This is a genomic window from Gemmatimonadaceae bacterium (genome assembly GCA_019752115.1).
GTDB lineage: Bacteria > Gemmatimonadota > Gemmatimonadetes > Gemmatimonadales > Gemmatimonadaceae > Gemmatimonas.
On sequence record JAIEMN010000050.1, the window covers coordinates 1 to 56,520 of the forward strand.

Consider the following 56,520-nt stretch of genomic DNA (forward strand, 5'->3'; position numbering starts at 1 on the left):
CATGAACTGCCTCCCGCTCCAACCTAGGGTGAGGAACTAGTCCACGAAATCGGGTCAACTCCACCCCACGTATACGCAGTTCATATCATCCCACCCGCACAATCAGCGAACAACAAGTAACCGCCCCCTCCGCCTTCGCCAGCTCATCCGCCGGGACCGTCGTCACCGAATACCCGCGCGCCCGCAGCATCGCGTTCGTGCGCGGATAGCCTTCGGCGGCAAGCAGTCGCTCCCCCACGCGCACGACGTTGGCGGCGTTGGGCTCATCGTCGGCGACCAATGCCGCGGCCTTCGGGGCGAACGCGGCGGGATCGACCCACGCCGGGTTGCACAGCACCGTGTCAGTGTCGAGTGCGGTGACCGCGCTCTTGAGGTGGAGACAGCCAGTCACCTCCACCGCGATGACCCGGTAGCCGAATGGCGCCACCGCGGCGCGGAGTTGCGCGATGCCGTCGTCGTTAGTGCGCAGCGTGCGCCCCACGAAGATCGTGCTCCCCACCACCATCACGTCGCCGCCATCGAGCGTGCCGGGCGCTTCGAGGCGATGCAGCGGCCGCAGCGTGGCCAGCACCTCGGCGACCGGCTCCAACTCCGACCGGCGACTTTCTGCGCCCGGGCGGGTGATCACCGCCAGCTCGTCGAGCACCACCGCCGTGTCTTCGATGAAGACCGCATCTGGATTCTCCGGCGCGGCGGGCACGCGGCGGACGTCGCAGCCCAGTGATCGCAGCGCCTGCTCGTACGCGGCATGCTGCGCCTCGGCGCGCGCCACGTCGATGGGCGTGCGGTCGAGATGCGTCAGTTCACAGTCCGCAAGCGTGGGGCTCACGGCACGGGTCAGGGCAAGCCAGGCCATCGGCAGGGGATTTCGGGTTTCACACACCAAGGTCCGTGTTCGGCGGTATGTTCGTTCCATGACGCTGCCTGCCGATACGCCGTCGCACAAGCTGGGACCGTGGACGGCCACCGCACTCGTGGTCGGCAACATCATCGGCGTCGGCGTCTTTGTGCTGCCGACCTCCCTGGCGCCGTACGGGTGGGGCAGTGTTGTGGGGTGGACGATCACCCTGATCGGCGCGCTCTCGCTCGCCTGGGTCCTGTCTGTGCTGTCGCGTCGGTTGCCCGACAGCGGCGGAGCGATGGGAATCGTGCGCCTCGCCTTCGGCGGCGACGTCGGTTTCCTCAATGCATGGGGCTACTGGATCTCCGTCTGGGTGGCCAACGCGGTGATCGCCATCGCCGGGGTCAACTATCTCGGTTCGCTCATCCCCGGGTTGACCGTATCGAAGCCCGCGACCTCCGCCGCATCGATCGCGGCGCTCTGGATGCTGACCTGGGTCAACTGGCGTGGGCCGCGATCAGCAGGCTCGCTGCAGCTGATCACCACCATCCTCAAGGCGTGGCCGTTCATCGCGACGATCTTCGTCGGCATTCTGCTGATGAATGGGGCCCACCCGCCCGCCCTGCTCCCGTTCTCGGCATCGCAGTTCACGCTCGGCACCGCGACCGCCACGGCGACGCTCACGTTGTACGCGATGACCGGGCTCGAGTCTGCCGCGGTGCCGGCCAGTACGGTCGAGAATCCGGAGAAGGTGATCCCGCGCGCCACCATGTTCGGCACGCTGTTTTCCGGGCTCGCCAATACGGCGCTGTCGCTCACCATCATCGCGTTGCTGCCTTCGGCGCAGCTCGCGTCGTCGAAGGCGCCGCTGGTGGACTTTCTGGCGCCGAGTCTCGGGGTGCTGGCGGGCGCCCTCGTGTCCCTCTCGGTGGCCATCAGCGCCTTCGGATGTCTGAATGGCTGGGTGCTGCTCTCCGCCGAGATCCCGGCGGGGCTCGCCGAGTCGGGTGAGCTCCCGTTGTGGTGGGGTCGTCGCAATCGACATGGTGCCGCCAGTCATGCGCTGGTGGTGAGCTCGGTGCTCACCAGCGTGGTGATCGCGCTCAATGCGAGTGACCGCTTCACCAACGTGTTTACCTTCGCGTTGCTGCTGTCCACGGCGACGATCCTCATTTTGTATCTGCTTATTCCGCTGGCGGCGCTGCGGTTCGCCATGCAATCGCGCATTCCGCCCACGGGCGGCCTGCTCATCACCGCCGTGCTGGCTACCCTCTTCGCGATCTGGGCGATCGTTGGTGCTGGTGGTGCGGCCGTTGGCTGGGGCGCCGTGCTGACGGCGGCGGGCTGACCGCTCTATCGCCTCGTACGGCGGCAAGCGACCGCGGCGAGGATCGTGTAGCGCGCCACGAGATGTCGTCGCGTTCATCGAGTGCGTGTCACACTCGCTTGTGTGAGTCGTCAGACATCGTCAGGTTGAAAAGAGTACGCGCGTCCTCTCTCCCGTCGCCCCTTGCGTTCTCTCGCTCCCACGGTGCCCTCGCACCCCGACCGCGAACTCGCGCTCCCGGGCTATCTCGCCGCGACCTATGCGCTCTTCACGCTGATTCAGGGCGTGTCGCTGGCCGTCACGGCGCAGATCGGGCAGCGCACGGGCCTCTCGCCGGCGGCGGCGGTGGGATTGGTCATGATTCTCGGCGCCCCCACCGGCGGCCGCTCGCTCGTGGCCATCACCACGTTGCTGGCAAATGCGACAGCCTACTGGCTCGTCCCCGATGCCCAGGCCGCGCCGCCGCTCGTGGGGATGGGGGTGCGTCTCCTCGGTGATTGGGGAGGGGCGCTGCTCGTCCTCCGGGTCATTCGCGAACGCCCGTCGTTCGAACGCGCCTCGTGGCTGGTACGGTTTGGTGGGCTCATTGCACTGGTGATCACGCCAACGGTGTCGGTCGTGGCGGCGGTCCTGCTGCAGCTCAACCACGGCGGGAGTCTGTGGACGGAGTTCGTGCACTGGTACGTGCCCGAAGTGATCATGATTCTGACGGTCGGGCCAGCCATCTGGGTGCTGCGCGACGCCGTGATCCGCGCGCGGCGGACACCGGCCAGCGAAATCGCATACGGCGGGGCGGTATTGACGATCCTGATCGTGGCCGCCACGATCGCCGTGCAGCAACCGAATGTCGCCGGCATCACCCCGCCGATCAGTCTCGCCGTGGTCCCGCTCATGCTGTACATCGGCTATCGCTTCGGCGTGGGGACCACCGCGTGGGCGGGCGTCATCGTCATGGTGCTGCTGATCGGCTTCACCGCCGACGGCATCGGCCCCTTCGCCGCTACCCGAGCCGCGGGCATCCCACGCTTCGTGGCCGTCGAGCTGTATGTCGGCGCGCTCGCCATTCCACTGGTGGGCTTTGCCGCCGTGCTGCAGGAGCTCCGGGAGTCGTCGCAGCGCTTCCAATCGTTTCTCGACACCACGACCACCCCCGTCGTCGCCGTTGACCTCAGCCGTCGCGTCGTCGGGTTCAGCCCCAGCGCCGATCAGATGTTTCGCGCGTCCTCCGGCGTCGGTCTCCGCAGTGGCCTGGATCCCCTCGAGGCGGTACAGGAGTCGCCGGATGTCCTGGAGCGACGGACCCGCGGGTGGACGAACGCGTTGGCCGGTGAAGTGCACGTTGCTGTGCTCGAGCCCAACGCCGAGACGCGCGTGGAAATGCGCTATGAGCCGATGCGCAACAGCCAGGGCGACGTGGTGGGTGCCGTGGCGTCCGCCACCGACCTCATCCAACAGGAACGCGAGGCCGCCGAGCGCGAACGCGTGAGTCGACTCGAAACGATCGGTCGCGTCGCCGGCGGCATCGTGCATGATGTGAACAACCTGATGACCGTGATTCTGGGCCAGGTGTTCGCGCTCCGGCGCCTCACGCGCGGCTCAGACGCGGCGCGCGGGGCCTTCGACGAGATCGAACTGACCGTGGAGCGGACCAAACGCCTCTCCGCCCAGCTGCTGGCGTTCTCTCGTGCGCAGCCCATCGAGCCGATTGTCACCGAGCTGCAGAGCGAAGCGCGGCGCACGCTCGACATGCTGCGACGGGTGCTGCAGGAGGATGCAGTGCTCACGACCGACTTCGCCGACGGCGACTGGCGCATCGCCGTCGATCGCGGTCAGTTCGAACAGCTTCTGCTCAATCTCGTAACCAATGCGCGCGATGCCATGCCGAATGGCGGCACCGTGCGGCTCGCATCGTATCGGGAGACCTTCGCCGCCGCGGCGGGGGCGCGTCTGGGGATCCCGGCGGGCGATTATGTCCGGCTCGACATCAGCGACGAGGGCGCGGGGATCCCCGTCGAGGTCATCTCGAACATCTTCGACCCGTTCTACACCACGAAGGGCGCGCAAGGGAACGGCCTCGGTCTCGCCACGGTGAAGGCCATCATGCAGAAGGCTGGCGGCGCCGTCAGCGTCGCCAGCGCGCCCGGCTTGGGGACGACGTTCAGCATGTGGTTTCCCCGGACCACCTTGCCACTCACGGTGGCGGCAGCCGAAACGATCGCGAGCAGCTGGACACCCGACGTGCCGTCTTCGCATGCGATCGTATGCGAAGACGAGCCGGCCATTCGTCGCGTGGTGGCGCGCACGCTGGGCAGCGCCGGGTGGCAGGTGACCGAGTGTGCGACGGCCGAAGACGCGCTGACCCAGCTCTCGCGCGCCGATGCGGCGTACTCGCTGCTGATCACCGATGTCGTCATGCCCGGCATGAGCGGCATCGATCTGATGCGCGCCGCCCGTCAGCGGCAGCCGACCATCGCGATCATGCTGATGACCGGGTACTCGGAAGAGATCGTGCACTCGGTCGAGGTGAACGACCGTCCGGACGTGGTCCTGGCCAAGCCGTTCCGGGGCGAGGATCTCATTCGCGAGGCGCAGCGGCTGCTCGCGTCGTGAGCCGCTACCCCCGCGGCCACAAAATCATCTGCGTACACCGATAGTACGCGATCACCTTCCCCGTGTCCGCGTGCGTCACGGTCGCATCCCACACCTGCGTGCTGCGACCGGCGTGCACCAGCGTAGCCACGCACTGCACCACGCCCTCGCGCGCCGTGCTCACATGGTTGGTCTTGAGCTCGATCGTCGTGAAGTTCTCGGCGCCTTCGGGGAGATGCGCGATGCACCCGAAGCCGGCGGCGGTATCAGCGAGACTCACGATCGCGCCGGCGTGCAGATAGCTGTTCACCGCCGTGAGTTCGTGGCGCACCGTGAACTCGGCGTGCAGCTCGCCCTCGGCGATGTGCGTGATGCGAATGCCGAGGTAGGCGGGGAGGTGCGTGGAGGCGCGCTGCTGGAGCTGTTCGAGCGTGAAGCGTGGAATGCGCCCAAACTAACGCGCCGCGCGCCCGCGCGATCAGGCGCCTACCACACCTCGCCCGGCCGCCAGTCGCAGGCCAGCGGGGCACTCACATTGAGTCCGGCCGGCGTCTTGGGTAACCGCAGGATCATCACCTCTTCATCGGGCGTCTCCACGACGCCGCCGGCGTCGCGTACCGAGAGCGGTCCGCGCCACATCTCCCAGCCGAGCCGGGCGTACCAGGCCTCGTCGCTCGGCGAGAGCGCGGCCAGATCAAACGCCTCCACCAGCGCCGGCACGGCACGCATCAGGCGCGTCGCGTAGCCCTTTCCCTGCTCCGCGGGCTGCGTGGCCACGGCTTCCACATAGGCCGTCTCCAACGGGCGGCCACCGTCGAGATAGAGCGTGCGCGGCACCCACATCAGGTGCGACACCAGCTGGCCATCGACCGTCCCCAGGAGATGCACGCCAGGGCCGATGTCGGTGAGATAGGCCGCGAACGGTTCCTCATAGGCGGCCGTACACAGTGCCACCACGGCGTCGCGCTGCGTGGCTGTGAGCGCGGCGGATGCGACGATATCGACCTGCATGTGATGCGATGACCCAATAAGGCGAAGGACGTGTTACGCCGTGTGCTGCACGCGCTTGCCCAGCGGCGCGAGACTCACGCTCGCCAGCCGGAAATGCGCGAGGCCGAACGGGATGCCGATGATGGTCAGGCAGCAGCCAATGCCGGCCACCACATGCGCGAGCCACAGCCACACGCCGGCAAAGAGCAGCCAGAGGACGTTCGCGATCCCCGTACCGGGAATGATCTGCTCGCCGACGCTCCGTGCATCCACCAGCGTCTTGCCGAACGGGAAGGCGGCGAAGCCGGCAATGCGGAACGCCGCGTATGCCCACGGCAGCCCGACGATCGTGATCGCCAGAATGCCACCCGCGATCACCCAGCCGAGCCACGAGAAAAAGCCGCCGAGCACGAACCAGAGGATATTGCCGAGGAGGACCATGGCGATATCTACGGTTCGAACCCGGCGGCTGTTTCGACCGGGGCCCCCAGGCGCTACTTGAGCGCCGCCTGCAGGGTGGCCAGCGCCGCCTTTGCCGCGGCGAGCTGCTGCAGATGCGTGCCCGTCGGGCCCTTCATCGACGCCTGCCGCACACCGCTGCCGTAGTAGCCGCCGATCGCCGCCTGCAGCCCCGCCCCGGGGCCGCCGCGCCCGCCACGACCACCACGCCCGCCCGCCGCCGGCGCCAACCCGAGCTTCTGCGCCACCGCCTGCAGCTTCTGCTGCTCAGCGCCCGTGGCGCCCTGCAGCTTGGCGCGGAACGCGGTCGTCGCGGCGGTCAGCTTGGCCGACACCTCGGTGGCCTCCACCAGGAACGCTTCGCGCGCCTTGTGCTCGAGCAGCGTGACATCGCTCGATGGATCGCCGCGCACGCTGAACGTCTGCTTCGCGGTATCGCTGCCCGCGATCATCGTGACGGTGAACGTTCCCGGCGCCACATGGAAGCCGCGCGGGCCGATGTCGTGCGCCGGAATCGGCAGCGCGGGGCGACGACCGGCCCCGCCGGCAGCGCGCGTGCCACCACCCGCCGGTGCCGCCGGCGGACCGCCAGCCTCTTCACCACCGCCGCCAAAGCCCCCGAAGCCGCCGGTGGGCGCCGGCCAGCGGAGATCCCAGCTCGCGCGCTGCACGAGCCCGGCCTTGGCCGGTGCGGTGAAGGTGCGCACCGTCTTGCCGGCGGCGTTGGTGACCGTGAAGCGCACGGTGTCCACCGCCTTCGGCAGGAAGTACGTGAAGGTCGCGCCTTCGGCCGGATTCTCAGCGGCGAAGAACGCATGCGCGGCGGTGGACACATCGGCACGATAGAGCGTGAGCGTGGCCTGCCGCACGGGGAACAACGTCGCCTTGGCCGGCGCCGCCGCGCTCGCGGTGGCGGCCCACTTCACGAGCGGCGTCGCGTCATCGAGCACCCAGATCGAGCGGCCATGGGTGGCCAGCACGATGTCCTTCGTGCGCGGGTGAATCACGATGTCGTCGTAGCGCGTCGGCGGGAGGTTCGCCTTGAGCTGCGTCCAGTGCGCGCCGGCGTCCATCGTGTAGTACAGGAACCGTTCGGTCCCGGCGAGGAGCACCTGCGGCACGCCCGGGAACTCGGCGATCGACCGCACCGGCAGTCCGTTCGGGAGCCCGTCGGTGACCTTGGTCCACGTCGCACCAAAGTCGGTGGTCTTGAAGATGTACGGCGTGAAGTCGCCGATGCGGTGATTCTCGATCGTGGCGTAGGCGGTGCCCGGTGAGGCGGCGCTCGCCACGATGCGATCCACGAACGACAGTGCCGGCACGCCCGCGATGTTCTTGCCGACCTCGGTGAACGTCTTGCCGCCGTCCTTGCTCACCTGGATATTGCCGTCATCGGTGCCGACCCAGAGCACGAGCGGCGACACCGGATGTTCGGCGATCGTGGTGATCTCGCTGAAGTTCGTTTCGCCGTCGTTGCGCGATAGGCGAATGTCGCTGTTCTTCACGCCGGCCATCACCAGCGTGTCGCGGTTGAGCGCCTTGGTGAGATCGCCACTCGCCGTCCACGTGCTACCGAAGTCGCGCGAGGTGAGCAGCTTGTTCGCGCCGAGATACACCGTACCGGCCTTGTGCTTCGAGGCCACCACCGGCGCGGTCCAGTCAAAGCGATAGCTCTCCCCGCTCGGCGCGACCGGCTGAATGTCCCAGCGATCGCCGGTGATCACATCCACGCGCGTGATGTTACCGCCGCTGGAGGTGCTGTAGACGTAGCGGTGCCCCTTGAGGTCCACCGCCTGCCCGGTGCCGTCGGAAAAGCCGATCTGCAGCCAGTCCTGATTCAGGATGCCGAGCCAGTGCGTCGTGGCGCTCGGCCCCATCCACGAGTGCGCGTCCTGCATGCCGCCGTAAATCCAGTACGGATCGCGATCGTCCACCGCGACGCGATAGAACTGCCCAATCGCAAAGTTGTTGAGGCGCGCGTAGGTGTAGCCCAGGTCCCAGCTTTCGTGCAGCCCACCGTCGCCGCCGAGGAGCACGTGGCGCGAGTCACGCGGATCGATCCAGAGCGAGTGGTGGTCGTCCTTGAGCCCCAGGTCGTACGTGGGCGAGTTGGGCATCGGCTCGAAGGTGGCGCCGCCATTCTCGCTCTTGCTGGGCTGCACGCCCATCATCCACACCCGCTGATCGTTGTTGGGATCGATGGTGGGGTGCGAGAAGTACATCGGGCGCGGGTTCGTCCCGCTCATGCGCTTCCACGTCGCGCCGCCGTCTTCGGTGCGATACGTGCCGCTGCCGGTGGCGTGCTCCACCGTGGCCACGAGCACGTCGGGCTTGGACATCGCGATGGAGAGACCGATGCGCCCCTTGTCGCCGGCGGGGAAGCCGTTCTCGATCTTGTTCCAGGTCGCGCCGCCGTCGGTGCTCTTGAAGAGTCCACTCCCCGCGCCGCCGCCGTTGAAGCCAAAGCTCGAGCGCAGGCGCGAGTACAGGCTGGCGTAGAGGACCTGCGGATTGCGCGGATCGATGAGGATCTCGTTCGCGCCCGTGACCGAGTCGGCGGCGAGCACCTTGGTCCACGTCGCGCCGGCGTCGGTGGTCTTGTACACGCCGCGCTCACTCGTGGGCTTCCAGAGATTTCCGGCCGCCGCGACCCACGCGATGTTCGGGTCGGTCGGGTGCAGCAACACGCGGGCAATGCTCGCCGTTTCGCGGAGCCCGACGTATTTCCACGTCGCGCCGCCGTCCGTGGAGCGGTACACACCGCCGCCCCACGTGCTGCTCTGTCGGTTGTTCTGCTCACCGGTGCCGGCCCACACGATTTTCGTGTCGCCGGCGAAGATGGCGAGGTCCCCAAAGGAGTTCTCGCCGGTCTCGTCGAAGATCGGCGTCCAGAGGATGCCGTGGTTCGTCGTCTTCCAGACGCCGCCGCCGGCCGCTGCCACGTAGATCGTGGACGGATCCTTGGGATCGACCTCCACATCGTGGATGCGGCCGCCCATCACGGCGGGGCCCACCGATCGGAAGGTGAGTCCATCGAAGGGGGACTGGGCCTGAGCGGAAGCCCAGGGCAGCACCGCAACGGTCAGCGCGCTGGCGAGCGCGAGCGTGGGGAGGGGTCGACGCATGGCGATCAGAAAGGGGAAAGGGACCGGAGGAATGTGAGCCCCGCATGAGGCCACCGTAACCCTGACGGCAATTGGTGGCCCCCATTTGCCAAACGCACCAGTTGGCGGGAGGTTGAAGGAGGTCACCCTCAGCCCAAGGCTTCCATGTCTGACGTTCGCTCCCGCCGGGACTTTCTTGCGACCACCGGAGGCGCGGCGCTTGCCGGCGCCTTCCTCGCCCTTGGCCTGGACGCCGTGGTCGGCGTCCATCAGGCCCTGGCGCAGTCGCCGGAACTCGCCGGAGCCCTCACGGCCGATCAGCTGAAGACGCTCGCCGCCGTGGTCGATCGCATCATTCCGTCAGTGGACGGTCGCGCCGGCGCGGCGCGTGCCAATGTCGCACGCTTCCTCGATCGCACACTCGACACGCTGCTCGCCGACTTCAAGGCGCCGATGGTGGGCGCCCTCCAGGCGGTGGACGCGGCCGCCGCCAAGCTGCAGAGTGGCGCGACCTTCAGCACGCTGAGCACCGCACAACAGGATGCCGTGCTCACCGACGCGGAAAAGAGCGAGTGGTTTGGCCTGCTGACCACCGCGGCCAAGTTCGGCTTCGTGTCCGATCCCGTGCACGGCGGCAACGCGAACGGCGAAGGATGGAAAGCCATCGGCCATCAACACGCGCCGACGTGGATACCGCCCTACGGCTTCTACGATCGCGAGGCCAATGCGAAGAAGCCCACCGACGGGCCGCGCACCACGCCGCTCACGATTCCCGCCCGCCCAGCCGGCACGCCCACCAGGAAGTTCCGCCCGACCGACGAGGTGGACGTTGTCATCATCGGCTCCGGTGCCGCCGGTGGGTCAGTGGCCTGGGAACTCGCCCGCGCCGGCGTCAGCGTGCTGGTGCTCGAAGCGGGGCCGCATCGCACCGAGAAGGACTTCACGCACGACGATGCGCGCATCTTCCTCGCCGGCGAGATGACAAATGATCTGAAGAAGATCCCGCAGAGCTATCGTCCGAATGCCAGCGCGCCGACCACGCCGGTGACCGGTGGCTTTGACAGCGGGTTGATGTACGCGCGCACCGTGGGCGGGTCGTCGCTGCACTGGACCGCCAACTTCTGGCGGCTGCGTCCGGTGGATTTCAACGAGCGCACCACGTGGGGCGACATCCCCGGCTCCGGCTTTGCCGACTGGCCCATCACGTACGACGACATGGAGCCGTGGTACACGCGCGCTGAGCGCGTACTCGGCGTGAGTGGCGATCACACGCAGAACCCCTTCGAACCGCGCCGTTCCGCGCCCTATCCACTGCCGCCGATTCCGGTGAAGAGCTCCGGTGTGCTCTTCGAGCGCGGCGCGCGCAAGCTGGGGCTCCATCCGTTCCCGAGCCCGATGGCGATTATCAGCCGTCCGTACGGCAATCGCGTCCCCTGCCAGGCGTGCGGCGCGTGCCTGGGCTACGGGTGCGAGTATGGCGCCAAGGGCGGCTCCATGGCCGTCACGCTGCGTCAGGCCGAGATGAGCGGCCGCTGTGAAGTGCGCGCCAACAGCTACGTGCGCAAGATCGAAGTCAACGAAGCCGGACGCGCCACGGGCGTCGTGTACTTCGACGCGAACGGGAAGGAAGTCTTCCAGAAGGCCAAGTGCGTGGTGCTTTCCGCGAACGGTTCGGAGACGCCGCGCCTGCTCCTCAACAGCAAGTCGAACCGCTTCCCCCAGGGCCTCGCGAACTCCAGCGGCATGGTAGGCAAGCATCTGATGTTCAACACGTACGCCACCGTGAGCGGCGTGTTCGACGAACTGCTGAATGAGTTCAAGGGCCCCATGGTGACGCGCGCGCTCTGGGATTTCTACGACGCCGACCCGAAGCGTGGCTTCTACGGCGGTGGCGGCATGGACGCGCGGTGGGGGAGTGTCTCGCCCATGATCGGCGCCCTCGAATCGGTGGGGCCCAAGACGCCGCAGTGGGGCGCGGCGTGGGCGCGCGCGGTGCATCACAACTATCCGCGCTACATGGTCGTGAGCTCGCACGCCACGTCGGTGCCGATGCCGACCAACACCGTGGACCTCGACCCCACCCTCAAGGACGCATGGGGCGTGCCGGCGCTGCGGGTGACGTACACCGATCACCCCGACGATCTCAAGTTCGCCGAGTTCCAGCTCACCAAGGCGCAGGAGATTCTCGAGGCGGCCGGTGCCAAGGAGACATGGAAGTTCCCCATGCAGCCGCAGAAGGGGAACGTGCATCTGCTCGGCACGGCGCGCATGGGCAACGACCCGCAGCGCAGCGTCGTGGACAAGAACAACCGCTCGCACGATGTGAAGAATCTGTTCATCGTGGACGGCAGTTCGCTCGTCACGTCCACTCGCGGGCAGCCGACCGGCACCATCTTCGCGCTTGGGTTCCGGGCCGGCAGCTACATCGCGCAGGCGTCGAAGCGGGGCGAGATCTAGGCGCCGATCAATAGGCTCCGACAGCGAAAAACTCGTCGGGGATACCGGGGGAACGGGGAGGGCCGTGCGGACAGCACGATCCTCCCCGTTTCCCCGATCCCCCGACGAGTTTTTTCTTTGATCTGACTACGGCACCGCTGCGCCCGGTCCGTAGGGGGCACAGAGCGGGTCGCCGATGATCAGGTCCTTCCAGAGAATCATCGGCGACGCCGCGTAGAACGCCTCGGCGAGCGTCGCCCCGCGAAGGTAGCGGTCGAAGAGGATCTCCGGCTTCGCGAGCGCGTAGGTATACGGCTCGCTCACATAGCCCTTCACACCGGTCACGCCCTGCGCGATGAGATCCACGATGCGGCTCTGGCCACCGGTGACCGGGCCAAAGGTCCGCGCGCTGGTGGAGACAAACGTTTCGGCGAGCGCCCCGGGGAGGAAACGCACGGCGTGATAGGCCGTGCTGTCGAAGTGGCTGTCGTTGCTCCCCCAGCTCACGTAGCCCATGACCGGTCCGGCGGGGGCCACAAAGCGTTCGCTCGAGTCGATCTGCGAGACGTAGCCCAGCAAGCGTACACCGAATGCGGCGGCGTAGAGCCGCGCGTTCATCTCGGCGTAGCCATCGTTTCCGCGTCGCAGCGGGGCCGCATCGAAGTAGAAGGGCCCGCCCACCGACCGGGCCGCGGTGGCCCGATCGACCAACGCGAGACAATTGGCCACGACATCACAGTCGAGACGCGTCACGAGGAACATGCCGTACGCGTCGCTGTTGAACGGGCCGCGCGCGTTGTAGTACGGATTGCGATACTGCCGGATCCACGCCGTATCGAGCCCCACCATGGGCGGGATCGGGAGATTCATCCCTGCCAGCAGCGCATCCACACTGTAGCCGTTCTTGCGCGCCACGCGAATGGGGACACCGGTGGTGAGCAGGATGAAGTCCACCCGATGTGGCAGCGACTCGATCACCGCGCGCACCGGGCGCACGATCCCCGTCTGAAAGTCGATCTCGCCAATCTCGTCGCCGACCGGCACGTCGATCGTCACGACATTTTCGGGAGGAATACGCCGCTGCGCGATGTAGTAGCGCCCCACCGTGTCGCTCGCCGGGCTGCGGCGGTTGATCACGACCAGGGTGCGCTCGGCGCCGCTCTGCGGCGCCGGTTTGCCGGTTTGGTGTGGTGCTTCGCACGCGGCGAGCAGCCACACCAGCACCGCGAGCACGACCGCGCGAATCAGGTCGTGACCTCGGGCATCGGCGCGGTCACGGCCGCGACGGGGCGAACCGCGGCCCGCAGCATGGTGAGCGCCGCATACACCACCACCGCAATCACCAGCCAGCGGAGCAGCTCGATCGGGAGCGACGTCACCAGCAGCGCCGCAACCAACACACCGGGGATCCCGCCAATCGCGAGCCCCAACGCCGGCTGATCCACCTGATTGCGCCGCTTCACGAAGGCGAGACAGCCCAGCAATGCGGCAAAGGCACCACTGCCCATCATGATGGGAAAGGCCGCGCGCGGGTCCATGCCAAGCGCACTGAGCAACACGAACGTGGGGCCGTAGTTGCCGATGCCCAGCATGATCAGCGCACCGAGCACGAAGTTCACGCCGAGCGCGAGCCAGAGGGCCGAGCCACTCAGCGCGAGCGCCGTCCCTCCGACGGGCATCTTGTTGAGCTGCGCGATCGTCATGAAGAGCGCCGCCAGGAGCAACCCGACGCCCATGCCGAGCTGGATGGGGCGTCGCGGCAATCGCGAGACCACGCCGGCCCCCAACCAGCCCCCGGCGAGCGCCGTGGCGATCATCGACAGCAGCAGCGTGCTGTCGATCTGAATCTTCGAGATGAAGATGACCGCCTGCGCGACCACGCCGAGGGTCAGCCCGACGATCATCGTGCCGGGCAGGCGCTCATCCGGCACCATGCGCAGCGCACGGAACGCCGTGGTGGTCGTGGCCAGTGACCCGATCCCCAGCGTGTCGAAGAAGCTGACCAGAAAGCCAATGGCCAGCTGTACCGGCGTCGGCCACCGAACGGGCGTCGCGGCCGCACGTATCGCCTGCCCCCAGCGCACCACAAAGAGCGTCGCGAGGACGAGGATCGCGGTGAGCAGGAGCGTGCGAATGTCGGGCATACGCCCAAAGTACTGCCCGCCGCCGCGGTGCGCTTTGTGTGTCTAGGTCGACACCGTCAATGCCCGAGCGATCACGACGGCTAGCTCCTCGAACTGGAAGGGTTTCTGCACAAACCCCAGGACACCCTTCCCCACCAGGCCGTCGAGCGCGGCGGCTTCCGAGTAGCCGCTCATCAGGATGATGCGGGCGTGCGGCCAGTCACGGTGCAACTCTCGAACCGTGGCGCGACCGTCCAGGTGCGGCATCGTGAGATCCATCAGCACCAGGGGGTCCCGATCGTGGTACTCCTGGAACAGGGTGAGGGCCGCCCGTCCGTCAGGCGCCGAGCGGACCTCGAAGCCCATCTGGCGCAGCATGGCGCTGGCCACCGCGCGCACGCTCTCCTCGTCTTCGACGACCAGCGCCATGGCTCCCGGCCCCGGACGCGGCACAAACGCGGGCACATCGCGCACCGTCGTCGCCCGCTCAGCCGCGGGAAAGAGGAGCTTGAAGGTGGAGCCTCGACCGGCCTCGCTATAGACGCGAATGGCCCCGCCGTGACCACGGACGATGCCCAGGACGGCGGCCAGCCCGAGCCCGCGCCCCGTGAACTTGGTGGTGAAGAAGGGATCGAAGATGCGGGCGCGCGTCTCGGGCGACATCCCCGCGCCCGTGTCCGACACCTCCAGCGTCACGTACAGCCCTTCCTGCAACCCCTCATCCACGAAGCTCTCGGCGAGATACTCGCGCTCACACCAGACCGCGCCGGTGGTCACCGAGATGATGCCGCTGCGATCGCCGATGGCTTCCGACGCGTTGATGATCAGGTTCATCACAACCTGACGGAGTTGCGAGCTGTCAGCGATACAGGCCGGCTGGTTCGGCATGAGATCCAACCGAAGCACGCACTTCTTGGAGATCGACACGTCGAGCAATCGGGCAATGCTCTCCACGAGTTCCGACAACACCACGGGCCCCGTCACGAACTGACCACGCCCCGAGTAGGCCAGCATCTGCCGCGTCAGTTCGGCGGCCTGCCGGGCACCATTGGCGGCCTCCCGGACCATGCGCGACGCTTCGGAATCGGACGCGCACTCCAGCAGGGCGAGGTCGCAGTAGCCCAGAATACTCGTCAGGATGTTGTTGAAGTCGTGCGCAATGCCGCCGGCGAGTACGCCGAGACTCTCCAGCTTTTGCGCCTGCATCAACTGCGACTCGAGTCGTTGCCGCTCGGCTTCCGCCTCACGCCGCCGGCGGATCTCCCGGTCCAGCTGCGCAATGCGCTGATTGAGCGCCGCATAGTGGACATCGGAGGTGCTCTTCGGGATCAGGCGCATCAGGAGCTTCGCCGACGACTCACCCTGACGTGGCGTCTGCACCCCGCAGTGCACCTGAAACGCCTCCACGCGCCCCGATGCCAGCCGAAATCGAAGTTGTCCGGGATGGGGCTCCCGGGACCCGGCACAGGCGTGCAAGTACCGACGCAGACGCTCGTGATCACCCTCGACCAGGTCCATCAGCGATTGGGCCGGCCTGGCCTGCATCCGCCACCCGAGGGCGCGGTACGCGGCGCGATTCGCGGCGAGGATCTCGCCATCCGGATGCACGAGCAACAGCTGATCCGGCAGCCAATCGGCTACGTCGTGAAAACGGCTGATCGGCACCGGTTAGCGGGCGAAGTATTCGCGGCCGGTGAGCGATCCCTCAGCGTCCGGCGGCTGGAGCTCCACCACCACGTGGCAGCCCCCGTCACCATTCGCGATGGTGGACTCGAGCACGACGCGCGCATACCCGAGATTCTCGGCGACAATCCCGCCGAAGACGTTGGAGGTCATCATGCACAGGGCCGGCCGCCCGATGACCGCGGCGCCAAAGGGACACGCCGTATTGCGTAGCACGATACGACGGCTATCGCGTGCCTCGATACTGAATCCGCCGCCAATGCGCCGTTTGAGATCGACGAGGACCTCCGCCACCTGCGCCTCGTCCAGTGTGGCGGTAGCGAGCCCGTCGCGGTACCCCGCATTGATCTCATCGGCGAGACGCTGCCCCACGACGCTGACCAGACCTTCCGCCTGATCGAGACCGACGACTTCCTCGAGGACGCCCGCAAGTTCACGAAGCACGCTCCGAAAGAACCCATCCCGTTCGAGTGGATGAGCGAGCTGGGCAATCGGCAAGGCTGCGCTGGACACATGGACTCCCGGATGCACCGTCCGACGAACGCGACCGCACCGCCGCTCGTCGAAACTGGGTACCCCTTTTCGATATGTCCATGCCGCCCGCGGGCTGCACGTGGGACGAACCGCCCGCGCGCCCAGCGACTACGCCGTCTTGGGCACCCGCCAGTAGTACCACTCACGCTGCGGCGTCCACCCCTGTTGCGCGGCGAGCTCCGCCCCACGAATGCACGTCTCCACCGGAACGGTCGCGGCCCGATAGAGCGCATCAAGTTCGAGCAGCATCTCCCGCGTTTCCGTGGTCAGCGGGCGCACGCGGATGCGGGTGGCCAGTTCATGGCGCACATCGGCGTCAGCGAGCGGGTCGTGCTGCGGATCGTCGCGTCGCGCGCCGGCGGTGATGCCGGCGGTGCGTTCGACATCGTCCACGATACGCGCCCACTGCGCGAGGAGCGCGGGGATGGTGAGTTTGGTGAGGGTCACCCCCGCAATCTACACGCGATGGTGCTCAGCGGCGCTCGGGCATCGGCATGGCGTGCGGCGCCGCAGCGGCCACAAAGGGCACCGGCGGCCGCGTCAACCGCTCCGGCGCCTTCCCCTGCACCACGCGATAGCTCGCATCGAGGGCCAGCGCCGCATGCGTGGTGGTCGTGCCCTTCGCATCGGGCCACACGATGCGCAGCGAGTCGAGCGTGGTGGCGCGATCGAGCCCCACGTGGAGCTGCAGCGTGCCGCTGCCGAACGAGCTGCCGCTGCCCACGGTGCGATGGAGGACGCGCGGTGTCCCGCCCGCCTGCGTTGTGAATAGCGTGACCCGCGCGCCAATCGCGGCGCGATTGGCCGTGGTGCCCTCGAGGTCGAGCGTCACCCAATGCCGCCCGGGCCAGCCGGGGTTCTCGAACAGGACGTTCTGATAAACGTCGCCCTCGTAGGCGCCGCCCATGACCATGTAGATGTCCTCGTCGCCGTCGCGATCGAGATCGGCAAAGGTGGCCGCGTGCCCCTTCTGGATATGCGCAAAGCCGCCGGCGAGCGAAACCTCCTCGAAGGCGCGCCCCTGCACGCTGCGGAACATGCGATTGGGAATCACCGACCGGAGATCGGGATTGCCGGTGCCGACGTAGAAGTCGAGCCAGCCGTCGTTATCGAGATCGCCATAGGCGCTGCCCATCGCAAAGATCACCTTGTCGGCGAGCCCCATCGCGCGCGTCACGTCGATGAACGTGCCATCGTGATTGTTGCGATAGAGGCGCGAACTCTCGACCGACATCGGCAGCGAATCTCCGGCGATCGCCGGGCGCCCGGCGCGCTGCACGAACTCCCGCGCCACGCCATCGTGCAGCGCCTGCCCGTTGCCGATGTCATAGCTCAGCACCAGGAGATCCTCCCAGCCATCCTGGTCGTAGTCCCAGAACCAGGTGGAGAAGCTCTGCACGGGGCGCGCGACACCGGCCGCCGCCGCGCGCTCTTCGAAGCGACCGCCGGTGTTGACGAACAGCTTGTTGGGTTCGCCCAGGATGGACACGTAGAGATCGGGGAAGCCGTCGTTGTTCACATCGCCCCAGGCGGCGCCCTTCACAAAGGCGTCCACGTTCACCCCAACCGTCTTCGCGACCTCGGTGAACGTGCCGTTCCGATTGTTCATCCAGAGTTCGCTCGGGTGCGATCGCCCGCCCTTCGCGCGATCCGATTCATGCCCCACGAACAGATCGACCCAGCCATCGCGATTGAAGTCGCCCCAGACGGCTGTCGGCGTGGGCGCCACGCGATACAGCCCGGCGGGGATCGTCACATCGGCGAACGTCCCCGGCCCCGTGCCGCGCAGGAGTGAACTGGGCTGCATCGTCGCATCGGCGAGCCACGCGCCACGCATGATGTAGATGTCGGTGCGGCCGTCGTTGTCGTAGTCGGCATGCGACACGTTGAGCCCACCCGTGATGCCGCGCACGCCACTCAACGCGACCTGATCGCCATAGCTCCCGCGGCCGTTGGCGACATACAGTTGCAGCGGGTCGCGAATCCCCCAGGCGGTGGCGAAGAGGTCCAGCAGGCCATCGCCATTGTAGTCCGCAATGGCGAGCCCGCCCGACAGCCCGTTCTCCGCCACACCGAGCTGGCCACCGATGTTGCGAAAGAGCGGAAACGCGGCGCGCTGCGCGGCCGTCGGTGCGAGCCCGGGAATGCGCAGCGGCGCCGGGATGCTGTCGGGATATCCGCCCAGCGCCATCCACGCGATGTTGAGCAGCCACCGATCGCCGAGGTCGTCGGGATACGCGCGCGTCAGCGCTGAATAGAGGGCTACCGACTTGCGGGCGCCTTCAGTCTTCTTGTGCTGCGCCCCGCCCTCGAGCGGGAGGATGCACGCATTGGCGGCGGTGCCATCGAGACAGTTCTCCTGCTCGCCGAAGCGCAGATTCGCGATGGCGAGCAGTTCGATCAGTGGTCGATTCTGCGCGTTGATTGTGTGCACGCTCGCGCCCACCTGCGCCGCGAGCATCTCGAGCAGGCCAATCGCCTCCTTCGACTGCCCCGCGAGCACGTACTCCTGCGCGAGCATATAGCGCCCCTCGAGATCGCTCCCCATGGTGCCGCTCTCGCGCAGCATCGTGGCCAGCTTCTCGGCGCGCGCGCGGTTGAGGAACGGGTTGCGCTCGGGCGCGGCCAGCGCGGCGCTGGCGAGGCGCGTGAGGCTGTCGGTCATCGCGGTCGTCCCGCGCACATCCGCCGAGTCGCGATCGTCTTCGGCGCTGGCGGAGCCGCAGCCGGTCAGCGCGAGAGTGGTGGTGACCATGACCGAACCAACGGCGCGGCGGAGCCGCACTCGAACCCGGTCATGTTGAACGGCGCTACGCGGCATGCCTCACCCCCGGCGGTGAATTCCCGAACCCGTGGGAATCTGCACGCGACCGAGGGAAGCGTTAGGGGCTGACCCGCCAAAAAGGGGCCGCCATCCGTTTTCCGGGATGTGTTACTTGTTTCCGGGCCGGCGCGGGTTCACGGCGATCGCCAGGTTGAGCCGCGTATCGTGCGTGTTGTAGCTGATCTGCAGATCGAAGCCGTTCGGCGTCGTCGTGTGATAGCTCTTGTACTGCGCCGCATGGATCTCCATGCCGTCACTGGTATCGACACGACTGGGGAGCCCACGCGTCGTGAGCGCGTCCTTCACCGCGTCGGTATCCCACGGCGAGATCCCGAACGAGATGTGATCGATCGCGCCGCCGCGACGCCCGGGCCCCTTGCCGAACTCGGGGTCTAGTGGGTTGCCACCGCGCACGATGATGTCCCCCACATCGCCGATCATGAGTTCGTTCTGGCTCCCTTCGTCGTACGTCGGTCCCCAGCCGAGCAGGTTCACGAAGAAGCTCACGCTCTTCTTGTAGTTCGTCGCGCCAAAGCTCAGGTGATCGAGCCACACGGTGTTCCAGCCGGTCGCCGCGAAGGGGAGCGGCGCACTGGGGGTACCCTTCGCCTTGGCGGCGGCGCGTTGCGCGGTGAGCCCTTTGCCGTTGCCGAGCGTGATGGCGAAGCCATCGGGTTCGGTGATGCGGTATGCCTCGTACGCGCCGTTCTTGACGGCCACGGGCTTGAGCCCGCGCGCGGTGAGCGCGGCTTCGACCGCCTTGGCGTTCCACGGCTCGATGTCGAACGCGAGCCCATCGACGAGCGCACGCGTGGGGGCCCGATTGCCGCGACCGGCGGCGGGCGCGGGGAACGAGTCGACCGGCGTGCGCACGAAGATCGCACTCCCCCAGTCGCCCATGTCCATCACGACCTGCTGCGGCGTTTCGCTGCGCACCCGCCAGCCCATGAGCGCGGTGTAGAACGCGGCTTCGGTGGCCGGATCGGCGACCTTGAAGCGGATATGATCCAGCGCCGTGGTGCGCCAGCCCGTCTTGGCGAACACCGCGGGAATTGAATCGGTGTTGCAGGCGGGCGTCCCGTACGCGCGGATGCAGCGGCCTTGAGCGGCGAGCGATCCAGCGGGGAGGGATTCAGCAGCGAGCGTCACGAGTGACGCGAGGAGCAAGCGGTGCGGCAGGCGCATGACCCGTTCCGGAGAGGGATCGGGAGAAGCTACGGCTTCTGTTGCAACCCCGCCAACAACGGCCCCAGCGTCATCGGGTCGAGCACATGCTCCCCATGGAAGGTGAGCTCGCGCGCCTGCGACTGAATGGAGCGCAGCGCGGCCACCGCCTGCGGGCGCGATTCGTCGGTGAGAAACGGGTCGTGATCGCCGGCGATGAACGTCACGTCCACCTGGCGCAGGCGCTCACGCAGCGCCTGCTGGGGCACGTCGGTCGCGAGGCCACCGGCCCACACCACGAAGGCGCTTGGCCGCACGACCCCCTGGGCGATCCAGCGCGTGGCCGTGGCGACGCCCTGCGAAAAGCCGAGGACGCCCACGGCTTCAACCGGCCGCGTGCCGATGACGGCGGCATGCACCGTATCGAGCCAGTGCAGCGTGTCGGCGATGTCGTCTTCGCGCGCTTCGCGGGTCATCCACGTGGCGCCCACCTTCTGCAGATGGCTGCCATCGGCCTTGGGCATGTCCCGATAGAACCGGTTCAGTCCCTCAGGCGCCACCACACACGTATCGGCCGGCACAAGCCCGTCGAACGGGCGCAGGAAGCGCGACGCCAACTGCCCATAGCCATGCAGCACGAACCAGACGCGACGCGCCTCATGGGGCTCAGCGCCAATGAGGGCGTAGCGCCCGGTGCGAACGGTGGCCTGCGCGAGCGTGCGGATGGGTTGGGTCATGGCAAGGAATATGACGCGGGTTGTCCCTTGCCGTCACGGTGCGGCCCTCGACGCGCCACCAGCGCACGCAGGGCTGCCGATGATGTGCGATGCATTGACCACGGTGACGCCGGTCAGCCGTGGTCCGCGCCCCCGCGCCCCGACGCCGCGTCGAACACCGCCATCTGCGTCGCCTTCCCGCGGACCAGCGCATGCGCCGTGCTCAATTGCGTGTCGTAGCGCAGCTGATGCCGCAGGACCGTCGAATCGCCAAAGACCAACCGGCCGATCCGCTCTTCGAGCGCGCGATCGATTTCGCTCGCCCCGGCCTGGACCAGCGCGGGATCGAGTGTGACCGAGTCCTTGGCCAATCGCGTCAGCACGGCCGCGCGCCAAGCCGGCTGGACGGCAAAATCGCTGCGCACCACACCGCGCTGCTGCTCAGCTACCGCCGTGAGCGCCGCAAAGTACTTCCCGTAGTGCGGGGCCAGCGCCTGTCGCAGCCGCTGCTCGGCCGTGGTGATCGTATCCGCCGAGAGAATCACGTCCGGCGTGATGGCGCCACCGCCGTACAGCGTGCGCCCCCCGCGACTCGCGAACGTGGGGCGAGCGCGGCGCGCCGCCGGCGTCTCCAGAGAATCCGGGGTGATCTCCACGTAGCGCCCGTTCCCATCGAAGCGCCGCGGCTTCTGAATGCTCCGGCCCGACGGCGTGAACCAGCGCCCGGTGGTGAGCTTGAGAGCGTAGCCGCCATCGAGTTCGAACACCGACTGCACCAGCCCTTTGCCGTAGGACGTGGTGCCAAGCACCAGCGCGCGGTCGTAGTCCTGCAACGCACCGGCGACGATCTCCGATGCCGAGGCCGACCCGCCATCCACCAGCACCGCCAGCGGCATCGACGGCGCCAACGGTGCCTGCTCGGCGCGCAGCACCTCATCGCCGGTGCGCTGCTTCACCGTCAGCAGCACCTCGCCCGCCGGCAGGAAGAGGTTCGCCAGCGAGAAGGCCTCGCCCACAATCCCGCCCGGATTGCCGCGCAGGTCGAGCACGAGCCCGTTCGCGCCCTGTCGCTGGAGCGACTGCACCGCGCGCGCGACATCCGCTGCGGTCTGCTCACCGAACTGCGTGACCGGCACGTACCCGACGCCATCACCCAGCATCATCGCGAAGGGCACGGATGACACGTGGACCTCGGCGCGGGCGAAGCGATGCGTGATGGGGGCCGTCACCCCGGCGCGCTGAAACTGCACCTGCACCGCCGTGCCGGTTTCGCCGAGCAGCTTGGCTTGCACGCGATCCACACTCCAGTTGCGGATCGGGATGCCGTCGATGGCGGTCAGGCGATCGCCCTCGCGCACGCCGCGCGCCGCGGCGGGCGTGTTCGGATAGACCTTGTCCACCATCACAAAGCCGTCGACCGGCGGGGTGAGCAGCATGCCGACACCCGAGTAGCGCCCGGCGGTACTGCGCAAGAAGGCGGCGCGATCGGCGGGGGTGAGCAGTTCGCTGTATGGATCGCCGAGTTCTCGCACGAGGCCACGCGCGGCCGCCTCGTACAGCGAATCGGCGGCACGGGCATCCACATGGCGCAGCGCCACCAGGGAGAGCACCTGATCGAGCAGCTGGGCGCCCCCGCGGGTGCGCGCCGCGGTGCGCACCCCGCCAGTGACGAGGGCGACGGTAAGCGCCGTGGCCACGAGGATCGTGGCGCGTCGCGCGAGCAGGCGAAGCCGCGTGGACATACGAGGGCGGGAGCAGGAGAGGGAGGGATTCTCGGACCTCTCCATGAGACGCCGCGGCGCCCGGAAGGGTTGCCTGCCCGGCCAAGGGTGTCACGTCGAACGCGTTGGCGGCTGGGACGAGACGCTGGGCCGTGAAGTGTGAGAGGGATCACGCCGAAGAGCGGAATAGGACTCCCGGACTCACGGGAGCGTGAGCCGACGGCGGCTCAGCCAATTCCTGCCTTCGGACCAATTGAATGTCCTCCTCTTCTCCTACGCCCTCACCAAAATCCGCCGGGCTGGCGCTCGCGTTGGTCGGTGTCGCGGTCGTCGCTCTGATGGCCACGCGCGCCGCCGTCGTGAAGACGCCCACGCTGTCGGCCGCGACGCGTCCCGCCCCGGCGGCCGCGTTCGCGACGGCATCGGCGGCGCCGAGTGCGGCACCGAGTGCGGCGACGAGTGTGGCGCCGACGGCGCCCGAGCCTGCCGCATCCGCGACGGTGACGACCGCGACCACGCCGGTGACGGCGCCGCCCCGCGCCTTCGCGGCAACGCCCGCCGCGAGCGCCCCCGTCGCCACCGCGCCCGCCGCGACCGTGCCAACACTCGACGCGCCACAAGCGACGGAAAGTGCGGTGAGCACCCGCGCGGCTGCTGCGGTGCCGGCCGTGATTGCCGTGGCGCCATCGCTCGTTGACGCCAGCGCGAAGGCGACGACCGCCGCGTGGCCGCCGGCTGGTGGCGTGCCCACGGCCGGCCCGGGCATCGCGCTGTCGCAGCTCCGCCTGCCGGGGCTCACCACCGAGTTCACCGACATCTCCGATATGTCGGGGGGCACGAGCGGCATGAGCGCGGCGCACGGCGCCCGTACGCATACCATCGTGAACGCGACGCTCGACTTGGAGCAGTTCGCCGGGTGGAAGGGCGCCACGCTCTTTGCCCAGCACAAGATGAAGCAGGGCGCCAACGGCTCCGGCGCCGCGGGGCTGATGCAGCACCATTCGAATATCGATGCCGACGACTTCCGCGCGGCCGGCGAGATCTGGCTCGAGCAGCGCCTCTTCAACGACGTGCTGCGCCTCAAAGCCGGTCGCCTCGACTTCAACACCGAATTTGCCGGCACCGACAACGGCGGGTCGTTCCTCAACGCGTCGATGGGCTACACGCCCGCCATCGCCGCGGCGCCCACGTTCCCGCTGCCGATCAATGCGTTCAACGTGATCGTCTCGCCGCGCGAACACAGCCGCTTCAGCCTCGGCGCCTTCGACGGCCGCGATGGCGCCCCCGCCATGGCCGGGTCGTCGTCGCGCTTCTACATCGGGCAGTTCAGCCAGGGCTGGTCACGCGGCGATGGCCGGGCGTTCGACGGGCGCGTATCACTGGGCTCCTGGCGCCACACCGGCATGTTCTCCGCCGCCGACGCTGATGCGGACGCGGAGCCCACCGTGCGTGGCACGGGCGGCTGGTATGGCACGATGGACCTCACGCTGTGGCGCGGCGCCGCCAGCGACAGCGGTGCCGATGATGCGCCGTCGGCGGCCATGTTCTTCCAGGTTGGCCGCGGCAATCCGCGCATCTCCGCCGTGGACGTGCATCAGGGGCTCGGGCTCGTGACGAGCGGCCTCGTGCCGCACCGTCAGAGCGACGCGATCGGCTTCGGCGTCACCCATGCGTCGTGGAGCGGCGGTCGGGAGACGATCGGTGAAGCGTTCTGTCAGGCGCCGTTGGGGTCGCACGTCACGTTGGTGGCCGACCTGCAGCGGGTGAATCACTTCGACAGCTTTGGCCAGCGCAACGGCTTCATCCCCAACCTGCGCACGATCGTGAAGTTCTGATCGCGCACGCAGGTCACGGAACGCGTCTGCTGCCCCCCGGCCGCGACGCCAGCGGGGCATGTCGGTACTTTACTGGCATGCCCCGCGTCCACATCCGCACGCCCGTCCGCCACTGGCGCCGGTGCGGCGTCGCGCTGCTGCTCCTGTTGAGCAGCTGTCGGTGGCTGTCGGCGGGTGATCCGGCGCCCTTCGCGCCCACGCCGGCTGCCGGCCAGCGCGTGCTCTCGTTCTGCGCGAGCGTGTGCGCGGATTCGGTGGACGTCGTGGCACTTGGCGTGGATGGCTATCTCATCGTGCCGTGGCGCGATACCACCCGCCTGGTGATGACGCCCCCGTCGTACAGCAATCCATCGCTCTGGCACCTGGCGCTGCGCGACTGGTGGTGGGGCACGCGGCCCAACACCGCGCGCATCGCCGCCGGACTCGCCGCAGTCCCCACCGCCACCGCGCGGCTGACACAGGTGCGCGCGGTGCTGGTGGGGCATGGTCACTACGACCACGCGCTCGATCTGCCATCGCTGCTGCCACGCCTGCCGCATGCCACGGTGTACGGCAGCGCGACCGTCGCCCACCTGCTTCGCCCCGCCGTGGGGACCGCCGCTGGTGGCGTGGTGGCGGTCACACCGGGTCAAGCCGTGCCGATCGGCCCGGTGCTCCGCGCGCAGGCGCTGGCGTGGGGTCACGCACCGAATGTCGCCGGCTGGACGCTCGCTCCGGGGCGCTACACCACCGATCGCACCACGCTGCCACGCACAGTGCACGGCTGGCGCATGGGCGAACCGCTCGCGTGGAGCATCGATATCCTCGGTCGCGATGGATCGGTAGCACTCCGCCTGTTCTATCATGACGCGGCCGCGTCGCTCGACATCATCCGTGCGGCGGTGGCCGAACTGCAGCGGTTGCCGCACGCCGCGCATACCGTGGTGGTCCTGAGCGCGGCCAACTGGGATCAGCACGCGAGCTACCCCGCCGCGTTGCTCGCGTCGCTCGAGCCGGACCACGTGCTCTTTGGCCACTGGGAGGATTTCTTCCGGTCGCCGAGCGCACGGCCCAAGGTCGTGCGTGGCATCAACGCGCGGGAGCTGGTCCAGGAGTTCGAGCGGTACGTGGGGCCACGCTGGAGCGTGCTGGCGCCCGGCGCGACGCTGCGCATTCGCCTCGGCAAGTAGCGCGCGGCGCACGATCCGGCTCGGCGTGCTTGACAGGCTCCGCCGTGCGTCGTTGCGTCAGGCATGACTGGCTCCGCCGCCCCCCGCGCGATGCATCTCGAGGCGTTTGAAGCCAAGGCGTCGGCCCTGCTCGACGCCTACACGCTGGGCACCCCGGACGCGCTTGAGCGACACTACGCGCTGACGTGGCATCGCCGCGCGTGGGCCTCGTTGCGCGAGTACGTGCAGCTCGATCTCGGCAAGCGACCGGCCACCCCGGGTGCCGATGTGCCACTCACCATCGACGACGCACGACGGCACGTGGCGCTCGAACATGGGTTCTCGTCGTGGTCGGCCCTGACCACCGAAGTAGCGCAGTGGCCGGATGATGCGCTCATGGCCCATGTCCCCGTGCGCGTGCGCGGCAGCAGCGATCACGGGACCGCGCTGCTCATCGAAACACGCACCTGGGCTGACGCGCTCGCGGCGCTCGCCGAGCATCCGGGTGCCGTGCTCGACAGCGGCGGGCAGATCACCGACACGGTGCTCGAGCAACTCGCCGCGTTCGACACGATCGAGCATCTGCAGCTGGGGGGCGCGAAGGCGGTGACCGATGCCGGCGTCGCGCAGCTCGCCCGGATGCCGCAGCTGCGCACGCTCGACCTGTCGTGGACCGGCGTGACGGATGCGGGGCTGCGCGTCTTGCGGGCGCTGCCACGGCTGGAGCGGCTCAACCTCTCCATGACGCGCGTGACCGATGCCGGCCTGACGCATCTGGCGGCGTGCGACGCACTCGAGCGGCTCGACTTGATGTGGACCAACACCGGCGACGGCGCGATCGAGGCCCTCGCCGGGAAATCGCGGTTTCGGGAGCTGCTGAGCGGGAACCACGTCAGCAACGCGGGGCTCGCGGCGCTCGCGAACATTCCGGCCTATCGCCACGGTCTCGCCGACGACGCGATGCGCGTCGCCACCGACCGCGCGCCAAACGAACTCGTCTTGCGCGGCCGCTTCACCGACGAAGGCGTGCCGCAACTGCGCGCGCTCCACGGGCTCGCGCAACTCGGTTTGCACGATTGCGCCATCAGCGAGGTGGGGGTGGCGTCGCTGGTCGAGCTGCCCCGCCTGTTGATGCTGGCGTGTGATCCGACCGATGCCTGGATGCCGCACCTTGCCGCGATGCCGGCGCTGCGCGCACTCAGCGCCCAGGACACCACCTGTGGCGACGACGGCTTTGTCGCCCTCGCGCAGTCCCGGACGATTGAACGGCTCTGGCTCCGCCGCTCGCACAACCTGCGGGACCGCGGCTTTCGCGCCCTCGCATCGATGCCCGCGCTCCGCAACTTCGCCGGCAGCTGCAAACACGTGAGTGATGACGCCCTGGCCGCGCTCCCCGAGTTCCCCGCACTGCGTGAGCTCATGCCCATGGACGTGCCCGACCATGGGTATCGACACATCGCCCGCTGTGCGGCACTCGAGGTGCTGACGCTCATGTACTGCCGGGACACCACGGACGCGGCGACCGAGCACATCGCCCACCTCCACCTCCGTCGGTACTTCAACAGCTACACCACGATCACCGACCGCACGCCGGCTCTCCTCTCAGCCATGGACTCGCTCGAGGCGGTCACCTTCTCCGCGTGCAATGGCCTCACCGACGAGGGCGTCGCCCAGCTCGCGAGGCTCCCCCGTCTGCGCTCTCTCGACGCCTCCGGCTTGCAGCTCACCGCGTCGCTTGCCAGCCGATTTCCCGCGTCGGTGGTCGTGCGCGTCTCCACCTGAGCCATGTATCCCAATCCGCAGGATGTGCTGCCGCTGCCACCGGCCGATGAGGTCCGCGCGTGGGTCGCGTCGCTCACACAGGCGCGCGCGACCGATACCGTGCGGGCGTGGGCCGACGCTCACGCGCCGCGCGTGGCCGATGCGCTGGTGCACTGGATGGCGCGCGCGTATCCGGACGGCGGTGCCGATCGATCGGTCGCGGAAGCCGTGGTGTCACGGATTTTCGGGTTTGCCGATTGGGCCACGCTGGAGCGGCATCTGATGGCCGCGCCGGAGAGCGATGCGCGGCGGTTCGAGCGCGCGGCCGATGCGATCGTCACCGGCGATCTCGCGGCGCTCACGGTGCTGCTGCGTGAGGAGCCGGCGCTCATCCACGCGCGTTCGGATCGCGTGCATGGTGCCACCCTGCTGCACTATGTCGCCGCCAACGGCGTCGAGAACTATCGGCAACGCACGCCGGCGAACATTGTGGCGATCGCGACCGCCCTGCTCGACGCCGGGGCGGACGTGAATGCGGCCTGCGACGTGTACGGTGGCGGGGCCACCACCCTCGGCCTCACCGTCACGAGCGCGCACCCGCGCGCCGCGGGCGTGCAGGAGGCGCTCGCCCAGCGGCTGCTGGATCGTGGCGCCACAATCGACGAGCGCGTGGTGCACGCCTGCCTCATGAACGGCTGCCCCGAGGCCGCGGTGTTCATGGCCGGCGAACGTCTTGCGCGCGGCGGCGCCTTGCGCCTCGACGAAGCCGCGGGCATCGGTCGCGTGGATCTAGTCACGGCGGCACTGCGCACCCTACCTACCAGCAGTCCGCTTATCACGGCCGCTCGCGAGATCGCCAGCTGGTACGACCAGCACGCGGTGCTGGCCCTGCTCGACGCGACCGCCCCCAGCGAGGGCGCCTAGCGGTCAGCCGCTCAGGAAGCGCCCGACGCGTCGCGCTTCTTGAGCTCGAGACTGATGGCGCCCATGCGCCCCACCACCGGCACGATGGCGAGCGTTGGGAGCAAGAGGGCCGGCGCCAGAAACGGCACGATGCGCCGCAGCTCCGGCTTGATCAGCAGAAACGCGAATGCCGACACGGCCACCACGTCCAACCCAAGCAGCGCGAACATGATCGTGCGCACCTTGGCGTGCATGCGCTGGAGCGTGTCGGTGGGGATCCGGGAGAGGTCGTCCATGGCCCCAAAACTACTACGTGCCGGCAGCTGGGCGCAGCGGTATCGTTCTCGCATGGACCACGCCCTCCGTTCGCTCCGGCGCGCCCTCCTGGCGCTCGCTGTGACCCCCGCCCTCGCCGTCAGCCAGGCCACGGTCTTTTCGGGCTTCACGCTCATCGACGGCACCGGCGCCGCCCCGGTGACGAACGCGCGCATGGTCGTGGAGCGCGGGCGCATCGTGGCCATCGGGCCGGCCACCCGCGTCGAGATCCCGCTCGACGCACAGCGTGTGGACCTGACTGGTCAAACGGTGATCCCGGGGCTCATCAACGCGCATGGCCACGTGGCGAGCCTCGCGAACTTGGGCACCTATGCCGCCTACGGCGTGACCACGGTGTTTTCGCTCGGCGATGAACCGTCGGAAGTCTTTGCCGCGCGCGATGCGCAGAAGCGCGGGCCCCCGCCCTACGCACGCGTGTACCTCGCCGGGCCGGTCCTCAACCCCACCAGCGCCGACGACGCCCGCGTGCAGGTGGCGAAGGTCGCCGAACAGCGCGTGGACATCGTGAAGATCCGGGTCGACGACAACCTCGGCACCACGAAGAAGATGCCCCCCGAGGTGTGGAAGGCGGTCATCGATGCCGCACATGCGCGGGGGATGCGCGTGGCGGTGCACCTCTACTACCTCGATGATGCCAAGGCACTCCTCGCCGCGGGCGCTGACTACATCGCGCACAGCGTGCGAGACCAGCCGGTCGATGCGGCCTTCGTGCGCGACCTCAGGGCACGCGGCATCTGCTACACCCCAACGTTGATGCGTGAGGTGTCCACCTACGTGTACGGGAGCGTGCCCCCCTTCTTCAGCGATTCGCTGTTCCTGGCACACGCCAACCGCGAGTGGATGGCCACGGTGTCGCAACCGGCGCGCATGGAGGCCATGCGCACCAGCAGCACCGCGCAGACGTACCAGAAGCAGCTGCCGGTCGCGATGCGCAATCTCAAGACGCTGTTCGACGCCGGCATTCCCATTGCCATGGGCACCGATACCGGCCCACTCGGCCGCTTCCAGGGGTACTTCGAGCTGATGGAGCTCGAGATGATGGTCGACGCCGGACTCACGCCGATGCAGGCGCTCCAGAGTGCCACCCAGACCGCCGCGCGCTGCCTGCAGGTCGATCGCGAGCTCGGCACGCTCGAAGCGGGCAAGTGGGCCGACTTTGTGGTGCTGGGCGCGTCGCCGCTCGCGAACATCCGGAATGTGCGCCAGCAGCGGGGCGTGTATGTCGGCGGGAGCCGCATCGACCCGCGTTAGGCGGGTTCGGACCGGACCGCGATTTTCTGTCCCACGCTGGATGCCGTTCGACCCGCAGCCGCGCGGGCTGTGCGACGACGGAACCGACGTCTCAACGCTGAGTTGAAGGCGAGGCGCTGGCCATCACGGCCGGCGCCTCGCGGCGTTTCGCCCACTCGTTTCACTCAGCTCTTGAGACCCATGCGCGCATACATCCCGATGGCCTTGGCCATCACCTCCCTCGCGGCCGCTCCACTCGCCGCCCAGACCACCACTGCCGATACGGCCAGCCTGCCGGCCAAGCGCGCCGAGCGCGCGGCGACGCGGACGGTGACCGTGCAGAACGACCGTCAGGCGGCGGTCACCTTCTTCATCGACGCCGGCCGGGTGGAGCAGGCCGTGGGCACGGTGGCGGCGGGTCAGACCGGCGCGATCGACCTCCCGGAATGGGCCGTGCGTGGCGCGCGGCAGATCACGCTGACGGCGCGCGCGACCGGCGACAACGCGCGGGTCGCGCGCTACGAACTGCCACTGCGCGACCGCTCGCTGCTCGGGCTGCTCGTACCGCCCGCGGAGGGGCTGCCGGCGAACGACAGTCTGCTGGTGAGCACGCCGCGCGGCGCCGCGCGGAGCGCCACGGTCACGATCGACAACGCGCGCGATCGTCGCGTGAGCGTGTACGCTGAGCAGGGCCTGCTCTTCGTGCTCCTCGGTGAGGTGGATCCCAAGTCGCAGCGCACGCTCGATGTGCCGGCCCAGCTGCTGCGCAATGCGTCGCCGCTGCGCGTGTTCGCGCGCCCCGAGGGCAACGCGCCGGTGAGCACCAACGCGCTGCGCCTCAAGGAAGGCGATCACATCGCGGTCGTCATCATGTAGCCGCCATGTAGTCGCACAGCGCGGCCGAGATGGCCGGCGCGAGACGCTCCAGCGCGTACGCCGTCAGGAACGTCTTCGCCGCCATCTCGCCGCGAAAGCGCGGCGACACATCGGGGTTGGCCTTGAGCCGGTCCACGCGTTCCTTCCCGAGATAGAGGAACGCAAGCCCCTGCCGCTCGGCGGCGTCGCGGCGATTGACGAGCTGCGCGGCGTCGAGCGCACCGAGGTAGAAGGCGTCCATCAGGATGCGCGTCCATTCGGCGCGCATGGGATCATGATGGCGCAGCGCACGGAGCGCTCGCGTGATTGGCGCCCCTGGCGCATCGGCATGCGCGCGCCCCAGGCGGATGGCGGTGAGCAGCTCGGGCTCCAGCGCCGTCTCCGCGTTACCGTTGGCATCACTCACCGGCGATTCGCGAATCACCAGCTCGGCGATCTGCCCCATGAGCGCGGCGCTGCGTGTGAGCACGGTGCCATCGTCCACATCGTGCGTCGTGCGACTGCTCCAGCGGATCCAGACTCGATCATCGAGCGCGGCGATCCGCTCCCCCACAGCGTTGAGTGCATCGACCAGCGCCGGATCGTGAAAGGCCAGTCCGGCCGCCCGCGGCCGCACGTCTTCCGAGACAATGGTGAGCGAGGCGTACAGCTGCCCGTCCGCGTGGCGCACCCACTGCCGTTCCACGTCGGCGGCGATCACACCGACCTGCAGCACGCCACCGACGAACGTTTCCAGCAGCGAGTGCGTCGCGATGGTGCCCTCGCGCGCCGTGAGCGCATCGAGCGCCGCGTACTCATGCTGCGCCCAGGGGTGCTCGGCGACCTTCTCGCCCGCCGTGGCGGCGCGCTGAAAATCGGCGAAGGCGTCAGACGCGACCCGTGGCGGGCCGAGCACGACGGTCAGCGCGGTGAGCGGATATGGCGCCGCCGCGCCCCCCGCGGCGCTCCCCACGTCAGGGGACGACGAGCGAGACTTCGGTCACCGGCCGCGCGTTGGCACTGGTGCTCACCAGAATCGTGATCGACTTCTCGGCGAGGGGGACCCCGGTGTAGGGGGTCAGCACCCGACAGGTATAGCTCGGGCCACTGAGCGGCGGAAAGATCGACGGCGCGTTCACGTTCGTTTGAAACTTGCCGGTCGCATCGGCATCGACGGTGAGCCCGAACGGCTCGTTCGTGGTCCCCACGCAGGAGACACCGACCGCCGCGTTCGCCACCGGTCCGCCCGACGCCCGCGTGACGGTGCCGCGCAGCAGGCCATAGTGGGCGCCGCTACCGTCCACCGTGGTCAAGAGGCTGCCACAGGCCGCCAGCGCGACGGCGCCAAGCGTGAGCGCCACAACACGAAGAGTGCGAGTCATACCGGAGTGTCGCCAATTCGGGAGGGAACTGCAATTGGCGCCGGTGATGCCGCCGGCCCGGCCGGCGCCGTCTAGCCCGCGCGGGCCGCGCCCGGGCCGCGCGAGGCCGTCAGCAGCGGCACCAGCCACATCCCCAGCGCCACCAGCAGCGCCACCAGACTGATGATCTTCCCCGTCCGATAGGTCGGGGAGTCGAACGTCAGCGTCACCTCCGACGCACCGGCCGGCAGTTCCACGCCGAGCAGCGCGTGATCGACACGCGTCACGGAAACGGTCTTGCCGTTCACCGTGGCCTGCCAATCGGGAAACCAGTTCTCCGCGACGACGAGCATGCTCGGCGCGGTCGCCGCCGGTGCCACGCTGACCTTCATCGCACCGGCACGCCAGTCGCTCACCGTCGCGACCGACGCCGACGGCGCAAAGGGCGCGGCCGCGGCCGGCAGCGTGGTGCGCGCCGAGTCGGAGAGCAGCACCGCCCCGTTCACCGGGAAGCGCGCATCGGTCACCGTCGCGGGGATCTGCGCATCGGGCGCCTTGGCCGCCGCCGGCACCACGCGCGCCCACGGTGTGGGCGTCTCACGTTCGTAGAGGACGGCCGTGGTGCCCAGCGCGGTCGGTGTGGGCGGTACGACGCGCTTGAAGCCCGGCACGTTCTGTTCGCCCTGCAGAATCAGATAGCGCACGGCGTAGAGATCCAACATCGACGGCGAGAGCCCCTGCTCGGCAAACATCAAGTCGTTGAAGCGCTTGAGCTGGAAGCCGTGATAGCCGGTCAGCTGCGGAATGTCGTAGCCCATGAGAATGGACTTGCCGTAGCTGTCCTGCCCATCGAGCACGCGATACGGCTTGGGCGCCTTGCGCAGATACGTCGTGACGGCGTCATCGGCAAAGAGCTGCGAAGCCCGCGGCGACCAATTGAAGAAGCGACGGTCCACACTCCAGAGCTCGAGCCCCGTGGCGGTCACCAGCGCGATGACCGCCACACGCGCCGGCAGCTTGCGCATCGCGGTGGCCCAGAGGAGCAACGTCCCCACCACAGCAAAACCCAGGAGCCGCACGGCGCCCGCCTTGAGCGCGGCCGCGTTGGCGAAGACCGCTTCGGCGCGCTCGGGAATTGCGAGCCCTTCAGCAAGCGGCTGCAGCCCGCCCACGGCGCCGAGCAGGGCGAAGAGCACGACGCCACCGCCCAGCGCGAGTACGGTGCGGGCCTTCACCCGCTGCGCGAAGAGTGCATCGGCCCCCATCGCGGCGAGGATGCTGAGGCTGAACGCCGTGAGATAGAAGACCATGCCCATGGCGCGGATCTTCTTGAGCCCGGGGAGCAGCTCGAAGAACGGCTTGTAGAAGGGCGTGTGCCCCGCGAAGGCGAAGAGCAGGAAGAACACGGCGCCCAGCGTGAACGCGAGCGCGAGGCGGCGGCGCGTGGCATCGGTCCACGCGAGGGCGGCGAGCACCAGCGGCAGCGCGCCGACGTATTCGGTGTGGAACTTGATCGGGTTGCTCCCCCAGTACTGATCGAGCACGCCGTTGAACTCCGGCAGGAGCAGCGTGAAGATCTCGGCGGGGGGCATCGCGTAGCTGGTGGCGAACTGCCAGCCGGTGTCGCTGCCGCCTTCGGCGCGCGGCGAATACGGGATGTAGCTCAGGAACGGCAGCACCTGCAGCGCCGTGATCCCGACCCCCACCGCCACGGCCGCCGCGCTCAAGGCGAGCGGCTTCCACGCCGGCTGATCAGCGGGGCGCTCGCTGTCCCACAGGGCGAGGTACAGCGCCCACAGCCCGAGCGCGAGCAACAGGAAGTACGCCATGTGATAGTGGCCCAGCACGATCAGGGCGACTTCCACGGCAAAGGCCCCGTACGCCCACATGCGGCGCCCGCGAATGGCCACCAGCAGCGTCCAGAAGGCGAGGGGCGCGAGCGCCGACACGAAGAGCTTGCCGTCATGACCCGGGCTCATCTGCGAGGCCACGATGCCGGTGAGCTCGTACGCCACGCCACCGATCAGCGCCGCGCCCCACGAGAGACCGAGGGCCACCGCAAAGCGATAGAGCAACCAGCCGGCGAGGACGAAGTGGATCACCATCCCCCACGTGATCGCGACGTCCACCGGAAGGATCCAGCGGAGCCACGCCGTCGGGTAGAAGATGTCACCGTGCATGGCGCCGATGTACGGCAGCCCGCCGAACAGGTACGGGTTCCACTGGGGGATGTGCCCCGTGTTCAGGAACGTCTCGGCGCCGAAGCGCCGGAAGGCGTAGCCAGCAATGAACATGTCGGAGCGGCCACCGCCAAAGAGCATCTGCCCCTGGGCCAGCGGATAGAGCAGCAGCAGCGACACCGCGATGCAGGCCAGGAAGGCTACCGCATGGTCGCGCGTGGACGGACGGGTTTCGGTCCTTTCAGTCATCCGGCAAGAATAGCACGGGCGCGGGGGCGTTCGCATGGCCGACCTGGCCACGGAACGGTATTTTCGTCTCCCCCACCCTCCCGTCCCGGAGCCTGCCATGACCCAGAAGACCGCGCACGATTTCGATCAGGAACTGCTCATTCTGTTCGACGCCTACGTGCACGGCGGTATCGACCGTCGCACCTTCCTCGACAAGGCCTCCAAGTGGGCGGTCGGCGGGGTCACCGCCGCCATGCTGCTCGATCAGCTGAGCCCCAAGTTCCTCGAGGCGCAGACGGTCGCCCACGACGACGCGCGCATCGAGCAGCAGTACGTGGAGTATCCGTCACCGCAGGGGTACGGCACGATGCGCGGCTATCTCGCCAAGCCGGCGGGGAGCAAGAAGGCGCCGGGCATTCTCGTCATCCACGAGAATCGCGGGCTCAACCCGCATATCGAAGACATCGCCCGTCGCCTGGCCACCGATGGCTTTCTCGCCTTCGCCCCCGATGCGCTCTTCCCGCTGGGTGGCTATCCCGGCGATGAAGACAAGGCGCGCGAGGTGTTCCCCAAGCTCGATCAGAGCAAGACGCGGCAGGACTTCATCGCCGGCGCCAAGTTCCTCAAGGCCCACGCCGAGTGCACCGGCCACATCGGCGCCGTGGGCTTCTGCTACGGCGGCGGCATGGTGAACTACCTCGCCACGCAGCTCGGCGCCGATCTCTCCGCGGGCGTGGCGTTCTACGGCTCCGCGCCCGATCTGCCGGATGTGCCCAAGATCAAGGCGCCGCTGATGATTCAGAGCGCCGAGAACGATCAGCGCATCAACGACAGTTGGCCGGGGTACGAAGCCGCGCTCAAGGCCGCCGGCGTGAAGTACGAACGGTATCTGTATGCGGGCACGCAGCACGGCTTCAACAACAACACCACGCCGCGCTACGATGCCACGGCGGCCAAGCTCGCGTGGGAGCGCACGGTGGCGTTCTTCCGGGCGAACGTGAAGTAGTCCGGCGTGCCGCACCGCACGACGTTTACGGCCACGCTGTTCACCTACCCCGGCAAGGGCGGGTGGACGTTTGCGCCCGTTCCCCCCGAGTGTGCGCCCTCACGCAGCGGTCCGTGGGGGCGCATGCCCGTGGTGGCGATTCTGGGCGACACGCGGTGGGAAACGAGTGTGTGGCGCGAGAAATCCGGGCGTGTGCTGCTGCCGTTGCCCAAGGCCGTACGCGGGTCGCTCGGCGCTGGCGATGTGGTGAGGCTCGCGCTCGAGTTCGACGTGTGACCGCTCCTCTGGGATGCCCGGGATGCCTCGGATGCCTGGTGACAGCCGTTTCCGCCGTATCCCCGCGCCGTTAGCGGTCCGAGCGCCCCGCGTACGCCGGCCGCGTCACCCAGCTCTGCGCATTGGGCGGCCGCACGAGAATCCAGTACGCAAAGAACGCCGTCGCGCCCGTGACGGCCGCCCACACGCCCCACGCCGGCAGCACACCGTGCAGGTCCACGAGCACCCCGTCTGTGGCCCGCGCACCGTACCCCACCAGCGACGGAATGCGATACGCGTAGTAGCACGACACCGCCGCGGTCGCAAAGACGCGACCGAGGATGGTTTCATCGAGACGCCGCCACTGCAGCAGTGCGAGATACACCCCCACCGACAGGGTGAGTCCCAGCATCGGCATGGCGTACACGCTGAGCACGCGTGTCGCGCTCGAGAGATCGTGGGCATCGGGCACCTGAAACCAGCCCCACACGAACCCCGGCAGCCCGCCGGTCACGAGCACCGCCGCCACCTGTGACGGCGTGAACTTGCTCCCCCGATGCGGCAGCATGTTCGGCGTCGAGTCCGGACAGGGCACCACGCAATTGCGGCAGGCCGCGCAGTGCGCGTTGGCCATCGGCGCCAGCACATTGTTGCCGTACAGGCGCTCCACCGGGTGCACCGGGCACAGCGTGGAGCACCAGGCACTCTTCCACTCGTAGCGCGCTCCCATAACGATGCCGGTGAGCGCCAGCGCCGTGATGAGCACGCCGGTGGCCGGTCCATCGGTGTTGAAGATCGCGTGACGCAGCGGGACAATCAGAAACAGGGCGCACACGCCCACCAGCTGCAATCGCGCCTGCACACGCGGTGGCATGATGCGCTGCTGCGAGACACCAAGATGCCGCGGCAACAGCGTCACGCTGGCCATGGGGCACACATTGCGCCACACACCGACCGCCACCACCAGCAGCGCCGGCGCCACGGGAATGAGCACGTTCCAGAAGAGCGCGAGGCCCAGCGCGGGGCGGACGAACAGGCTCAGATAAATGATGAGCCCCACCAGCCACACGGCCCCCTGCGCCACACGCCACCACCGATTGGCAGGGACCGCATCGACGATGGGCAGGGGCGTGGCCATTCGGAGACGTTGCCGCCCCTGCATGACGCTGTCAATCATGACACCGAGGGGCGAGTTCGACGAACGGGTGCAGCGGACGCGTACGTCGGCCGACGTATGGCGGATTCGTCAATGGAATCGCACCGTAGAGCATGCGACTCATGACACGACTCCGTTCGGCATGGCGATCGCTGCCGCCTCTCGTGCTGGGTGTGGTCGGAAGCACACTCCACGCACAGCCGTCCACCGAGCGCCTCTGGCCGGACCGGCCATGGGTGATCGACGTGGCCGGTGGCCCCGAGTTCCTCGACCTGAGCAAAGGCATCGGCGTGGAACGCGGCCGAGAGGGCGGGCGCGTCCTCGCTGGGACCGTGGCCGTACGCGCCCGCCTGGCGCCCCACGTCTACGTTGGCCCGTCGCTCTGGTTCGTGGACCGCCATGTCTCGCTCTCCCCCTATGGACCGGGCCCGCGCACCGAGCGCGTCAGCACCGTGGCGATCGAGGCGATGCTCGGGCTGCCCGTCTGGCGACAGGTGCGCCTCTCCGCAGTGGGTGGCTACGGCGGTGCCTTTTCGGTGCGCAGTTCGCGGCCGCCGATCATGGCGTGGGCCGGGCGCCCGGGCAGCAGTAGTGGGAGCGGCACCATGCCGATCGTCGGCGCCACGCTCGAAGTCGGCGCACTCCAGGTTGGCCTGCGGGCCCTCATCCTGCTCGGCGCTGAACAGGTGATCCCCGAATTTCGCGAATACTATCCCTTCACGATTGGCTGGAGATTCTGAGCATGGCGCGACGCCCCGTTCACCTCGCCCGACGCACGGTGCCGCTCATCGGGCTGCTGGCCGCCGGCGCCTGCATCAACGTCTTCTGGCATACGGAGCCGCGCGATCTCCCCGCGCGCGCCGTCGGCACTGCGGCGTCACCCATGGCCACCGAGGTCAGGACGCCCGTCAAGGCGCATCTGCGCAGTGGGGCGACGGTTGTCTTCCTGCGCGGGGCGACCGTGACGCGCACCCATGTGAGCGGGACCGCCGCGCGCTATGCGCTGATGGCAAATGTCGCGAGCGGCCCGGCCGCGCTCGACTCGGTACCGCTCGACAGCATCGTTGGTCTGGAAACCTTCGACGGGAAAGTCGATCCGGGCGCGACGCTCGTGGTGTCCGCAGCGGCCACCGTGGCCGGCGCCTTCGGCACCGCGCTGCTGGCCGTGGCCATCTTCGGCTCATGCCCCACGCTTTACGCGGACACCGGGAGCAAGGCGGTCCTGCAAGCCGAGGGGTTCTCGTATGCCATCGCGCCCCTCTTCCGCCAACGCGATATCGACCCGCTCGTGGTGGCACGCACCCGTGAGGGTGTCGTGCGCCTCGAACTGCGCAACGAAGCACTCGAGACCCACCACATCGATCTGCTCGAACTGACGCGCGTCACGCACGCGCCAAACGAAGTGGTGGTTCCCGATCAACGTGGCGGACTCGTGGCCGTCCGCGACCTGCAGCCGCCGGCCAGTGCGCGCGATCGCGAGGGGCGCGATGTGCGCGCCGTGCTGCGTGAGGCCGATGCCGCCACCTTCGCCAGCGCACCGCGCCGCGTGGCGGCCGCGCGTGTGGGCGATCTCGACGACTGGATCGATCTCACGGTGCCGGCGCCCGGATCGCCGAGCACCGCCGGTGCATCAGATTCGCTGGTGGTGCTGCTGCGCCTGCGAAACTCGCTCCTCAATACGATCCTGCTGTACGACGGCATGCTCAGTGGCGTCGGCGCCATGGACTGGCTGTCGCGCGACCTCGCGAATGCAGCCCCGGCGCTCGCGCTCGGCCAGTGGTACAGCAACACCATGGGCATGCGCGCCATCGTTGACGGCGTGCCACTGGCGGTCGGCGGTCTGTCGCGGACGAGTCACGCTCGCCTGGGCGACGTGGGGCCGATCGCCTTCCGCGACGTGGCGCTCGTGCTGCCGCGGCCGCGCGTGGCCAGCGGGGAGCCCGTGCATGTACGCCTGCGGTTCGTCGCCGACAACTGGCGCATCGATCAGGCGCGCATCGCGTTCGCCTATCGACGGCCGCCCAGCGTGCGCGTGCCGGTGAGCCGCGTCTACGCCCGCATGGCAGATGGGCGCTCGGTGAACGACTCCGCCGTGGTCCCGATGCTGCGGGCCAGCGACGAGCGCTACCTCGAGACGCGCCCCGGGCAGCGGATGACGCTCGAGTTCGACGACGCCGATGTCATGGCCGCCGACTCGACGGCGCGCTACCTCGTGACGTGGCAGGGGTGGTACACCGAATGGGTGCGACCGGCGTGGATCACGGGCGAGGCCGCCACCCGGCGTTTCGTGCCGGGCGACAGCGCCGTCGTGACCGCGATGACCCGCTGGCGCCGTTCACAAGCCGCCTTCGAGAAGCAGTTCTATGCCTCGCCACTTCCGACGCGCTAAGGAGCCTCGATGCGAAACCTGACCGGATGGCGCGTGGCGCGATATGCGTGGCTAGTGCTGCTCCCCTTGGCGACCGCGTGCCAATGGGGCACGCGCCCCACGACGCTGCGCGTCGCGCAATCGGCCGCCGGTGCGGAGGTCGCCGTGCGCATCACCGACGAACCGCGCGATCGCGTCGGTGAACTGCTGGCGGTCGATTCGGCGGGGCTCTATCTGCGGGAGACACGCCTCACCTACATCACCTGGCCGCGCATCCGCGCGCTCGACGTGGCGCAGCTTGGCCTGAACTACGATCTGCCGCCCGGGCGCGTGGCGACGCCTGAGTACAAGCAGCGCCTGACGCTGATCAGTCGCTTTCGGAGCCTTCCCGGCGATCTGCTCCAGCAGGTGCTCCGCAGCGTGGGGCAAGACAGTCTCGACGTCATCCGGTGAGCGGCGAGGGGCGCCTCACGGGCGGGGGGCGCGCGGCGTAGCTTGTGGCAGCCCCCTCTCTTGCCCACCGGAGCTATGTCACCCGTATCCGCTCTGCATCGCCCGCTTGCCGCCGCGTTCGCTGGCCTCCTCCTCGCGGCCACCGCGCACGCCCAGCCCAGCGCGTGGCCGCGCAGCACGCCAGCGCGCGAAGGGCTCAACGCGGCCGTGTTCGATTCCCTCGACCGGGAAATTCGCGCCGGTACGTATGGCTATGTCGATCGCCTGGTGGTGGTGCGCCACGGCAAACTCGTCGTCGATCAGCGCTACACCCACAACTACGACGCGGCCTACGGAGATTCCGCCAAGGTCAAGAGCGCGCTCAACGCGGGCGATCCGACGGGCCCGTACAACTACTACGCGTCGTGGTGGCACCCGTTCTATCGCCGCGGCACGCTGCACAGCGAGCAATCGGTCTCCAAAACGGTCATGTCCATGGTGGTCGGCGTCGCCCGCACCCGTGGCGAATTTCCCGAGCTCACGACCCCCATCCTGCGCTTCTTTGACACGACCCAGGTCAAGCACATCGATGCCCGCAAACGCCGGATTCAGATCCGGCACCTGTTGACGATGACGGGCGGCCTCGAATGGAAGGACGGGTTGTCGCCCAATGATCCGAACAACACCGAGTCACAGCTCGAAGCCAGCTTCGACTGGGTCGACTTTGCGATCAATTTGCCCATGGAGCGCGAGCCGGGTACGGTCTTCAACTACAGCAGCGGCGAGAGCATTCTGCTGGGCGCCGTGTTTGCGCGTGCCACGGGGCGCGATCTCGAGGCGTATGCCGCCGAGCATCTCTTTGCGCCCCTCGGCATCACCAACTGGTTCTGGAAACGCACCGCGGCGGGCGCGCTCGACACCGAAGGGGGGCTGTATCTCGAAACCACCGACCTCGCCAAACTCTGGCAGCTCTGGTTGCAGCGGGGCATGTGGAACGGCAAGCGCCTCGTGAGCGAGGAGTGGATCACGGCGTCCACCACGCCCGCGGTTGCGGTGAGCGACGCGCCGAATGGCCCCAAGTATGGCTTCAAGTGGTGGCTCTACCCCGATCCGCGCGGCAACGGCAAGTACATCTGGAGCGGCTCCGGCTTTGGCGGGCAGTTCCCGATGGCCTTCCCCGATGATGACTACGTTGTCGTCTTCAACTCCTGGAACATTCTCCCGGGCAACAAAGCGCTCCCGATGGGCAAGGTGCGCGAACGATTGGCGAAGGCGATCATCAGGTAGATATTGTCGGCATGCTTGACGCCCTCCGCCGACTGCTGCAACCCGCCACGCCCGCGGCCGAACCCAGCGCGTCCGCGGCCATCCCGGCCGACGACGTGCGCGTCGCCGCCTGTGCGCTGCTCATCGAACTCGCCAACGTGGACGGCGATTTCAGCGACGCCGAACAGGCCCAGATGCGCTGGATCCTGGAACGGCACTTCGGCGTCACCGGCGAGGGCGCCAACGCGCTCATGGCCGAAGCCGCGGCCGCGGCGCGCACCAGCGTTGACGACTTCACCTTCACGCGGCGCGTGGTGCAGGCCTACGACCTCCCGCAGCGCATGGTCCTTGCCGAGCTGATGTGGCAGGTCGTGCTGGCCGACGGCACATTGGCCGAGCGTGAGAGTTATCTCATGCGGAAGCTGGCCAACCTGCTGCAACTCGAACCGGCATTCCTCGCCGAGGCGCGGCGCAAGACGGAGGGGTGAGGCGGCGGGCGGCCCGGCGCGACCTCTCGCGGGGCCGCCACCGGATCGGCATTCTTGTGGCATGCCCGCTTCCTTCCGCCTCCGCGCGCCTCTGGCGCTCCTCGGCGCCGCCGCCCTGACGGCCGCGCCCGCGCTCTTCGCCCAAGCCAAGCCCGCCGCCAAGGCGCCCACCGCGCCGAACACGGCTGCCCTCCTCACGAGCCTCGACAGCAAGGCCGCGCACTACAGTGACGTCGCCAAGCAGATCTGGGGCTTCGCCGAGGTGGGCTTCATGGAGACCAGGAGCTCGGCGCTCCTGCAGTCGGAGCTCAAGACCGCCGGCTTTACCGTGAAGGCCGGCGTCGCCGGCGAGCCGACGGCGTTCATCGCCGAGTACGGCAGTGGCAAGCCGGTCATCGCCATTCTGGGCGAGTTCGACGCGCTCCCCGGCCTGTCGCAGGACGCGAGCCCCACGCGCAAGGCGCTCTTAAACGGCGGCCCCGGGCATGGCTGTGGCCACCATCTCTTTGGCACGGCGAGCACGGCGGCCGCCATCGCGCTCAAGGAGTGGATGCAGGCCAACAACGTGAAGGGCACGCTGCGCATGGTCGGCACCCCCGCCGAAGAAGGCGGCTCGGGGAAGGTGTACATGGTGCGCGATGGCGTGTTCAACGATGTCGACGCGGTGATTGCCTGGCACCCTGGCGACGAGAACAACGTCACGTTCGGTGAGTCGATGGCCAATGTCTCCGGCAAGTTCACCTTCCATGGCGTCAGCGCCCATGCGGCCGCTGCGCCCGAACGTGGCCGCTCGGCGCTGGATGGCGTGGAAGTGATGAACGTGATGACCAACTACCTGCGCGAGCACGTGCCGGACGGGACGCGCATCCACTATGTCATCACCGACGGTGGCAAGGCGCCAAACGTCGTGCCCGACGAAGCGCAGGTGTACTACTACGTGCGCCACGTGGACATGAAGGTGGTGAAGGACGTGTGGGAGCGCGTCGTGAACGCCGCCAAGGGGGCCGCGATCGGCACCGGCACGACGTTTGACCTGACGCTCACCGGCTCGGTCTATGCGCTGCTCCCCAACGAAACGCTGGCCAAGGTGCAGCAGCGCGCGCTCGAGCGCGTGGGCGGCTATACGATGACCGCCGAGGAGCGCGCCTTCGCCGAGCAACTGCAGAAGTCGCCCAACTTCGTGGCCAAACCGCTCGACATGACGTCACAGGTTCGTCCACTCACGCGCGGCAACGATGCCGGATCCACCGATGTGGGTGATGTGAGCTGGACCGTGCCCACCGTGCAGTTGAACGCGGCCACATGGGTGCCCGGCACGGCCGCGCATTCATGGCAGGCCGTCGCAGCCGGCGGAATGTCGATCGGTGCGAAGGGGATGATGATCGCCGCCAAGACCATGGCGCTCACGGCGACGGATCTCTTCACGCAGCCCGCCACGCTCGCGGCGGCGAAAGCGGAGTTCGAGAAGGCGCGCGGCGCCGACTTCCGCTACACCACGCTGCTCGGCACACAGAAGCCGGCGCTCGACTACCGCAAGGGGAGCGTGCCGCAGTGAGCGCGAGTCGCGGGGGGCTCGCGCTGATCACGCTGCTGGCGTTGGGTGTCGCGGGCACGCGCGCCGACGCGCAGACGCGTCCGCAGACCCGCCCGCGCGCGCGTGACCTGGGGATCTCGCCATTGATCGGCGGCACGCCCGGCACCCTTGACGCGATCACCGATGTCGCCGGCGTCGAGGTGGGACACACCACGCTCATCCGTGGGGCGGCGGGGCCGCTCGTCGTGGGACAGGGGCCGGTGCGCACCGGCGTGACGATCATTCATCCGCGCGGACAGCGTGATGCGACGCCGGTGTTCGGGGCGTGGTTCACGCTCAATGGCAACGGCGAGATGACCGGCACGACGTGGTTGCAGGAGGGCGGCGTGCTCGAAGGCCCCATCGGCATCACCAACACGCACAGCGTGGGCGTGGTGCGCGATGCGATTCTCGAATGGAAGGTGGGCACCCCGGGGTTGCAGCCGTGGGGCTTGCCGGTCGTCGCCGAGACGTACGACGGCAGCCTCAACGACATCAACGGCTTTCATGTGAAGCCCTCGCATGTGCGTGAGGCCATCACCAGTGCGCGTGGCGGCGCCGTCACCGAAGGCAGTGTCGGCGGCGGCACCGGCATGCGCTGCCTTGGCTTCAAGGGCGGCATCGGGACGGCCTCCCGTCGCGTCACGGTTGCTCAGGGCGGCTACACCGTGGGTGTGCTTGTGCAGTGCAACTTCGGCGCGCAGCGCGATCTGCTGGTGGCGGGCGTGCCCGTCGGTCAGGAGATCACCGATCTCGCGAGCTGCGCGGCGGGCGAGATGCCCGCGACCGCCGATGCGGCACTGCGCAACCGCCCGCGCTGCGCCTCGGGTGCGCCGCGCGATGATCGCACGGATGCCGTGGAGCAAGGCTCGATCATCGTGGTGGTGGCCACCGACGCGCCGCTCATGCCACATCAACTCAAGCGCATCGCTACCCGCGTCGCCCTCGGCGTGGGGCGCACCGGCGGCTTCGGTGGCAATGGCTCGGGCGACATCTTCGTCGCCTTCTCCACCGCCAACGGCAAGGCAGCCATCGCGAAGGACAGCGCGAGCGTCACGCTGCTCTCCAACGACATGATCTCGCCGCTGTTCACGGCCACCGTGCAGGCCACCGAGGAGGCGATCCTGAACGCGATGCTTGCCGCCGATACGATGGAGGGGGCCAACTACACGCGCGTCTACGGGCTGCCTGCGGCGCGGGTGGTGGACGCGCTCAAGAAGTACGGGCGGCTCAAGTAGCCTGGATCACCGCCTCCAGCTTGTCGAACGAGCCCGTCCACCCCATCGTCATCCCCGCACGCGCCTCGGCGAACACGGCGATCTCTTCCGGCGTCGCCGTCTGATCCGGCTGCCACCGCACGGTGACCCGCGTGCGGTGCGGCCCCTCCTCGGTGAGCAGCACCGTGGTGCGCATGTAGGCCGGCCAGAGCGGTGCCATCGGGTGGCGCGACAGATTCTCCTGCGCATCGACGAAGCACTGCGTGTACTGGATGAGATGCGGCCGCTCGATGCGTGTGTACGCCGTCTTGCCGTACATGGTGAAGGCGTCGTTGCCCATGGAGTAGAAGCCTTCGCCGCCGGTGCGAATGTCCACGCGGATGAACGCCATCGTCATGCCGGTGGGCGCCAACCACTTGGCGAAGTGTTCCGGCTTGGTCCACAGGTCGAACATCGTGTTGATGTCGGTGTCGAAGCTGCGGTTGATCACGAACACATCGGCATTCGACTGTTGCTTCTCGAGGAACTCGGCGAGACGGTCCCACGTGCCGTTGCCGCCGGCAGCCTTCACGAAGGCGCGTGTCTGCGCGGCCGCTTCGGCCGACTCCAGCACCATGCGCATATCGAGTTCGGTCTTGCCGCCCACGTCGGTGAAGGTCGCGGTCACGCGGAACATCGGCTTCGCATCTTCCGACGACGCACCGTGATCGTACACCAGCCTGGCCTGCGGTACGACCTCGTGATAGCGCGTGAAGTTCGGCCAGTCCTTGCCGTCGGGGCCGTGCATCGTGTAGTCCCAGAAGCCGCCCGGGCGCAGCTCCTTGCGGTGCGTCGTGATGGTGAAGCCACGCGGCCCCCACCACTTCCCCACGTGTTCGTCCTGGGTCCACGCATCCCACACGAGGGAGACGGGCGCGTCGTACAGGCGGGTGATGCGAAGCTCGTTCGCGGCTTCGTAGGGGTCAGGCGTCGCGTGGCTCATCGGGGGAGTCCTGGTGGGTGGGTGTGGTGAGCGTCTTGAGGTAGTCGCCGAGGCGATCGAGGCTGGCTTCCATATGCACGCGGTATTCCTGCATCCACGCGTCCACATCGCGAAGCGGCGCGGCATTGAGCGTGCACGGCCGCCACTGCGCCTCGCGCCCCTTGGTGACGAGCCCGGCCTTCTCCAGCACCTTGAGGTGCTTGGTGACGGCCGGGAGGGTCATGCGCCCCAGAAACGGCTCCGCCAACTGCCCCACACTCGCCTCCCCGTCCCGCAGCCGAGCCAGGATGGCCCGCCGGGTGGGGTCGGCGAGCGCCGAGAAGGTGAGGGAGAGGGAGTCGGGCATTGTATACCGTTTGGTTAATTAGCCTTTGGGTAAAGTAAAGGATCACACGCGGCGCGCAATCCCCAGATGCGTGCTCCGCGCGCAACTTTGGGCGGTCAACTGTTCCCGTTCTCGCCAGTGCTGAATGACCGCCGCTCTCCGTTCTTCCTTCGTCGCCCTGCTTGTCGCCGTCTGCTCCTGCGGCACGTCCACCGCCCCTGCAGATCGCACGGTCACCGTTCCCGCCGCGCCCGTCCCTGCGGCCTACTTGAGTTTCTGGGTCGATGTTGATGTCGGTGACAGCGTGGCCGTGACGCTCGACAACGCGCTCGCCGGCTACATCACGCGAAGCCACAGCACCGCCCCCGCGTGTCGCGGAACGGGCGTCTTCACGGTGGAGGTCACCCCGGGGATTCACACCATATCGGCGGCGGGCGGTGGCCTCACGTGGAACACCAACAACACGCCCAATGTGCTGAGCGGGCAGTGTCAGCTGCTGCGCTTCAGCACGGCAGCGAGTGAACGCACTCGGCTGCTCTTCTGGACGAACGCGCCGATCACCTCGCCCATCAACGTGGTGATCGATGACCTGCTGGTCGGTCAGATCACGCGTAGCTACAGCAGCCGCCCACCGTGCGGTGCCGCAGGATCCGTGACGACGGTGCTCACGCCCGGCGTTCATGTCCTCAGCGCCACCGGGAGCGGCGCCAGTTGGACGACCGCCATCACCGCGACCGCCGACCGGTGCGGCTTTGTGCAGCTGAACCCCAATGGGACCGTGACGACGAACTGACCGCTCCGGGAACGGTCGGAGCATCCACCGCAGCGGGCATGCGCGCGCGATATGTTCACATGGACGTGGACCGTTGAGGACCCTTCTCGACTCTCGTGTTAGTTCATTCTCGCTCACGGTCATGCACGTGCAGCGCGGGATGTCCGTTGGCACCGACGCTGCCTGACCGCGCCCGCGAATGCGCGGTGGCAACGCAGGCCAGCTGAACCGGATGTCTCGTGGTCGACACCCTGCAGCCCTGTCTCGCGCCGCACTGAGTGACATCGCCCGCACCGCGCCACGCCTTCTTCCTTCGCCCTGCACCCACATGCGTCTCCGCGCGCTCCCCGCTCTCGCCCTGCTCCTCGCGCCGCTTCTCCCTGCCCGTGGGCAGGCCGGCCTCCGCAATCGCCTCGACTCGCTCGTCCGCGCGCGCCTCGCCTCGGGCCCCGTGGCGGGCTTCTCCGTGGGCGTCGTGCGCGGCACCGACACGCTGCTGCTCAAGGCGTATGGCAAGGGGGAGATCGAGCTCGGCGTCCCCACGCCCGATCGCGCGATCTACGAGATCGGTTCCGTGACCAAGCAGTTCACCGCCGTCGCGATTCTGCAGCTACGCGACGCCGGCAAGCTGTCGCTCGATGATCTGGTCACGAAGTACGTGCCGACGTTCGACACGCATGGCAACACGGTAACGGTGCGGGATCTCCTCAGCCACACGTCTGGCATCCGCAGCTATACCGAAATGGCGAGCTTCGGCAGCATCGCCGCCGAGCCGCTGCGGCGCGACACGCTCGTGACGCTTGTCTCGAAGGAGTCGTTCGACTTCCCCACCGGCACGCAGGCGCGCTACAACAACTCGGCGTACTTCCTCGCCGGTCTCGTCATCGAGAAGGCGTCCGGCCAGTCGTACGCCCAGTATGTGACCGAACGGGTGTTCACGCCGGCCGGCATGCGCGATGCGAGCTACTGCTCCGAGTCGCGCGTCACGCCGCGCAAGGTGCGCGGCTATGATGTCGCACGCGACAGCCTCGTGAATCACGCCCCGATTTCACATTCGTGGCCGTACGCCGCGGGCTCACTCTGTGCGTCCGTCCAGGATCTGCTCACCTGGAACGCCGCGCTGCATGGCGGCAAGGTACTGAGCGCGGCGAGCTATCAGGAGCTCATCGCTCCGGCAACGCTCACCGACGGCACGCGCCTCCGCTACGCCAAGGGGCTCGCGCTGCGCACGGTTGGCGGCCATCGCATGATCGGTCACGGTGGGGCGATTCCCGGCTATCTCGCCGAGTCGGAGTACTATCCCGACGACCAGCTCACGGTGGTCGTGCTTGCCAACACCAATGGCCCCGTCTCACCGAGCACGCTGGGCGTCGATCTCGCGATGCTGGTACTCGGCCGGAAGCCGGTCACCGACTCCGTGTTCACCGGGTCACGGGCCACCCTCGTGGGGACCTATCGCGGCCCCGCGCGCGGGGCGCCGCTCACGGTGCGGATCGATTCCACGGCGACTGGTCTCACCATCGCCCGCAACGGTGGCAAGCCGGAGGTGCTGCACTTCGCCGGGGGCGACACGTGGACGCGCGAAGAAGATCGCCTGCGGTTTGTCACCGAGGGCGGTGTCGCGCAGATCCGGTATGACGCGGGGTCGGGGTACTACTTCCTCCGGAACCAGTGAGGCGCGTGGCCGCAGCCTGGACGCGAGGCGCCCCCGCAACCGTCAACCGGCGAGCTTCGCCTTGACGTAGGCGACAATGGCGTTCGCGTGCCCATGCCCGAGTCCATGCTCGGTCTTCAGCACGCCGACCGCCTCCATGTGCGTGTGCTTGCCGAGGAGCTTCACCGTGAGATCGAGCCAATGCTGCATCGGCTTCCCGTACGTCTTCTCGATGCTCGGGAAGTAGGAGGCCGGGCCGGCGAGCTTCTGCCCCGGCGCGGGCGCGGGGGGTGGGACGACTTTCTTGGCGGGCATAGGGCGTGGGGAAGGTCCATCTCCAACATGCCCCCCTGCGCGCCCCGCAGCGACCCGCCCCACGGATCGGACATCCGACCTCGGTCCCGATCGGGCCTCGGAATTCGGTCTCGGGCGCGGCTGTCTGAGGTCAGACCCGGAATTCCGACATCGGAAGACCGACGACCGCCCCCGAGACTGAAGTCCGAGGCCCGATCGGGGCGCGGAATTCGGAATTCCGAAGAGACCATGCTGGCCGCGAGGCCCCGCGCGCCCCAACATATAGAGTCCGGCTCGCGTTTCTCCTCGCGCCCCGGCGCGGCGCCTCTGGCGCTTGCCTTCTCCATTTGTCCCGCGACCGCCCGCCGGTCGCCCGGAGCCCCTCGTGAGAGCGTTTCGTGTCCTCCTCGGCATCGCGGCCCTCGCCGCGACTTCGCTCGAGGCCCAGCAGTCCTCCCGCACCGAGCCGATTGCCGGCCTGCGCGACAACGGCACGGGCTACCACGCCCTCGTTGGCGCCAAGGTCGTCACGGCCCCCGGTCAGGTCCTGACCAACGCTACCGTCGTCATCCGCAACGGCCTCATCCAGGCCGTCGGAGCCGGCATGGCGCCGCCGGCCGGTGCGCGCGTGTGGGACCTCAAGGGTCTCACGGTCTATCCCGGCTTCATCGATGCCTCGGCCGACCTGGGCGGTGACTTGCCGCCGCAGGGCGGCGACGTGGGCCCGACGCACTGGAATCCGCAGGTGCGGGCGTGGTTCAGCACCACGTCGAACGCCAAGGACGACTCCACCCGCCGCACCGCGCTCCGCTCCCTCGGGTTCGGCGCCGCGCTCGCCGTGCCGCGTCAGGGAATCTTCCGCGGCACGACGTCGGTCGTGAGCCTGAGCGACGCCGGTCTGCGCGATCGCGTGCTGCGCCCCGACCTCACGCAGGCGATGGGCTTCAACCGCTCCTTCCAGCTCGGCGGGCAGTACCCCAACTCCACGATGGGCACCATCGCGCTCATGAAGCAGACCTTCATGGACGCCGAGTGGTACATCCGCGCGTGGGGCGCCTACGAAACGAGCGGTCGCTCGATTCTGCCGCCCGAAACGAGTGAAGCGCTCGCCGCGCTCGGCAAGGCCGTGAAGGGGACGCAGCCGGTGCTCTTCGAGACCACGAGCGAAGAGGAATACCTGCGCGCCTCCAAGCTCGCACAGGAGTACAAGCTGACGCCGTGGTTCCGCGGCAGCGGGGAGGAGTATCGCCTCCTCGACGTGCTCAAGGGGAAGACGCAGCCGCTCATCGTGCCGCTCGCCTTCCCCGACGCGCCGAATGTGTCGAGCCCGGAAGCGGCCACGAACGCGTCGCTCGCCGATCTGCGCCACTGGTACCTCGCGCCCACCAATCCGGCGAAGCTTGCCGAAGCGGGCGTGAACTTCGCGATCACCGCCGACGGCCTGCCGAGCCTGCAGCAGTTCTTCCCGAACCTCCGCACCGCCGTGGCGCGCGGCCTCGCGCCCGACAAGGCGCTGGCGGCGCTGACCACCGTGCCCGCCGGCATCCTCGGTATCGACAAGACCCACGGCACGATCGCGGTGGGCAAGGCCGCCAATCTCGTCGTCGCCGACGGCGATCTCTTCACCGAAGAGGCGGCCATTCGCGACGTGTGGGTGCAGGGCAAGCAGTACGGTGTCACGCGTGCGCCGCAGATCGATCCGCGCGGCACGTGGACGATCACGAGCGATGATCAGGGCACCTGGAAGAACGCCGTCGTGAAGTTCGACGGCCCGCTCAACCGCATCCGTGGCACGATCGAAATGGCCGGCCGTCGCCCGGTCAACCTCACCAACGTGCGTGTCATCTCCGAGACCGGCCGCATCGAAGCGTCGTTCCCGGGTGAGCCGTTGGGTCAGGAAGGCGGCATGCTCCTCGCCGGCTCGGTCACCGACTCGGTGTTCTACGGCTGGCTCTCGCTGCCGAACGGCACCGATGCGAAGTACCGCGGCACGCGCACCGAAGGCTACACCGGGCCCGCGCGCGGCGCGGTGGCGGTGAAGGTGCCGAAGCTCGACCTGCCGATGCTCCGCCCGAGCATGGAGTTCGGCCGGACGTCGGCGCCGGTGCAGCCGGCCGCCGTGCTGGTCAAAAACGCCACCGTGTGGACGTCGGGTCCGCAGGGCAAGATCGAAGGCGCCGATCTGCTCGTGCAGGCCGGCAAGGTCACGCGTGTGGGCAAGGGGCTCACGGCGCCGGCTGGCGCGGTGATCATCGACGCCACCGGCAAGCATGTCACGCCGGGGCTCATCGATCCGCACTCGCACTCGGGTGTGAGCTCGGTGAACGAGTCGGGCTTCGCGATCGTCCCCGAAGTGGTGATGGGCGATGTGCTCACGCACAACAACATCTGGTTCTATCGCCAGCTCGCCGGTGGGCTCACGTCGGCGATGGTGCTGCACGGCTCGGCCAACCCGATCGGTGGCGAGAACGTGTTCATCAAGACGCGCTGGGGCGGGCTCCCCGAGGACTACAAGATCCAGGGGGCGCCGCGCACGGTGAAGTTCGCGCTGGGTGAGAACCCCAAGCGCAGCCCGACGCGCTATCCGAACACGCGTGAAGGCGTGAACGAAATCATTCGCGACCACTTCGCGGCGGCGCGCGATTACGAGAAGGAGTGGAAGAACTGGGAAAAGACGAAGACTGGCATTCCGCCGCGCAAGGATCTGCGCATGGAAGCGCTGCTCGACATCCTGAACCAGAAGCTGCTGGTCACGAGCCACGGCTATCGTGCCGACGAGTTCCTCGCCCTGGTGCGCCTGGCCGAAGAATTCGGCTTCCGCATCCAGGCGCTGCAGCACGGCGTCGAAGCCTACAAGATCGCGACGGAGCTCAAGAACTCGGGCGTTGCCGCGATCGTGTGGTCGGACTGGGGCGCGTTCAAGCTCGAGGCGTACGACGCCACGTCGTACAACGCGCGCATCCTGCTCGAAGCCGGCGTGGTCACCTCGCTGCACTCGGACGACGCCGAAATCTCGACGCGCATGAACTGGGAAGCGGGCAAGCTGCTTCGCTCGGGCGTGAACGAGATCGACGCGCTCAAGACGGTCACCATCAACGCCGCGAAGGCGGTGGCGATCGACAGCAAGATCGGCTCGCTCGAGGCGGGCAAGGATGCCGACTTCGTGATCTGGAACGGCAATCCGCTCTCGCAGTTCACGAAGGCCGAGCAGACGTGGATCGATGGCCGCAAGTACTTCTCACTCGAGGAGGACAAGGCCAATCGTGAGGAAATCGCCAAGGAACGCGCGCAGCTCATTCAGGCCGTGATCGCGGCCGGCCCGAGCGACGCGCCGGCCGGTCCGGTGCGCGGTGGCCGCGGCGGCCCGGGAGGCGGCAAGTAATGCGCTCCTACACTCCGACTCTCGATATCATGAGCATGCTGAAGAAGAGCGCGCGTTCGACGGCGATCGCATTGGCCGCGGCGCTGGCGTCGGCCGCGACGGCCGGCGCGCAGGTCACGATGCCGGTGGCGGCGCAAACGACCCCGGTGGTGCTCAAGGGCGCCACCATTCACACGGTGACCAAGGGCGTCATCCAGAACGGCACGATCGTGCTCGACAAGGGCAAGATCGCCGCGATCGGTGGCGCCGAGGTGCAGGCGCCGCGCGGGGCCAAGATCGTCGACGTCACGGGCAAGCACATCTACCCCGGCCTCATCGACGCCTACAGCACGGTGGGTCTCACCGAAATCGGTGCCGTGGATGTCTCGAACGACATTCGCGAAGCCGGTGATTTCAATCCGAACATCCGCGCCGAGATCGCGGTGAACGCGGAAAGCCGGCACATCGGCACCACGCGCTCGGCCGGCGTGCTCGTGGCCTTCAGCACGCCGGAAGGCGGCGTGATCTCCGGCCTCTCCTCGGCGATGTCGCTCGAAGGGTGGACGTGGGAGGAGATGTCGATGAAGGGCGCCGCGGCGCTCAACGTGAAGTGGCCCGACCCGAACGCGCGCCCGGGTGGGCGCTTCGGTGGCGGCGGCGGCCCGGGTGGCCGCGGCGGTCCGCCGGCGGCGCCGCCCAAGACGTACCCGGAACAGGTGCAGCAGATCAAGGATTGGTTTGCGGAGGCGCGTGCGTACCGCGATGCCGTCAAGGCTGGGCAGAACGTGCGCACCGATACGCGCTACGCGGCGATGATCCCCGCGCTCGACAAGAAGATCCCGGTGGTGGTGGCGGCGGAGACGCCGTCGCAGATCAACGACGCCATCACCTGGGCCAAGGCGGAGAACGTCAACCTCGTCATTCGTGGCGGGCGGGATGCGGTGCTGGTGGCCGATCGCCTCAAGGCGGAGAACGTGCCGGTGATCCTCACCTCCACGCTCGATGCGCCGTCGCGCGAATACGAAAGCTACGATCACGCCTACAACGCGCCGGCGCAGCTGTACGCGAAGGGCGTGAAGTTCGCGATCGCCGGTGGGTCGGGTGGCCTCTACAGCTACCGCCTCCCGTGGGAAGCGGGCGTCGCGGTCGCATTCGGCCTGCCGGAAGAGGAAGCCCTCAAGGCCGTGACGATCAACGCGGCGCAGATGATGGGCGTCGACGACAAGGTCGGCTCACTCGAGGTGGGCAAGGAAGGCACGCTGCTCATCACGACGGGCACGCCGCTGGACATGACGAGCAACATCGTCCAGAACTACATCCAGGGGCGTGAGATCAACATGATGGACATCCACAAGTTCTTCTTCGAGAAGTACATGGAAAAGATCAAGCAGCAGCAGCCGAAGAAGATCACGCCGTAAGCACACCGCAAGGCGTGTGAGCACACGGGCCGGGCGTCGGGATGACGTCCGGCCCGTTTTGCGTACCAACGTGGCGCGCGTGACTCACTCTCGGTGGGACCCGCCGGGCACCAGACGGGCACTCCCTACCCGATCGAGCAGCCGAAAGGACAGCGTCCGCGTGTCCACGCCGTCGGCATTGACGAGCACGACGATGCCCAGGGAGTCGCGGGGGGCGAGCACCATATCGGTCGAGAAGCCCACATCGCTGCCGCTGTGCATCACCAACAGGCGCCCTCTGCGCACCATGCGCTCCCACGAATAGCCGAGGGCCAGACTGTCATAGGGCATCGGGACGCCAGCCTTCTTGGCGTCGCGCTCCACGTCGCCGGTGAGATCCCAGCTCGGCTTCCACAGCTCGGCGTGCGTCTCGGGCTGCATGATGCGCACGCCATCCAGCTCGCCACCGCGCAGGTTCGCGCGCACCCAACGCATCATGTCGTTGATGCTGCTGTGCAACGTGGAGCTGCCGGCGTGACGACGATTGTATGGATAGACCGCGGTGCGCCGATATTGGCCCGAGGCACTATCGGCACTGTGACCCCACGCCATACGCGACGAATCCATGTCCGTCATCAGGAACGTGCTCTGCGTCATCTTGAGCGGCGTCAGGATGTGCCGTTGCATGTAGTCGTCGAAGGACTCCCCGCTGACTTTCGCTACGACATCCGCGAGCACTTCGAAGCCGATGTTGCTGTAGCGCGGCGCGACGCCCGGCTCGCCGACCAGGCTCGAGTCCTTGAGCTCCCTGATGTAGCGCTCGAGTGACCCGGCATCGTACTCGGCGTGGTCCCATCGATAGTCCGTGACATCCGGCAGGCCCGCGACGTGGCGCAGCAACTGGCGGGCGGTGATGCGCGCGGCGCGCGCGTCCTTCATGCGGAAGTACGGCAGGTACTGCGTGATCGGGGCATCGAGCTCCAGCTGGCGTCGCTCCACCAACTGCATGATGGCCGTGGCGACGAACGGCTTGGAGATCGAGGCCATATGGAAAACACTGGCCGTCGAAATCGGCGCGCCACCGGGAAGTGCGGAGCGGCCCTGCGCCAAATCGAAGAGCAGAGAGTCGCCCTGCCAGATGCCGACGGCGAGCCCCGGGAGATGGAGGCTGTCGGCGAAGTGCTTGGTGAGCGCCGCAAGGGTATCGCGCAGCGGCGTTGTGCCCACGCGGGCGGGCGGCGTGGAGACGTCGCGTGCGCACGCCCCGGCGAGCGAACACAGCGAGATGATGAGAAGCGGGAGCCGCATCACACGCAAAGCAGGACCCATGGACGACGCGCCGGGCTGATGGTGGGGTGGAGTGCCACGCGACTAGGACAGACCCGGTGGCCGAAAGGTTTGGTGAGTCGGCCGCCTTCGCCGTCATTGCCGCAGCCGATCGCCTTTCCATTTACGCACACGCCCCGTGGAATTTCTTAATGCCCTGTCCGGAGCAGGCCCGGAACCATTCGTCCCAGTTCGGACTTGAAAAGGCGTCCCGTTCCCGCCTCTGGAGTTGGCATGGCCAAGATTGTCCTCGAAGAGTACGCCGACATCATTCCGAAAAAGCCCACCGGGATGAAGAAGATCGTGCGCGAGCTGAAGCGGCTCGTGCCCGGCAACAAGCCGGTCAAGGTGAAGCCCAAGCCCGGGGAGCTGAACTTCTACGCCGATACCTGGACGCTGCAGATGGCGGCGTGTCCGTGCGATGCCCACTTCGCGGAATACCTGAGCGAGAGCGGGCGCCAGGGGAGCACGGTGTTCCACTTTGGGACCGGGCAGCACCATTTGCTCGCTCGCGAAAACCAGAAACTGGCAAAGCCGAACGAGATCTTGGGCATTACGGCGTCGATGGGCGAGTATCAGGCGTACGTCGACTACATCGTGGCCGAGCCGCGCGCGGCGCAGAACTACAAGGTGTTCTTCGCCGACATCTACACGCTGACGGCCGGTCTCCTGCCCCGCTTCGACGTGGTCTCGCTCTTTCACCTGTGCGAGTTCTACGAGCCGTCGAATGCGCAGTATGCGCCGCTCGATGACGAAGCGCTGGTGAAGCTGTTCCTCACCACGCTCAATCCCGGCGGCGAAATCCTGTTCTACACCGGCTCCTTCGCCTATACGAAGGCCGCGCCGATCATCGCGCGCCTCGTGGAGACGGGCTATCTCACCTACAAGACCGCCTACGAAACCCTGGTCGTCTACACCGCCGGCCCGGCCGCCACGTCGGCGTAGCGCGGCATGAGCTCGGGCGTCACGGCGGGATCGCTGGACGGCCGCTGCACGTAGCGCCCGCTCACTTTGCGCGCAAAGCGGGCGGGCGTGATGCTCGGAAACACCACGATGCGACGCACGTGGTAGGGGTCCTCGTGCATGGCCTGCGGCCCCGAGTTGGTGGCCAGCGCGTAGCGGAAGCCGGCCTCGCGTGCCGCATCCTTGGCGGCGCGCGAGCAGCGTCCGTAGGGGTACGCCAGCGTTTCCACCGGGACGCCGAGCATCGATTCCAGCTGCGCCTTCGAGGCGCGAATCTCGTCGGCCGCCTCATCAGCGGACACCGCACTCAGGTCGGCGTGCGTCACCGTGTGCGCACCGAACTCCACGAGACCGCTGGCAAGCATCTCACGCCGCTCCGCCGCATTCAGGAGTCGCAGCGACGGCTCGCCCTTGTGTGCGTCCCACGAATTGCGCTCGAGCCCGGAGACGAGGTAGATGACCGCCTTGACCTGATACTTCTGCAACAGCGGGAAGAGCAACCGGTAGTTGTCTTCGTACCCGTCGTCGAACGTGAGCATGATGCGTCGATCGCGTGGCTCGAAGACATCGGCCGTGCGCAGATCGGCGAAGTGCACGGTGCGATACCGATGCGCCCGCAGGTACTGCAGCTGCTCCTCGAACTTGTCGACCCGCAGGTGAATGTTGGCCGGCCCACCCTCGCGGTCCTGCTCCACCAGACGGTGGTAGCAGAGAATCGGAATCTCGAAGCGGCTGGCGGCGACGTAGGCCGACCGATACTGCCGCTCCAGCGCGGTCACCTCTGCCTCGACGCCGTCCGTCGCCGCGACCGGTGGCACCACCGGCACACGGGCGAGGCGCGCGGCCATGCGGGTGATCGACTCGCCCGATACCCCCGCATGCTGGGCCACGTGCACCCGATAGCGGCGCATGACCTGCACCAGCAGCATGAGCCCCCGCAGCGCCCACGCGCTCGCATCGGCCCGCGCATCGACCTGAATCGCCTCCGTCTCGAGCGGCAGGGCGTCGGTCACCACGATCACCTGATGCCCGCGCGCGATCAGCCCGTCGGCGAGCTGAGCGACGGACTGGCGTACGGCTGAGTCTGCCTGAACGCAGGTGAGGAGAACGCGCATGGAGGGGGCTCTCGGCGTCGAGAGAGTCGGGAGGGATCGACGAGGGTCGTTTGAAACGAACGCTTCGTCCCGGCGGGAGTTTCCGGGGCGGTTCGGACTGGGGGGGGGCCTCTGAGAACCGAGAGCCGAGCAGTGAGCATCGAGATTGTTCAGCCGGGATGATCGGTAACGCTTGGACCGGGATGATGGGTAACACTCGCGGAGCCGGGAGCGAGTCGGTCA

The 56,520-nt window shown here is 68.1% G+C and carries 47 protein-coding genes; 23 read left to right on the forward strand and 24 right to left on the reverse strand.

The annotated features are described in order from the left end of the window. Positions 1-85: 85 nt before the first annotated feature. Positions 86-856, reverse strand: a complete 771-nt coding sequence (locus K2R93_19010; protein MBY0491939.1) for a N(G),N(G)-dimethylarginine dimethylaminohydrolase — start codon at positions 854-856, stop codon at positions 86-88. A 58-nt stretch (positions 857-914) separates the two neighbouring features. Here K2R93_19010 and K2R93_19015 point away from each other — a divergent pair, with 58 nt between their 5' ends. Beyond that, positions 915-2,189: an amino acid permease gene (locus K2R93_19015; protein ID MBY0491940.1), complete on the forward strand. Its 1,275-nt coding sequence runs from the start codon at positions 915-917 to the stop codon at positions 2,187-2,189. 162 nt (positions 2,190-2,351) lie between these two features. Next, a complete protein-coding gene (locus K2R93_19020; GenBank protein MBY0491941.1) occupies positions 2,352-4,778 on the forward strand; it encodes a response regulator in 2,427 nt (808 codons plus the stop codon). A gap of 4 nt (positions 4,779-4,782) precedes the next feature. On the opposite strand, the gene K2R93_19025 is transcribed toward K2R93_19020, so the two are convergent. From K2R93_19025 to K2R93_19040, 4 genes are read right to left on the reverse strand one after another with little or no spacing between them, the layout of a single operon-like run. Beyond that, positions 4,783-5,202 carry a PaaI family thioesterase gene (locus K2R93_19025; protein MBY0491942.1) on the reverse strand — a complete coding sequence of 140 codons (420 nt, stop codon included), beginning with the start codon at positions 5,200-5,202 and terminating at the stop codon, positions 4,783-4,785. A 41-nt stretch (positions 5,203-5,243) separates the two neighbouring features. Beyond that, positions 5,244-5,768: a GNAT family N-acetyltransferase gene (locus tag K2R93_19030; protein ID MBY0491943.1), complete on the reverse strand. Its 525-nt coding sequence runs from the start codon at positions 5,766-5,768 to the stop codon at positions 5,244-5,246. Positions 5,769-5,801: 33 nt separating this feature from the next. After that, on the reverse strand, positions 5,802-6,188 hold the full coding sequence (locus K2R93_19035) for a YccF domain-containing protein (protein MBY0491944.1): 387 nt from the start codon (positions 6,186-6,188) through the stop codon (positions 5,802-5,804). Positions 6,189-6,241: 53 nt separating this feature from the next. Beyond that, positions 6,242-9,331, reverse strand: coding sequence for a hypothetical protein (locus tag K2R93_19040; GenBank protein MBY0491945.1), 3,090 nt, complete (start codon positions 9,329-9,331; stop codon positions 6,242-6,244). Between the two features lie 144 nt (positions 9,332-9,475). On the opposite strand from K2R93_19040, the gene K2R93_19045 reads away from it, so the two are divergent. Continuing rightward, a complete protein-coding gene (locus K2R93_19045) occupies positions 9,476-11,767 on the forward strand; it encodes an FAD-dependent oxidoreductase (GenBank protein ID MBY0491946.1) in 2,292 nt (763 codons plus the stop codon). A gap of 126 nt (positions 11,768-11,893) precedes the next feature. On the opposite strand, the gene K2R93_19050 is transcribed toward K2R93_19045, so the two are convergent. The 9 genes from K2R93_19050 to K2R93_19090 all read right to left on the reverse strand — a co-directional run bounded on the left by K2R93_19050 (position 11,894) and on the right by K2R93_19090 (position 22,532). Next, complete coding sequence (locus K2R93_19050) at positions 11,894-12,979, reverse strand: TIGR03790 family protein (GenBank protein MBY0491947.1); 1,086 nt, start codon at positions 12,977-12,979, stop codon at positions 11,894-11,896. Between the two features lie 11 nt (positions 12,980-12,990). Beyond that, positions 12,991-13,890, reverse strand: coding sequence for a sulfite exporter TauE/SafE family protein (locus K2R93_19055; GenBank protein MBY0491948.1), 900 nt, complete (start codon positions 13,888-13,890; stop codon positions 12,991-12,993). A 42-nt stretch (positions 13,891-13,932) separates the two neighbouring features. Further along, entirely contained in the window at positions 13,933-15,534 is a 1,602-nt protein-coding gene (locus K2R93_19060) for a response regulator (GenBank protein ID MBY0491949.1), read from the reverse strand. 3 nt (positions 15,535-15,537) lie between these two features. Continuing rightward, entirely contained in the window at positions 15,538-15,996 is a 459-nt protein-coding gene (locus K2R93_19065; protein ID MBY0491950.1) for a methanogen output domain 1-containing protein, read from the reverse strand. 198 nt (positions 15,997-16,194) lie between these two features. After that, the gene (locus K2R93_19070) at positions 16,195-16,533 is read right to left on the reverse strand and encodes a hypothetical protein (protein MBY0491951.1); all 339 of its coding nucleotides are present in this window, start codon (positions 16,531-16,533) and stop codon (positions 16,195-16,197) included. Between the two features lie 25 nt (positions 16,534-16,558). Continuing rightward, positions 16,559-18,841 carry a CRTAC1 family protein gene (locus K2R93_19075; protein ID MBY0491952.1) on the reverse strand — a complete coding sequence of 761 codons (2,283 nt, stop codon included), beginning with the start codon at positions 18,839-18,841 and terminating at the stop codon, positions 16,559-16,561. Between the two features lie 177 nt (positions 18,842-19,018). After that, positions 19,019-20,095 carry a VOC family protein gene (locus tag K2R93_19080; GenBank protein ID MBY0491953.1) on the reverse strand — a complete coding sequence of 359 codons (1,077 nt, stop codon included), beginning with the start codon at positions 20,093-20,095 and terminating at the stop codon, positions 19,019-19,021. Positions 20,096-20,124: 29 nt separating this feature from the next. Continuing rightward, positions 20,125-20,811 carry a hypothetical protein gene (locus K2R93_19085; protein ID MBY0491954.1) on the reverse strand — a complete coding sequence of 229 codons (687 nt, stop codon included), beginning with the start codon at positions 20,809-20,811 and terminating at the stop codon, positions 20,125-20,127. Positions 20,812-20,924: 113 nt separating this feature from the next. Next, positions 20,925-22,532, reverse strand: a complete 1,608-nt coding sequence (locus K2R93_19090) for a S41 family peptidase (GenBank protein ID MBY0491955.1) — start codon at positions 22,530-22,532, stop codon at positions 20,925-20,927. A gap of 236 nt (positions 22,533-22,768) precedes the next feature. On the opposite strand from K2R93_19090, the gene K2R93_19095 reads away from it, so the two are divergent. The 4 genes from K2R93_19095 (at position 22,769) to K2R93_19110 (ending at position 28,179) form a co-directional block, all read left to right on the forward strand. Further along, positions 22,769-24,346 (forward strand): carbohydrate porin, encoded by a 1,578-nt coding sequence (locus K2R93_19095; protein MBY0491956.1) that lies wholly within the window; start codon positions 22,769-22,771, stop codon positions 24,344-24,346. A gap of 77 nt (positions 24,347-24,423) precedes the next feature. After that, positions 24,424-25,515, forward strand: coding sequence for an MBL fold metallo-hydrolase (locus tag K2R93_19100; protein MBY0491957.1), 1,092 nt, complete (start codon positions 24,424-24,426; stop codon positions 25,513-25,515). A 63-nt stretch (positions 25,516-25,578) separates the two neighbouring features. Next, positions 25,579-27,276 (forward strand): hypothetical protein, encoded by a 1,698-nt coding sequence (locus tag K2R93_19105; protein MBY0491958.1) that lies wholly within the window; start codon positions 25,579-25,581, stop codon positions 27,274-27,276. A gap of 3 nt (positions 27,277-27,279) precedes the next feature. After that, positions 27,280-28,179: a hypothetical protein gene (locus K2R93_19110; protein MBY0491959.1), complete on the forward strand. Its 900-nt coding sequence runs from the start codon at positions 27,280-27,282 to the stop codon at positions 28,177-28,179. Positions 28,180-28,190: 11 nt separating this feature from the next. Here the strand turns inward: K2R93_19110 and K2R93_19115 are convergent, their stop codons facing one another. Then, positions 28,191-28,454, reverse strand: a complete 264-nt coding sequence (locus K2R93_19115) for a hypothetical protein (protein MBY0491960.1) — start codon at positions 28,452-28,454, stop codon at positions 28,191-28,193. Positions 28,455-28,506: 52 nt separating this feature from the next. On the opposite strand from K2R93_19115, the gene K2R93_19120 reads away from it, so the two are divergent. Both K2R93_19120 and K2R93_19125 read left to right on the forward strand, forming a co-directional pair. Beyond that, positions 28,507-29,745 carry an amidohydrolase family protein gene (locus K2R93_19120; GenBank protein MBY0491961.1) on the forward strand — a complete coding sequence of 413 codons (1,239 nt, stop codon included), beginning with the start codon at positions 28,507-28,509 and terminating at the stop codon, positions 29,743-29,745. A gap of 180 nt (positions 29,746-29,925) precedes the next feature. Then, on the forward strand, positions 29,926-30,600 hold the full coding sequence (locus tag K2R93_19125) for a hypothetical protein (GenBank protein MBY0491962.1): 675 nt from the start codon (positions 29,926-29,928) through the stop codon (positions 30,598-30,600). On the opposite strand, the gene K2R93_19130 is transcribed toward K2R93_19125, so the two are convergent. From K2R93_19130 to K2R93_19140, 3 genes are all read right to left on the reverse strand, one after another. Continuing rightward, entirely contained in the window at positions 30,593-31,552 is a 960-nt protein-coding gene (locus K2R93_19130) for a hypothetical protein (protein ID MBY0491963.1), read from the reverse strand. The two genes, K2R93_19125 and K2R93_19130, sit on opposite strands and share 8 nt — an antisense overlap. Position 31,553: 1 nt before the next feature. After that, the gene (locus tag K2R93_19135) at positions 31,554-31,961 is read right to left on the reverse strand and encodes a hypothetical protein (GenBank protein ID MBY0491964.1); all 408 of its coding nucleotides are present in this window, start codon (positions 31,959-31,961) and stop codon (positions 31,554-31,556) included. A 71-nt stretch (positions 31,962-32,032) separates the two neighbouring features. Continuing rightward, positions 32,033-34,369, reverse strand: coding sequence for a YfhO family protein (locus K2R93_19140; protein ID MBY0491965.1), 2,337 nt, complete (start codon positions 34,367-34,369; stop codon positions 32,033-32,035). A gap of 97 nt (positions 34,370-34,466) precedes the next feature. On the opposite strand from K2R93_19140, the gene K2R93_19145 reads away from it, so the two are divergent. Both K2R93_19145 and K2R93_19150 read left to right on the forward strand, forming a co-directional pair. After that, a complete protein-coding gene (locus K2R93_19145) occupies positions 34,467-35,354 on the forward strand; it encodes a dienelactone hydrolase family protein (GenBank protein MBY0491966.1) in 888 nt (295 codons plus the stop codon). A gap of 6 nt (positions 35,355-35,360) precedes the next feature. Next, positions 35,361-35,630: a DUF1905 domain-containing protein gene (locus K2R93_19150; GenBank protein ID MBY0491967.1), complete on the forward strand. Its 270-nt coding sequence runs from the start codon at positions 35,361-35,363 to the stop codon at positions 35,628-35,630. A 70-nt stretch (positions 35,631-35,700) separates the two neighbouring features. Here K2R93_19150 and K2R93_19155 read toward each other — a convergent pair whose 3' ends face one another. Continuing rightward, positions 35,701-36,747, reverse strand: a complete 1,047-nt coding sequence (locus K2R93_19155) for a hypothetical protein (GenBank protein MBY0491968.1) — start codon at positions 36,745-36,747, stop codon at positions 35,701-35,703. A 140-nt stretch (positions 36,748-36,887) separates the two neighbouring features. Here K2R93_19155 and K2R93_19160 point away from each other — a divergent pair, with 140 nt between their 5' ends. The 7 genes from K2R93_19160 to K2R93_19190 all read left to right on the forward strand — a co-directional run bounded on the left by K2R93_19160 (position 36,888) and on the right by K2R93_19190 (position 44,130). Then, positions 36,888-37,505: a hypothetical protein gene (locus K2R93_19160; protein MBY0491969.1), complete on the forward strand. Its 618-nt coding sequence runs from the start codon at positions 36,888-36,890 to the stop codon at positions 37,503-37,505. Between the two features lie 2 nt (positions 37,506-37,507). After that, positions 37,508-39,154 (forward strand): hypothetical protein, encoded by a 1,647-nt coding sequence (locus tag K2R93_19165; GenBank protein MBY0491970.1) that lies wholly within the window; start codon positions 37,508-37,510, stop codon positions 39,152-39,154. A 9-nt stretch (positions 39,155-39,163) separates the two neighbouring features. Further along, complete coding sequence (locus K2R93_19170; GenBank protein MBY0491971.1) at positions 39,164-39,586, forward strand: hypothetical protein; 423 nt, start codon at positions 39,164-39,166, stop codon at positions 39,584-39,586. A 75-nt stretch (positions 39,587-39,661) separates the two neighbouring features. Next, the gene (locus tag K2R93_19175) at positions 39,662-40,852 is read left to right on the forward strand and encodes a beta-lactamase family protein (GenBank protein MBY0491972.1); all 1,191 of its coding nucleotides are present in this window, start codon (positions 39,662-39,664) and stop codon (positions 40,850-40,852) included. Between the two features lie 11 nt (positions 40,853-40,863). Continuing rightward, positions 40,864-41,319: a TerB family tellurite resistance protein gene (locus tag K2R93_19180; GenBank protein MBY0491973.1), complete on the forward strand. Its 456-nt coding sequence runs from the start codon at positions 40,864-40,866 to the stop codon at positions 41,317-41,319. Between the two features lie 61 nt (positions 41,320-41,380). Further along, entirely contained in the window at positions 41,381-42,874 is a 1,494-nt protein-coding gene (locus tag K2R93_19185; protein ID MBY0491974.1) for an amidohydrolase, read from the forward strand. Then, complete coding sequence (locus tag K2R93_19190) at positions 42,871-44,130, forward strand: P1 family peptidase (GenBank protein ID MBY0491975.1); 1,260 nt, start codon at positions 42,871-42,873, stop codon at positions 44,128-44,130. Before K2R93_19185 ends, K2R93_19190 begins: the two co-directional genes overlap by 4 nt. On the opposite strand, the gene K2R93_19195 is transcribed toward K2R93_19190, so the two are convergent. Further along, positions 44,123-45,091: an SRPBCC domain-containing protein gene (locus K2R93_19195; GenBank protein MBY0491976.1), complete on the reverse strand. Its 969-nt coding sequence runs from the start codon at positions 45,089-45,091 to the stop codon at positions 44,123-44,125. The two genes, K2R93_19190 and K2R93_19195, sit on opposite strands and share 8 nt — an antisense overlap. Then, positions 45,072-45,437 carry a metalloregulator ArsR/SmtB family transcription factor gene (locus K2R93_19200; protein ID MBY0491977.1) on the reverse strand — a complete coding sequence of 122 codons (366 nt, stop codon included), beginning with the start codon at positions 45,435-45,437 and terminating at the stop codon, positions 45,072-45,074. The genes K2R93_19195 and K2R93_19200 overlap by 20 nt, the downstream gene beginning before the upstream one ends. Positions 45,438-45,561: 124 nt before the next feature. Here K2R93_19200 and K2R93_19205 point away from each other — a divergent pair, with 124 nt between their 5' ends. Together K2R93_19205 and K2R93_19210 are read left to right on the forward strand one after the other, a co-directional pair. After that, positions 45,562-46,209: a hypothetical protein gene (locus tag K2R93_19205; protein ID MBY0491978.1), complete on the forward strand. Its 648-nt coding sequence runs from the start codon at positions 45,562-45,564 to the stop codon at positions 46,207-46,209. A 307-nt stretch (positions 46,210-46,516) separates the two neighbouring features. Then, positions 46,517-47,863 carry a beta-lactamase family protein gene (locus K2R93_19210; GenBank protein MBY0491979.1) on the forward strand — a complete coding sequence of 449 codons (1,347 nt, stop codon included), beginning with the start codon at positions 46,517-46,519 and terminating at the stop codon, positions 47,861-47,863. Positions 47,864-47,905: 42 nt separating this feature from the next. Here the strand turns inward: K2R93_19210 and K2R93_19215 are convergent, their stop codons facing one another. Beyond that, positions 47,906-48,157: a DUF4287 domain-containing protein gene (locus tag K2R93_19215; protein MBY0491980.1), complete on the reverse strand. Its 252-nt coding sequence runs from the start codon at positions 48,155-48,157 to the stop codon at positions 47,906-47,908. A gap of 364 nt (positions 48,158-48,521) precedes the next feature. Between K2R93_19215 and K2R93_19220 the strand changes: the two genes are divergently transcribed. Then, on the forward strand, positions 48,522-51,518 hold the full coding sequence (locus K2R93_19220; protein MBY0491981.1) for an amidohydrolase family protein: 2,997 nt from the start codon (positions 48,522-48,524) through the stop codon (positions 51,516-51,518). Positions 51,519-51,547: 29 nt separating this feature from the next. Beyond that, the gene (locus K2R93_19225; GenBank protein MBY0491982.1) at positions 51,548-52,915 is read left to right on the forward strand and encodes an amidohydrolase family protein; all 1,368 of its coding nucleotides are present in this window, start codon (positions 51,548-51,550) and stop codon (positions 52,913-52,915) included. 84 nt (positions 52,916-52,999) lie between these two features. Here the strand turns inward: K2R93_19225 and K2R93_19230 are convergent, their stop codons facing one another. After that, entirely contained in the window at positions 53,000-54,202 is a 1,203-nt protein-coding gene (locus K2R93_19230; protein MBY0491983.1) for a beta-lactamase family protein, read from the reverse strand. A gap of 252 nt (positions 54,203-54,454) precedes the next feature. Between K2R93_19230 and K2R93_19235 the strand changes: the two genes are divergently transcribed. Continuing rightward, the gene (locus K2R93_19235; GenBank protein MBY0491984.1) at positions 54,455-55,165 is read left to right on the forward strand and encodes a hypothetical protein; all 711 of its coding nucleotides are present in this window, start codon (positions 54,455-54,457) and stop codon (positions 55,163-55,165) included. Here the strand turns inward: K2R93_19235 and K2R93_19240 are convergent. Next, positions 55,132-56,298 (reverse strand): polysaccharide deacetylase family protein, encoded by a 1,167-nt coding sequence (locus K2R93_19240; protein ID MBY0491985.1) that lies wholly within the window; start codon positions 56,296-56,298, stop codon positions 55,132-55,134. The genes K2R93_19235 and K2R93_19240 overlap by 34 nt on opposite strands. Positions 56,299-56,520 lie beyond the last annotated feature (222 nt).

Coding starts and splice junctions, on each gene's coding strand:
- K2R93_19010 (MBY0491939.1), bottom strand. CDS start 856: ATGGCCTGGCTTGCCCTGACCCGTGCCGTGAGCCCCACGCTTGCGGAC.
- K2R93_19015 (MBY0491940.1), top strand. CDS start 915: ATGACGCTGCCTGCCGATACGCCGTCGCACAAGCTGGGACCGTGGACG.
- K2R93_19030 (MBY0491943.1), bottom strand. CDS start 5,768: ATGCAGGTCGATATCGTCGCATCCGCCGCGCTCACAGCCACGCAGCGC.
- K2R93_19035 (MBY0491944.1), bottom strand. CDS start 6,188: ATGGTCCTCCTCGGCAATATCCTCTGGTTCGTGCTCGGCGGCTTTTTC.
- K2R93_19040 (MBY0491945.1), bottom strand. CDS start 9,331: ATGCGTCGACCCCTCCCCACGCTCGCGCTCGCCAGCGCGCTGACCGTT.
- K2R93_19045 (MBY0491946.1), top strand. CDS start 9,476: ATGTCTGACGTTCGCTCCCGCCGGGACTTTCTTGCGACCACCGGAGGC.
- K2R93_19055 (MBY0491948.1), bottom strand. CDS start 13,890: ATGCCCGACATTCGCACGCTCCTGCTCACCGCGATCCTCGTCCTCGCG.
- K2R93_19075 (MBY0491952.1), bottom strand. CDS start 18,841: ATGGTCACCACCACTCTCGCGCTGACCGGCTGCGGCTCCGCCAGCGCC.
- K2R93_19080 (MBY0491953.1), bottom strand. CDS start 20,095: ATGCGCCTGCCGCACCGCTTGCTCCTCGCGTCACTCGTGACGCTCGCT.
- K2R93_19085 (MBY0491954.1), bottom strand. CDS start 20,811: ATGACCCAACCCATCCGCACGCTCGCGCAGGCCACCGTTCGCACCGGG.
- K2R93_19090 (MBY0491955.1), bottom strand. CDS start 22,532: ATGTCCACGCGGCTTCGCCTGCTCGCGCGACGCGCCACGATCCTCGTG.
- K2R93_19095 (MBY0491956.1), top strand. CDS start 22,769: ATGTCCTCCTCTTCTCCTACGCCCTCACCAAAATCCGCCGGGCTGGCG.
- K2R93_19100 (MBY0491957.1), top strand. CDS start 24,424: ATGCCCCGCGTCCACATCCGCACGCCCGTCCGCCACTGGCGCCGGTGC.
- K2R93_19105 (MBY0491958.1), top strand. CDS start 25,579: ATGACTGGCTCCGCCGCCCCCCGCGCGATGCATCTCGAGGCGTTTGAA.
- K2R93_19110 (MBY0491959.1), top strand. CDS start 27,280: ATGTATCCCAATCCGCAGGATGTGCTGCCGCTGCCACCGGCCGATGAG.
- K2R93_19115 (MBY0491960.1), bottom strand. CDS start 28,454: ATGGACGACCTCTCCCGGATCCCCACCGACACGCTCCAGCGCATGCAC.
- K2R93_19120 (MBY0491961.1), top strand. CDS start 28,507: ATGGACCACGCCCTCCGTTCGCTCCGGCGCGCCCTCCTGGCGCTCGCT.
- K2R93_19125 (MBY0491962.1), top strand. CDS start 29,926: ATGCGCGCATACATCCCGATGGCCTTGGCCATCACCTCCCTCGCGGCC.
- K2R93_19135 (MBY0491964.1), bottom strand. CDS start 31,961: ATGACTCGCACTCTTCGTGTTGTGGCGCTCACGCTTGGCGCCGTCGCG.
- K2R93_19140 (MBY0491965.1), bottom strand. CDS start 34,369: ATGACTGAAAGGACCGAAACCCGTCCGTCCACGCGCGACCATGCGGTA.
- K2R93_19145 (MBY0491966.1), top strand. CDS start 34,467: ATGACCCAGAAGACCGCGCACGATTTCGATCAGGAACTGCTCATTCTG.
- K2R93_19155 (MBY0491968.1), bottom strand. CDS start 36,747: ATGGCCACGCCCCTGCCCATCGTCGATGCGGTCCCTGCCAATCGGTGG.
- K2R93_19160 (MBY0491969.1), top strand. CDS start 36,888: ATGACACGACTCCGTTCGGCATGGCGATCGCTGCCGCCTCTCGTGCTG.
- K2R93_19165 (MBY0491970.1), top strand. CDS start 37,508: ATGGCGCGACGCCCCGTTCACCTCGCCCGACGCACGGTGCCGCTCATC.
- K2R93_19170 (MBY0491971.1), top strand. CDS start 39,164: ATGCGAAACCTGACCGGATGGCGCGTGGCGCGATATGCGTGGCTAGTG.
- K2R93_19175 (MBY0491972.1), top strand. CDS start 39,662: ATGTCACCCGTATCCGCTCTGCATCGCCCGCTTGCCGCCGCGTTCGCT.
- K2R93_19180 (MBY0491973.1), top strand. CDS start 40,864: ATGCTTGACGCCCTCCGCCGACTGCTGCAACCCGCCACGCCCGCGGCC.
- K2R93_19185 (MBY0491974.1), top strand. CDS start 41,381: ATGCCCGCTTCCTTCCGCCTCCGCGCGCCTCTGGCGCTCCTCGGCGCC.
- K2R93_19195 (MBY0491976.1), bottom strand. CDS start 45,091: ATGAGCCACGCGACGCCTGACCCCTACGAAGCCGCGAACGAGCTTCGC.
- K2R93_19200 (MBY0491977.1), bottom strand. CDS start 45,437: ATGCCCGACTCCCTCTCCCTCACCTTCTCGGCGCTCGCCGACCCCACC.
- K2R93_19205 (MBY0491978.1), top strand. CDS start 45,562: ATGACCGCCGCTCTCCGTTCTTCCTTCGTCGCCCTGCTTGTCGCCGTC.
- K2R93_19210 (MBY0491979.1), top strand. CDS start 46,517: ATGCGTCTCCGCGCGCTCCCCGCTCTCGCCCTGCTCCTCGCGCCGCTT.
- K2R93_19215 (MBY0491980.1), bottom strand. CDS start 48,157: ATGCCCGCCAAGAAAGTCGTCCCACCCCCCGCGCCCGCGCCGGGGCAG.
- K2R93_19225 (MBY0491982.1), top strand. CDS start 51,548: ATGAGCATGCTGAAGAAGAGCGCGCGTTCGACGGCGATCGCATTGGCC.
- K2R93_19230 (MBY0491983.1), bottom strand. CDS start 54,202: ATGCGGCTCCCGCTTCTCATCATCTCGCTGTGTTCGCTCGCCGGGGCG.
- K2R93_19235 (MBY0491984.1), top strand. CDS start 54,455: ATGGCCAAGATTGTCCTCGAAGAGTACGCCGACATCATTCCGAAAAAG.
- K2R93_19240 (MBY0491985.1), bottom strand. CDS start 56,298: ATGCGCGTTCTCCTCACCTGCGTTCAGGCAGACTCAGCCGTACGCCAG.